Origin of the sequence: Bradyrhizobium sp. SZCCT0153 (assembly GCF_018129995.1) — a bacterium.
Classification (GTDB): domain Bacteria; phylum Pseudomonadota; class Alphaproteobacteria; order Rhizobiales; family Xanthobacteraceae; genus Bradyrhizobium; species Bradyrhizobium japonicum_G.
The window spans coordinates 397,046-453,060 of record NZ_JAFCKS010000004.1; the positions used below are offsets into that span (position 1 = coordinate 397,046).

Sequence of the window (56,015 nt, forward strand, 5' to 3'; positions counted from 1 at the left end):
GCTGCGTGGCCGGGGAACGGATAGAGCGAGTCTGTCTGCAACGCGTGCGTCTCGACCGCGACGCGGACACGCCCATTGCACGCAGCTGTGATCGGGGAACCTCGGCCGCGCCTGTAACGAGTGACGCTCCCCTCCGTAAAGGGCGTAGCGAACGCTCCGTTCGCCAACAGTTGCGCGCGCGGTCAGGGGAGACATCGTCACATGAAAGGCGTCGCCGAGAATGGCGGCGGTTCTTATCGTTCGCTCGCCATTCTGCGCTGGGTCATGGTGATCGTATTCGTCTCGTTTGGAATGCAGAAATTCACGCTGCAATCCGCACAGGGCATCGCTCAGTTCATCAGCAACAGCCCGTTCATCTCCTGGCTGTCGGTGTTCGGCCTGAGGGGAGAGGCCTATTTTCTCGGTGTCGCCGAATTCGTGATTGCGGCGCTGCTCGCGGCCGGCAGCTTCAGTCCGGTCATGTCCGCGCTCGGTTCGTTCATGGGCATGGTGACCTTCGCGATCACGTGGTCGTTCTTCTTCACGACGCCGGGCGTCGTCAAATGGAGCCTTTCGTCCGATCCGATGGCGTGGAATCTGACCGGCGAATTTCTGTTCAAGGATATCGTCCTGCTGTGCGTTTGCGGGGTGTTGTTTCTCGCCTCTTTGCCGCGATCGGTTGTCCGACTGCGCACCGGCTGAGCGTCAAGCCCCCCACCGCCGGATGCGGTAGATCACGACGTCATTGCCGTGGCGTATCGTGCTTTGCTCGAGCAGATAATTCGACTTCTCCAGCACCCGGCGGGACGCGCCGTTCCCGACATAGACGATGCCGATGAGGGACGGCAGCTCGAATCGCGACAGGCCGATGTCCGTCAGCGCCGTCGCGATCTCGCTTGCCAGTCCCTGGCCCCAGAACTCGCGCTTGAACGCGTAGGCGATCTCGATCTCGTCGATGTCGTCCACCATGATGTGGCGGATGCCCGCCCGTCCGGCGAATGTCCCGTCCTTCGATCGCAGCACCCAGAGCCCGAAGCCGTGCTGGTCCCAATGCGCCATGTTGGTGCCGAGATAGGTCCTGGTCACCTCGGGTGCGCGCACGCCGCCGAGATAGCGCGACACCTCGGCATCGAGATGCAGCGCGACGAGATCGTCGAGGGATCTTCGTTCAGCCTCTCCGCGGTCAGTCTGCTGGTGCTGAAATGATCCATGGAGACAGATAGCAGCTTTCTGAGCCGGACGTCACCACGCCGGCGAGGAGTCTTCGCGCGCAGTGCTAGCGCAACGGTCGCTGTTACTGCAATCCCGGCCGCACCGGGATTGCGTTTTCCGGCTCGCCTTGTCGGGATATCGGGGGCGTGCCGGACACGGCATCGTGTTCTCCTGACTGAGAGAGTTGGACCAAAACGCCCAGAGGGTGTGAATTGCCTCACACACACGTAGTCGCTCCGGACTTACGGTATGCTCTAATTCCGCGTAGAGCGGCCCGTACGAACTATCTCGAGCAAGAGGGAGTTCAGGCTATGGCTAGCATCGTGTTGGGAATTGTCGTTTCCATTCTACTATCGACACAGGCCTCGCTGGATCAGGTCGGCGACGCCGCGTCCGAACTGCTACCTTCGCTGGTACGCTGGTCCATCACGTTGCTGGGCCTTGTCGTGGCAGGCCGGTTGGCTTGGCAAGCGTTTGGCCGTGCGGTCACCATTGCCGAAGTCCCGACTTTCCCGCGATACATGACGACCCGGCAGCAGTATCGACTGGGCGGTTTCATCTTCGTCGTATTCTCATGCGGCTTTTTCCTTCTTCTCATCCATGAGAACCGCGACGTCATCGCCCTGGCGCCGCTGGTTCCCGCAATTCCGGAAGCCGTCGTAGAGGCCGCGAAAAGTCAGTCCGCGCCCTATCTGACCGTCGTCGCCGCAATGGGGGCCGTGTATCTGTTCCTCCTGACAAAGGAGGCTCAGTGGAACGTCCTGCTGATGGTCCGCGACGTGATCCAGAGCTGGATCAGCGTGCCTCAACTCGCCAAGCAGATCATGGCGCAAATCCGCTTCTCGCTGCGCGTGCCACAGGACGTGCTCTCGAAGGTCATCGCGAATTCGCCGGACGTCGTCGATCAGGACTTCCGCAAGGATCCGAACACCCCGGATCGGATGTGGGCGGAAATCTGCTACATGAAATGGTGGCTGACGCAGGGGCGCGACACTGGAGATGACGCCACCTTCTTCACCGAGGACAGCTTTGGTTTCGACAAGCTGATGGCGGACTTCCAGCAAGCGGCGCCGACAATGAGCCAGTGGAAAGCCGGCACGCTGATGGGGCTCGCCGCGCCCCAGGCCACGCAATTGATCAAAGACCTCTACAACCGGTTTGCCCGGCTTGTCGCGTGTTACCTGATCTACCGCAACGGGTCCCGAATTGACCTGCGCAACGAGGCCAGCAAGTTCGGCATCGAAATCGATGCTCCCATTCACGACAATCCGTTGCGATACTGGATCGTCTATATCATTGCACTGATCTGTTCCGTCTATCTGGGCGTGACCATTTCGGCCGTCGTGTATGACGTGCTGCAGGGCAGGGGTATCGTCTGGGCGCAAGACCCCAATCGCTCGATGGCATGGGTCATGTATTCGCTCTGCAATTATGGATTCGCGATCGTCGTCGTTCTCTTGCTTCGATTTGCGATGTCTTCTCTGGGAAACAATTCAGATCAGTCGCACCTCACGACCTATTGCTGGAGCTTTCTGGTCGCGCTCGTCGTGGGGCCCGCGGGTCTGACGGTGGCCGTGCATTACTTCGGCGAGGGCAATCTGCGGGAAATGTCCCTTGCCAGTCTTTACTATGCGATGTTGAAGTGGGGGCTCGGGCCGGCGCTCGTGACCGTCTATATTTCGTACTATCTCGACAGGCAGAGCTGCTCCGATCTGCCGGACATCGATAATTCAGTACGAACGGTCGCGTGGCGGCTGTCCAATTGCCTCGGCTTTGCGGCAACCAACGTGTTCCTGCTTCTTCCGCCCTTGCTGTCGATGACGGCACAGGAAGGGGCGATCTGGGAAACCAGCAAGCTGCGCTTCATTGCGGCCGGCACGACGTTCTGTCTGGCACTCGGCCTCGCATTGGCGGCCCAGTTCGCGCTCAAGAAGGACCGCGTTGGAGCAGTGCTGGCTCACAAGCCGGCATGATCCCGGATACGGTCGGTCATGGCGATGATGGCATTGTGCCGGTGTTTTGCCCGACGGGTCAACCGGCGCTTTGCCGGTAGCCCGGATGGAGCGGCTTGTCCGCCGTAGCTCGAGGAGCAAAGGCGGAAGCCGCTCCATCCGGGCTACGGTCGGATGATTTCGTACTTGCCCAACCCATTGATCTCACAGCTTCCGTCTACTGTGCATGGGGTTGTTTTCGCAGCTTTGGTTTGAGGGGGCTCTATCCCGCCCCCAACGCGACCGCGATATTGTAGGTCAGAAGGCTCGCCGCATAGGCCAGCACCAGCATGTAGCCGAAGGTCACTGCCATCCATCGCCAGCTTCCGGTCTCGCGGCGGATCACGGCCAGCGTCGAGGCGCATTGCGGGGCGAAGATGTACCAGGCCAGCATCGACAGCGCGGTCGCGAGCGACCATTTCGTCGCCAGCACCTGGCCGATCTGCTCGGCCGCTTCCTTGCCGCCTTCGATCGCATAGACGGTGCCGAGGGCGGCGACCGCGACCTCGCGGGCCGCCATGCCCGGGATCAGCGCGACCGCGATCTGCCAGTTGAAGCCGACGGGGGCGAGCAGGGGCTCGAGCGCCTTGCCGATGATCGCGGCGAGGCTGAAGTCGATGGCGGGCTCCGTGGCGCCCGCCGGCGGCTGCGGGAACGAGGCCAGGAACCAGATCAGCACCATCATCGAGAAGATCGTGGTGCCGGCGCGGTGCAGAAACATCTTGGCGCGCGTGGTGACGCCGATCACGATCGATTTCAGCCGCGGCATCTTGTAGTCGGGCAGTTCCAGCATGAACGGCGCCGGTGCATAGTCGCGGAGCATGAAGAATTTGATCAGGAACGAGACGGCCAGCGCGCTGGCGATGCCGGCCGCATAGAGGCCGAACATCACGAGGCCCTGGAGGTTGACGAAGCCCCAGACGTCCTTCGCCGGAATGAAGGCGGAGATGATCAGCGTGTAGACGGGGATGCGCGCCGAGCAGGTCATCAGCGGCGCGATCAGGATCGTGGTCAGCCGGTCGCGCTTGTTGTCGATTACGCGCGTCGCCATGATGCCGGGAATGGCGCAGGCAAAGCTCGACAGCAGCGGAATGAAGGCGCGGCCGTGCAGGCCGGCGCCGCCCATGATGCGGTCCATCAGGAACGCGGCGCGCGCCATGTAGCCGAAATCTTCCAGGAGCAGGATGAACAGGAAGATGATGATGATCTGCGGCAGGAACACGATGACGCTGCCGACGCCCGAGATCACGCCGTTCTGCAGGAAGCTCTGCAGCAGGCCGGCGGGCAGGGTGGCGTGCACGAACTCGCCGAGCGCGTCGAAGCCCGAGTTGAGCAGCTCCATCAGCGGCTGCGCCCAGGCGAACACCGCCTGGAACATCACGAACAGGATAGCCGCGAGCACGATCAGGCCGCCGACCGGATGCAGCACCACGGCATCGATCCGCGCGGTCCAGGTGTCGGGTCTAGCAGGCAGGCTGACGCAGTCGGCGATGATGCGGTCGGCCTCACGCTGGGTGGAACGCAGTTCGCCGACGCTGAGCGCGCGCCAGGTATTCTCCTGCGGCTCGGCGGCGAGTCTTGCCGAGATCTCGTCCGTCAGCGTCAGCAGGTCGGCCGTGCCGCCCTTGCGCACCGCGATCGAGGTGACCACGGGGACGCCGAGCTCCTTGGCGAGCCGCTCCACGTCGACGGTGATGCCGCGCCGGGCCGCGATGTCGAACATGTTGAGCACGAGGACCATCGGCCGGCCGGTGCGCTTGAGCTCCAGCAGCAGGCGGATGGTCAGGCGCAGATTGGTGGAATCGGCCACGCACAGCACGAGATCGGGCACCGTCTCGCCGGAGGCCTTGCCGAGCACGAAGTCGCGGGTGATCTCCTCGTCCGGGCTGCGGCCGCGCAGCGAATAGGTGCCGGGCAGGTCGACCACCGAGACCTGGCGCCCCTGGGGCGTGACAAAGAAGCCTTCCTTGCGCTCGACGGTGACGCCCGGATAGTTCGCGACCTTCTGCCGGCTGCCGGTCAGCGCATTGAACAGCGAGGTCTTGCCGCTGTTGGGCGTGCCGACCAGGGCGAGATGCAGCAGGGGTAATTCCATGGGATTTACTGGTCCGGCCGCATCACGCGACGATGATGGCCATGGCTTCGCGCCGACGCACCGCGATCGTGATGCTGTCGACCCGCACGGCGATCGGGTCGCGCCCGACCAGCCCCTCGTGCAGGACCTCGACCCGGGCACCCTCGACGAAGCCGAGCTCGATCAGCCGGCTCTCGAGCTCGATGTCGGAGAGCGCCGAGGCCGCCTCTTTGACGGAAAGGTGCTGAATGACGCCGGTGTAGCCGCGCTGGGCCAGACCAAGCGGCATATGCGGGCGCGTGTCATTGGTTTCGGTCATGCCCTGTATTTTCAACGCAGGGCATCGAGGTCAAGCGCGCGGGTCGGCCGAAACTGCACCTTAGAGCGATTTTAAAGTGCAGAGCCGGGCGCGCCGAGGGCGAAGCCCCAACGCCTATTGGGCCGGGACCTTGTCCGGCTGGAGGGCGGCCATGGCGCGGCTCTTGAAGTAGTCGAGCACGAACAGGCGGATCGCCGAGGACAGATTGCCCTGCTGGCGGTTGCCGTCGATCTCGCCGACCAGCTCGGACAGCGTCATATTGCGCAGGCCCGAGATCTCCTTCATGCCGTTCCAGAACGCCTCTTCCAGGCTGACGCTGGTCTTGTGGCCGGCGACGACGATCGACCGTTTCACGACCGGCGATTTCATGGCTGTTCCTCGCGATCGATCTGATGCTGGTCCAGGCGTTCCTTCGCCTGGTCCGCGCGCGTCTGCTCCGCCGACCGTTCCGCCTTCGTGCGGCCGAACTTCGCCCGGTTGGCGTCCGCCTGCTTCGCCGAGGTTTCCCGTTCGGCGCGCTTCCTGAAACGATTCAGGTTGATGACGTTCCCCATGCCGCGTCTCCATCATCCGATCCTCTGCAGGCAGGATGAAAACTTCAGAAACAGGGGGCCGCGTGGCGCCCCACAAGACTTGATCGCCATTCGCTTGTCCTCGTCAATCGGCCCTTGGACCATCAAACGATGAATTTCGCCCGGTGGAGGGCAGTGGGACTGCGTAACACGCCGCCCAGCCGCAACATTGACGGTAATCAAATCCCGCCGCCAAAGCCGCATATTTCTGTGGGCGGAGCGTCCGTATCACTACGGATGGCTATCGGAATTCGGAATTTTATCCCGGGCTGGTCATCTTCTCCGGGCGCACCAGGCGGTCGAACTCCTCCGCCGAGACGAAGCCGAGCCGCAGGGCCTCCTCCTTCAGCGTGGTGCCGTTGGCATGCGCCGTCTTGGCCACCTTGGCGGCGTTGTCGTAGCCGATTTTCGGCGCGAGCGCCGTCACCAGCATCAGCGAGCGCTGCATCAGCTCCTTGATGCGCTTCTCGTCGGCGCGGATGCCGCTGACGCAATGCTCGGTGAAGGAGCGCGCGGCGTCCGCCATCAGGCGGATCGAGTGCAGCATGTTGTAGGCCAGCACGGGCTTGTAGACGTTGAGCTCGAAATGGCCCTGGCTGCCGGCGACCGTGATCGCGGTGTGATTGCCGAACACCTGGCAGCACACCATGGTCATCGCCTCGCACTGCGTTGGATTGACCTTGCCCGGCATGATCGAGGAGCCCGGCTCGTTCTCCGGCAGGATCAGTTCGCCGAGGCCCGAGCGCGGGCCCGAGCCGAGCAGGCGGATGTCGTTGGCGATCTTGAACAGGCCTGTCGCAACCGAATTGATGGCGCCGTGCACCAGCACATAGGCGTCGTTCGAGGCCAGCGCCTCGAATTTGTTGGCGGCACTGGTGAAGGGCAGCTTCGTGATCCCGGCGACGTGCTTTGCGAACAGTTTTGCGAAGCGCGGCTTCGAATTGAGGCCGGTGCCGACGGCGGTGCCGCCCTGCGCCAGCGGATGCAGCTCCTTCACCGCGACCTTGAGCCGGGCGATGCCGCTTTCGACCTGGGCGGCATAGCCGGAAAACTCCTGGCCGAGCGTCAGCGGCGTCGCATCCTGGGTGTGGGTGCGGCCGATCTTGACGATGTTCGAAAACGCCTTCTCCTTCTTGCGCAGCGCGCGGAGCAGCTCGCCGAGGGCCGGGACGAGATCGGCATTGATGCGGCTTGCGGCCGCGATGTGCATCGCGGTCGGGAACGAGTCGTTGGACGACTGGCTCATGTTGACGTGATCGTTGGGATGCACGGGCTTCTTGGCGCCGAGCTCGCCGCCGAGCAGCTCGTTGGCGCGGTTGGCGATCACCTCGTTGAGATTCATGTTGCTCTGGGTGCCCGAGCCGGTCTGCCACACCACGAGCGGAAAATGATCGTCCAGCTTGCCCTCGATCACCTCGCGCGCGGCGCGGATGATGGCATTGGCGCGGCGGCGGTCGAGCAGGCCGAGTTCGAGGTTGGACTGCGCTGCGGCGAGCTTGACGATGCCGAGCGCATGCACGAGCGAGATCGGCATGCGGTCGATGCCGATGCGGAAGTTCTGGCGCGAGCGTTCGGTCTGCGCCCCCCAATAGCGATCGGCGGGGACCTCGATGGGGCCGAAGCTGTCGGTCTCGGTGCGGGTCGCGGGGTGGACGGTCTTTGAGTTGGTAGCCTTGGCCATGAGCACATCCATTGCGCCGCACCAAACGCCGGGCGGCTTCTTCATGTGCCTCTATATAGGGAGTCTGGCCGCGTGCGACGGGCTCTGGCCCGATCTAGATCATTTCTTGCGGAAACGATCGAGCCGCACGACTTCGGCGCCGCCCTGGTTGGGGCCCGCCGGCTCCTCGGTGCTTTCCGCGGGCTCGGCGGCAGGCGCCGGCACCGCGACGGCCGACGGCGCGGAAGTGGCCGGCAAGGTCTCGGGCGCGACCTCGGCGACATCGGAGGTGTCGAACTGGAGGCCGAACTTCACGGACGGGTCGAGGAAGCTCTTGATGGCACTGAACGGAACGATCAGCCGCTCCGGAATGCCGCCAAAGGACAGGCCGACCTCGAAACGGTCCTCAAGCACGATCAGATCCCAGAACTGGTGCTGCAGGATGATCGTCATCTCTTCGGGATATTGCGCCAGCAGCCGCGACGACAGCTTCACGCCCTCGGCCTTCGACACGAAGGTGATGAAGAAATGATGCTCGCCCGGCAGTCCATGGGAGGCGGCATCAGTCAGCACCTTGCGCAGCACGCCGCGCAGCGCGTCGCGAGCCAGCACATCGTATCGGATATGATCGGTCGTCATGGTGGTCCTGTTGCATTCCAGGAGCTGGGCCCTGCCGGCCCGACTCGCCAAGCCGCAATAGTACCGCGCCTGACGGGTCAGCAGGAGTCCCCGCGGGGTAGGAAATAAAAGGCAAGTGGAGGCTTCTGTTGCCAGGTGCCTCCGAACCCCGCCTAACGGAGCTTAACCCGTTAGGACTTCAGAATGGTCTTTCAAACTGCGTTACGCAGCCTGAGCAACCGGAGCAAAGTTGTCGTTGGCAACTATTGCATAGCCCGATAACGGCGGAACAATACCGAGAAAAAGAACGCCCTTTACGCCCTCGTCGATCCTATTTCGCCCCCGCCAAAACCCGCCTTTGGGCTCGCCCGCTAGTGGGCTTTGGTGGAGGCGCCGGGTACCGCCCCCGGGTCCGAATGGTTTATTGCGACGACCGTTTATTTCCATAGCCGGCGAACCGGCACCCCCAATATAGGGGGCAAAGGTTTCAAATGACAGGTGTTTCGAGCAGTCTTGGCGAGGTTCCCTTTGGATAGGTTCCGGACGGCTGTCCGGATGACCTTGGCCCCGCTGCCGCGCCCGTTCTAAGCTCCTGACATGTCCCTGGATTCCGCACCGGCCGCACAAGAGCCCGGTATCCCCACCGTCCATGCTTCTCCACCCGGCCTCGTCGCGCTGTTCCTGGCCTTCGCCCGGATGTCGCTGGCCGGCTTCGGCGGGGTTTTGGTGTTTGCCCGGCAGGCCATCGTCGAGCGGCACCGCTGGATGACGGCGGACCAGTTCAACGAGACCTTTGCGCTCTGCCACTTCCTGCCCGGGCCCAACATCGTCAATCTGTCGATGGTGTTCGGGTCGCGGCTGCGCGGGATCGCGGGCGGCGTTGCCGCCTTTACCGGGCTGCTGCTGCCGCCGACGCTGATCATGACTGTGCTTGCGATCGTCTACGCCAGGTTCGGCGATGTGGAGGTGCTGCGCCGCGTCCTGGCGGGCATCTCCTGTGCGGCGGTCGGCCTCTTGATCGCGGTGGTCTTCCGCATGATGACGCCGCTGCTCAAGCGGCTGGACGCCGTCGCGCTCATCCTGATGCTGGGGGTGTTCCTCGCCATCGGCGTCCTTCGCCTGCCGCTCCAGGCCGTGCTTCTGGTCGCGATCCCCCTGAGTGTCGGCGCCATCTTCCTGATGCGGCGGAAGGTAGCAGCATGAACGCCGAGAACCCGATCTGGGCGCTGATCTCCACCTTTGGTCTGATGTCGCTGTTTGCAGTCGGCGGTGCCGCGGCGGCGGTGCCCGAGATGCACCGCATCGCGGTCGAGGTGCATCACTGGATGACGGACAAGCAGTTCGCCGACGCCTACGCGATCGCGCAGCTCTCGCCAGGTCCGAACGTGCTTATCGTGACGTTAATCGGCTATGCCGTCGCCGGCATTCCCGGTGCGCTGGCGGCGACGCTGGCGATGTGCCTGCCGACGGCGCTGCTTGCCTATTGTGTCAGCCGGCTCCTCAACCGGCCGAGCCGATCGCGCTGGCCCGGGCTGATTCAGGCTGCACTGGTTCCGCTCTCGATCGGATTGATGTCAGCCAGTGCCCTGATCCTGGCCCAGTCGACCGATCGCACGCTTGCTGCATTGCTCCTGACCGCGACCGTTGCGGTGATCGCCTCGGTCTCGCGCATCAATCCACTATGGCTTTTGCTCGTCGGAGGCCTGTTGGGTTTTGCTGGCATTGTGTAATGAAAATCGCTAGGCAGTGATCCGGGCGGGGGATCGTTTTCCAGCCGATTAGAACAACATTGCTCGTGACTTACGGGTCGCGGAGGAGACAGGCATGGCCGATACGATGGGCCACTCGGCGACAGCCAACCGAAACACGTCGGTGGTGATCAGCTTTTGTCTGCTGGCCATAGCGCCGCAGATTTTCGAATTCATCTGGTCGTTCGGGACGATCTTTGGCTGGGGCGCCGGACGTGGCCCGGCCGCCATCGTGATCAGCCACGCTGCGGCGCTGCTCGCGGGCGCGCCCGGCGCGTTACTCGGGGTGGTCGGCGGTGACACCAAGAAGGCGTCATCCGATGTGCTGCTGGCGCTGATCTATTCCTATCCGATCTTTGCGGTCGCGATCCTCACGATCTTCATGACGATCAGGTCGGCGCAGGACTATGTCGGCGGTATCGTTCTGATGGCGCTCGCCTTGTTCGCGCTGTGGGCCTCCAGCGATTTGCAGGGTATGCGCGGCTTCTCCTTTGGCGCCGGCACGGCGCCGCGAATGTTTGGCGGGCTCCTCGTCGCACTTGGCGCCGGCATCGCGTTGACGGGACTGCTGACCGATGGGCCGAACATGGCGCACTATGCCTGGCGTGGGCCGCTCTTCGTGATGGTCTCGATCGTCTTCTTCGCGCTGGCGATCCGTCCGCTTGGGGTGGTGGTTTCGGCATTCACGAGCTTCCTGATCGCGGCGATGGGCACGCATGAGACGCGCTGGGTCGAAACGATCATCGTCGGCGCCTGCCTGACGGCCGGCTGCGCAATTCTATTCCCCTACGTGCTCGGATTGCCGATGCCGATGTTCCCGCGTTTCCTGGTCCAGTGAGGGCGTAATGGATATTTTTGCCAACCTCGCTCACGGGTTCGCCGTCGCGCTTTCTCCGATCAACCTCCTGATGTGCCTGATCGGTGCCCTCGTCGGCACGCTGGTCGGCGTTCTCCCGGGTATCGGCACCATTGCGACGGTCGCAATGCTGCTGCCGATCACCTTCGGACTGCCGCCGGTCGGCGCCTTGATCATGCTCGCCGGCATCTATTACGGCGCGCAATATGGCGGTTCGACCACGTCGATCCTCGTGAACATACCGGGCGAGGCGACATCGGTCGTCACCGCCATCGACGGTCACCAGATGGCCAAGCAGGGCCGTGCCGGCCCGGCGCTGGCGATCGCGGCGATCGGCTCGTTCTTCGCCGGCTGCGTTGCGACCGTGCTCATCGCCGTGCTCGGCGCGCCGCTGACCAAGCTTGCGTTGGCGTTCGGCCCGGCCGAATATTTCTCGCTGATGGTGCTCGGCCTGATCTTCGCGGTGGTGCTGGCCAAGGGCTCGGTGCTGAAGGCGATCGCGATGATCGTATTCGGTCTGCTCTTGTCGATGGTCGGCTCCGACATCGAGACCGGCGCCTCGCGCATGGCCTTCAACATTCCGGAGCTTGCCGATGGTCTCGGCTTCGCGACGGTTGCGATGGGCGTGTTCGGCTTCGCCGAGATCATCCGCAATCTCGACGCCGGCGCCGAGATGAACCGCGATCTCGTGCAGCAGAAGATCACCGGCCTGATGCCGACCAGGAAGGATCTGAAAGACTCGGCGCCTGCGATCCTGCGCGGCACGGTGCTCGGCTCGATCCTCGGCATCCTGCCGGGCGGCGGTGCTGTGATCGCCTCGTTCGCGGCCTATACACTCGAGAAGAAGATCGCCAAGGACCCGTCGCGGTTCGGCCGCGGCGCGATCGAGGGTGTGGCGGCGCCGGAAAGCGCCAACAACGCCGCAGCGCAGACGTCTTTCATCCCGCTGCTCACGCTCGGCATCCCGCCGAACGCGGTGATGGCGCTGATGGTGGGCGCGATGACCATCCATGGCATCGTGCCGGGTCCGCAGGTGATGCAGAAGCAACCCGACCTCGTCTGGGGCATGATCGCCTCGATGTGGATCGGCAATCTGATGCTGATCATCATCAACCTGCCGCTGGTCGGAATCTGGGTGCGGCTCTTGCGCGTGCCTTACCGGCTGATGTTCCCCTCGATCGTGATCTTCTGTGCGATCGGCATCTACTCGGTGAACAACGCGCCGGTCGACGTCATCCTCGCGGGTGTCTTTGGCCTGGTCGGCTATTGGCTGATCAAGCACGATTTCGAGCCGGCGCCGCTGCTGCTCGGCATGGTGCTCGGACCGCTGATGGAAGAGAACCTGCGCCGAGCACTTCTGATCTCGCGCGGCGATTGGAGCGTGTTCCTGACGCGTCCTCTGTCGGCGGTGCTGCTCGCGATTGCGGCCTTCCTGCTGGTGCTGACGCTGTTGCCCATGCTGCGTGCCAAGCGCGATGAGGTGTTCACCGAATCCGAGAACTGAGGGCGACGCGCCAGCGTCGGCGCCGTAGCTCAAACCCAAGCCGGCAAATTAGCCAGCAGGATCAAGCTGATAGGCAAGGGGGCGGAGCGCAGGTTCCGCCCCCTTGCCGTTTGCACCGAGAGCGCTCACTTTTCCGGGTATAATGCAAAAGGATGGCGAATCGCCGCTGTCGCAGTGCGGAGGCGGTCGTTAAATTCGCCGCCTTCCCAAAGGCTCAGTTGCACATGCACCAATATCAGGACCTGCTCGAGCGGATTCTTTCAGACGGCGCCGAGAAAACCGACCGGACCGGCACCGGCACGCTGTCGGTGTTCGGCCATCAGATGCGCTTCAACCTGTCCGCCGGTTTCCCGATGCTGACCACCAAGCGGCTGCCGCTGAAGGCGATCGTGCATGAGCTGCTGTGGTTCCTGAAGGGTGACACCAACATCAAATATCTGCGCGACAAGGGCGTCAGCATCTGGGACGAGTGGGCGGACGCCAATGGCGATCTCGGACCCGTCTACGGCCATCAATGGCGTTCCTGGCCCGCGCCGGACGGGCGCAGCATCGACCAGATCGCTAACGTGGTCGACATGATCAAGCGCAATCCGGACTCCCGCCGCCTGATCGTCTCGGCCTGGAATCCGGCCGAGGTCGACAAGATGGCGCTGCCGCCGTGCCATTGCCTGTTCCAGTTCTACGTCGCCAACGGCAAGCTATCGTGCCAGCTCTACCAGCGCTCGGCCGACGTGTTCCTCGGCGTGCCCTTCAACATCGCGTCCTATGCGCTGCTCACCATGATGGTCGCGCAGGTCACCGGCCTGAAGCCCGGCGACTTCGTGCATTCGTTCGGCGATACCCACCTCTATTCCAACCATCTGGAGCAGGCGCGGCTCCAGCTCACGCGCGCGCCGCGCGCGCTGCCGGTGATGCGGATCAATCCCGACGTGAAGGACATCTTCTCCTTCCGCTACGAGGATTTCGAGCTCGTCGGCTACGACCCGCATCCGCACATCAAGGCGGAAGTCGCGGTCTAGCGTCGATGTCGCTCAACATCCGCCGCGCGCGTCCCGGCGAAGCCGGACTCGTTCTCGCGTTCATTCGGGAGCTTGCCGAATACGAAAAGCTTTCGCACGAGGTCGAGGCGACCGAGGCGATGATCGAGGAGGCTTTGTTCGCTGACGATCCGCGGCTCTTCTGTGCGATCGCCGAATGGAATGGCGAGCCGGCCGGCTTTGCGGTGTGGTTTCTCAATTTCTCCACCTTCAGCGGCCGCTACGGCATCTATCTCGAAGATCTCTACGTGCGGCCGCCGCATCGGGGCAGGGGCCTCGGCAAGGCGCTGCTGGTCTATCTGGCGAAGCAATGCGTCGAGAACGGCTGGTCGCGGCTGCAATGGGCGGTGCTGGACTGGAACGCCCCGTCGATCGCATTCTACAGATCGCTCGGCGCCGTCATGCTGGACGATTGGACGCTGTGCCGCGTCGCCGGGCCTGCGCTGACACGACTTGCCGGGAGCCAATCCTGATGGAGATCGTCTTCGTCGTTGCGATCGCGGAGAACGGCGTCATCGGCGCCGGCAACGCGATCCCGTGGCGATTGAAATCCGACATGGCGCGTTTCAAGGCGCTCACGATCGGCAAGCCCGTGATCATGGGCCGCAAGACCTTCGAATCCCTGCGCCGGCCGCTGCCGGGCCGCACCAACATCGTCGTCACGCGCGATGCGGGCTATCGCGCCAATGGTGCCATCGTCACGACGTCGGCTGCCGATGCAGGGATGGTCGCGCGCGGCGATGCCCTGCGGCGTTCGGTCGCCGAGATCGCGGTGATCGGCGGCGCCGAAATCTATCGGCAATGGCTCGATCGCGCCGATCGCCTCGAAATCACCGAAGTGCATGCGCGTCCCGAAGGCGACACGCATTTCGACATCGACAAGGCGGAATGGGATGAGGTGGCGCGCGTCCGCCATCCTGCCGGCCCCGACGACGGCGCCGACTTCTCCTATGTGACATATCGTCGGCGGCGGCCCCATTAACCGCTTTTGCCAATGTTTACATTGACTTTTTCGTGCCCGAGCATAGCTCGGAGGGCGGCGAGGGCTGCGTTGTAAGGGACCTGCCTGTCCCCTATAAAGCCGGACCAGACAATGCGGGCCGGATCAGTTTTAATCCGGTCTGCCGAGGAGAACGTCGAATGCCGTGGAAGAATCAGGGCGGTGGCCCGTGGGGCTCGGGTCCAAAGGGACCATGGGGCTCAGGCCCGCAACCGGTCGGGCCGAGGCCGCCGGATCTGGAAGACCTTCTGCGGCGCGGTCAGGACCGCCTTCAGCAGATCATGCCGGGTGGCTATTTCTCCGGCATCGGCATCACGCTGATCCTGCTCATCATCGTCGCGCTCTGGCTGTTGTCGGGCTTTTTCCGCGTGCAGTCTGAAGAACAAGGCGTCGTGCTGCGCTTTGGCAAGCACGTGCGGACCGTGGACCCGGGCCTGAATTATCACCTGCCCTATCCGATCGAGACAGTGCTGCTGCCGAAGGCGCTACGCGTCTCCACCATCTCCATCGGCATGACACTGATCGACGATCCGGCCCGGCGTGGCCGCTCCATCCGCGACGTGCCGGAAGAGAGCCTGATGCTGACCGGCGACGAGAACATCGTCGATGTCGACTTTACCGTGCTTTGGCGCATCAAGCCGAACGGCGTCGGCAACTTCCTCTTCAACATCCAGAACCCCGAAGGCACTGTGAAGGCCATCGCCGAGAGCGCGATGCGCGAAGTGATCGGCCGCTCCAACATCCAGCCGATCCTGACCGGGGCGCGGACGCAGACCGAAAGCACCGTGCAGGACTTGATGCAGAAGACGCTCGACAACTACGGCGCCGGCATCCAGATCGCCCAGGTGCAGATGCAGAAGGTCGATCCGCCCGCACAGGTGATCGATGCGTTCCGCGACGTGCAGGCGGCGCGCGCCAACCTCGAGCAGTTGCAGAACGAAGCGCAGACCTACGCCAACAAGGTGGTGCCGGAGGCGCGCGGCCGCGCGGCTCAGATCGTGCAGGCGGCCGAAGGCTACAAGGAGCAGGCGGTTGCCGAGGCCAAGGGCCAGAGCTCGCGCTTCCTGAAGGTGTACGAGGAATACAAGAAGGCGCCCGACGTGACGCGTGAACGGATTTATCTGGAGACGATGGAGCGCGTGCTCGGCGGCTCGGAAAAGCTGATCTATGACGGAAGCTCCTCGGGGCAGGGTGTCGTGCCCTATCTTCCGCTCAACGAATTGACGCCCAAGCGGCCGTCCACGACGACCGGCCAGCAGTCGAGCGGAGGCAGCCGATGAGGTCTCCGGTCACAGGTATCGTCGCGCTTCTCGGACTTCTGCTGGTCGTGATCGTCGCCTACATGTCGCTGTTCACGGTGCAACAGACCGAGCAGACCATAGTGCTGCAGTTCGGCAAGCCGGTGGACGTCGTCACCGATCCCGGGCTGCATTTCAAGGCTCCGTGGAACTCGGTGATCAACATCGACAAGCGGATTCTCGACCTGGAGAATCCCTCTCAGGAGGTCATCGCCTCCGACCAGAAGCGCCTCGTGGTCGACGCCTTCGCGCGTTACCGGATCAAGGACGCGTTGCGTTTCTATCAGAGCGTCGGTTCGATCCAGGCGGCCAACCTCCAGCTCACGTCGCTCTTGAACGCGGCGCTGCGCCGCGTTCTCGGCGAGGTCAACTTCATCACCGTCGTGCGTGACGAGCGCGAGAAGCTGATGGGGCGGATCCGCGAGCAACTCGACCGTGAGGCCGACGGCTACGGCATCGAGGTCGTCGACGTCCGCATCCGTCGCGCCGATCTGCCGGAGCAGAACAGCCAGGCGGTCTACCAGCGCATGCAGACCGAACGTCAGCGTGAAGCCGCCGAATTCCGCGCGCAGGGCGGTCAGAAGGCGCAGGAGATCCGCTCCAAGGCCGATCGCGAGGCGACGGTGATCATTGCCGAAGCGAACTCGACCGCCGAACAGACGCGCGGCGTCGGTGACGCCGAGCGCAACCGTCTGTTCGCGGAGGCCTACGGCAAGGATGCCGACTTCTTCGCCTTCTACCGGTCGATGACGGCCTATGAGAACGGGCTGCGCTCGAGCGACACCCGCTTCCTCTTGCGCCCGGACTCGGATTTCTTCCGGTATTTCAGCAACCCGAGCGGCAAGACGGCGACCGAGACACCGGCGAAGCCGTGAGCTAGACAGAGGGCGGCAGTTCTGCCGCCCTTCGTCCAGACAAGAGAGCACAACGGGAGGTTCCAATCCGATGAGGTCCATTGCGTTCGCCGACTTCCTCATCGGCTTAGGCATCCTGTTCGTGCTGGAAGGCTTGATGTTTGCGGCCAGTCCGGCCTGGATGCGCAAGGCCATGAAAAGCGCCATGGCCACCCCCGACAACGTCCTGCGGGCGGTCGGGATCGGTTCGGCCGTGGCCGGCTTGATCCTGATCTGGGTTATGCGACGTCCAATTTAGCCACAGCGCCAACGCCAAAGTGAAGGCGAGAGACCGGTTTTCGCCTTATTATCCGGGTGTTGAGGCCTGTTGAGGTCCGCGCTTGCGCCGTCCCCCCGTTCGAGCGCAGTCTTGACGCCGAATCCTTGTTTTCTGGAGATCACAATGACCGCTGCCACCATTGCACCGATCCGCTTGCGCTTAGGGCTGGCTGCGCTCGCCGTCAGTGCTTTCAGCGCGTTCGGCACGCCGGCCTATGCGCGCGGACCGGAAGGCATTGCCGACGTCGCCGAGAAGGTGATCGACGCGGTCGTCAACATCTCGACCTCGCAGACCGTCGAGGCCAAGGGCGGCGGCAGCAACACCATGCCGCAACTGCCGCCCGGCTCGCCGTTCGAGGAGTTCTTCGACGACTTCTTCAAGAACCGCAAAGGTCCCGGCGGCGGCGGCAAGGGCGGCGACAACGGCCCACCACGCAAGACCAACTCGCTCGGAAGCGGCTTCATCATCGACACATCGGGCATCGCTGTCACCAACAACCATGTCATCGCGGACGCCGACGAGATCAACGTCATCCTCAACGACGGCACCAAGATCAAGGCCGAGCTGGTCGGTGTCGACAAGAAGACCGACCTTGCCGTGCTGAAGTTCAAGCCGACGAAGCCGCTGGTCGCGGTGAAGTTCGGCGACTCCGACAAGCTCCGCCTCGGCGACTGGGTGGTCGCGATCGGCAATCCGTTCAGCCTCGGCGGCACGGTGACGGCCGGAATCGTCTCGGCCAAGAACCGCGACATCTCCAACGGGCCCTATGACAGCTACATCCAGACCGACGCCGCCATCAACCGCGGCAATTCCGGCGGCCCGCTGTTCAACCTCGATGGCGACGTCATCGGCGTCAACACATTGATCATCTCGCCGTCCGGCGGCTCGATCGGCATCGGCTTCGCCGTGCCGTCGAAGACGGTCGCCGGCGTCGTCGACCAGCTCCGTCAGTTCGGCGAATTGCGCCGCGGCTGGCTTGGCGTGCGCATCCAGAGCGTCACCGACGAGATCGCCGAAAGCCTCAACATCAAGCCGCCGCGCGGCGCGCTGGTCGCCGGCGTCGACGACAAGGGCCCGGCCAAGCCCGCCGGCATCGAGCCCGGCGACGTCGTCGTCAAGTTCGACGGCAAGGACGTCAAGGACCCCAAGGACCTTTCCCGCGTCGTTGCCGACACGGCGGTCGGCAAGGAGGTCGACGTCGTCATCATCCGCAAGGGCCAGGAGGAGACCAAGAAGGTCACGCTCGGCCGTCTCCAGGATCCCGAGAAGGTGCAGGCCGCGGTGAAGGCCGACGAGCCTGCTCCAGAAAAGACTGTGACGCAGAAGGCGCTTGGCCTAGATCTGGCGGCACTCAGCAAGGATCTGCGCACGCGCTACAAGATCAAGGACAGCGTCAAGGGCGTGGTCGTCACCAACGTCGACGCCAATTCGGACGCCGCCGAGAAGCGGCTCTCCGCCGGCGACGTCATCGTCGAGGTGGCGCAGGAGGCGGTCGCCAGCGGCGCCGACATCCAGAAGCGGGTCGACCAGCTCAAGAAGGACGGCAAGAAGTCCGTACTGCTGCTCGTCTCCAACGGCGACGGCGAGCTGCGCTTCGTGGCGCTGAGCGTTCAGTAAGGTCTCTGGAATACTGGATCACCCGCTCCACTGCGCAATTGCGCACAAGACGGGTGATGACAGCGGAGAGGGCGTTACGCCTCCACGAACTCGCGCCGCCGATACCCCTGCGCATACAGCAGCGCGGTGAGATCGCCGTGATCGATTCGCGCCGCTGCCGCGGCGGCCACCGCCGGCTTGGCGTGATAGGCCACGCCCAGCCCCGCCGCCTGGATCATCGCGAGGTCATTGGCGCCGTCGCCGACCACGACGGAATCGATGTCGTCGAGATCGAACGACTCCATCAGATCCACCAGCGTCGCGAGCTTCGCCGCGCGGCCCAGGATCGGCTCCTTCACCCCGCCGGTGAACTTGCCGTCGCGGACGACGAGCTCGTTGGCGCGGTTTTCCTGGAAGCCGATCCTGGCGGCGACCGCGCTGGTGAACAGCGTGAATCCACCGGAGACGAGACAGGCATAGGCGCCGTGGGCGCGCATGGTTGCGACCAGCTCACGGCCGCCTGGCGTCAGCGTGATGCGTTCGGCCAGCACCTTGTCGACCACGCCGACCGGGAGGTCCTTCAGCAGCGCGACGCGCTCGCGCAGCGCCGGCTCGAACTCGATCTCGCCGCGCATCGCGCGATCGGTGATGGCAGCCACGTGGGCCTTCAACCCGGCAAAATCGGCGAGCTCATCGATGCATTCCTGGCTGATCATGGTGGAATCCATGTCGGCGAGAAAAAGCTTCTTGCGCCGGAAGCCGACTGGCTGCACGACGATGTCGATGGGCAGGTCGCCGCGAAGCTCGCGGAGCCGCTGTTCGATGGCGTGACGGTCGCCTTCGAGGTTACTGTCGGCGCCGAAGGGGATGTCGACCGCAACCCCGTCGAACAGCCAGTGCGCGGGAGCTGCCTGAGGCAGCACCGCGCGGGCGCCGTCGACGATGGTAGAGTCGAGCGCGGGATTATTCGGGTTGCAGATCAGCGTGGCGACGAGGGACATTTGAGGTTTTCGTGAGCGAGAGGCAGGTCAGCGGAAGCTATGTCGGCAAGGCCGTGCTTATCGCAGGCCCGACCGCCAGCGGCAAGTCGGCGCTGGCGCTCGAGCTGGCGCTCGCTGCGGGCGGGGTCGTGATCAATGCCGATTCCATGCAGGTCTACCGCGACCTCCGCATCATCACGGCGCGTCCCACCCATGGCGACGAGGCGCGCGCTCCGCATCGCCTTTACGGTCATGTCGATGCCGCCATGAATTTCTCGGCCGGTGCCTGGGTCAGTGATGCGGCGAAGGCGCTCGACGAGGCGAAGGCCGAGGGTCGCCTGCCGATCTTCATCGGCGGCACAGGGCTCTATTTCAAGGCGCTGACGGCGGGCCTGTCCGTTGTGCCGGCGATCCCCGCAGAGGTGCGCGAGGACGTGCGGGCGCGGCTGGAACGGAACGGCGTCGAGGCGCTGCACGCGGAACTCGCAGTCTCCGATCCGCGTGCGGCCGAGCGATTGAACCTGCGCGACCGCACCCGGATCGCGCGCGCGCTCGAAGTGGTCGAGGCGACCGGGCGTTCGCTGCTCGACTGGCACCATGAGGGCCAGCCGCCCTTGCTGCCCAAGGACAGTTTTCGCGCGGTGTTTCTCGCGCCCGAACGCGACGAGCTCTACGCGCGCATCGACGCCCGCTTCGATGCCATGTTGGGCGCCGGCGCGCTGCAGGAGGTCGAGCAACTCGCCGTCCGACACCTCGATCCGTTGTTGCCGGCCATGAAGGCCCATGGCGTGCCGGCCTTGATCCGGCATCTGCGTGGCGAGCTCAGCCTGGAGCAAGCCGGCACGATCGGCCGTGCCGATACCCGCCATTACGCCAAGCGGCAATTCACCTGGTTCCGGCACCAGCTGCCGGAATTCGAATGGTTGAAGCCGCAGGACGCACGGGGGTGGCTCGCGGCGATCGTGAGGGCGGCTCGGGACCCCGGCTGACACGGTTTTGTGCCGCGGTTCCCAAATTTACCTCTCGCCGAAGCCCGGGAACACCGCTACACTGGCAAAATCGCGCGGGAAGGGCCGCATTGCCTTGACATCAGGGCATTGGTCGCTATGTTTCGCGCAACCTTCGGGAAGCCGGACACCTGCCATGCGTAACATTATTACCAAACTCCTTATCGCCGTCGTACCCAGGCACACCGCCGGGGGTGGCTAGCTGCCATCCACATGACAGGCGGTGTGCATGGGTCCCTCTTCGGGGCCTTTTTTATTTCCCGAACCAGACACAAAGAAGCCGCTGACAACAGCGCATCCGGAGCAAGCCAATGAACGACAAGAGCCACGATCCGAACCAGATGACCGGCGCAGCGATGATCGTCCGCGCACTCATCGATCACGGCGTGACCGACATTTTCGGCTATCCCGGCGGCGCGGTGCTTCCGATCTATGACGAGATCTTCCAGCAGAGCGAGGTCCAGCACATCCTGGTCCGCCACGAGCAGGGTGCGGGCCATGCCGCCGAGGGCTATGCGCGCTCGACCGGCAAGCCGGGCGTAGCCCTGGTGACGTCGGGCCCCGGCGCCACCAACATGGTGACGCCGCTGACCGACGCGCTGATGGACTCGATCCCGCTGGTCTGCATCTCCGGCCAGGTGCCGACGCACCTGATCGGCAACGACGCGTTCCAGGAATGCGACACCGTCGGCATCACGCGCCCCTGCACCAAGCACAATTGGCTGGTGCGCGACGTCAACGATCTCGCCAAGGTGCTGCACGAGGCCTTCTACGTCGCGACCACGGGCCGTCCGGGCCCGGTGCTGGTCGACGTCCCCAAAGACGTGCAGTTCGCGACCGGCACCTATCATCCGCCGCGCAAATCCGACGTGCATCGCTCCTACGCACCGCGCGTGAAGGGCGATGCGACGCAGATCCGCAAAGCCGTCGCGCTGCTCGCCACTGCCAAGCGCCCCGTGATCTACAGCGGCGGCGGCGTCATCAATTCCGGCCCTGAGGCCACCAAGCTGCTCCGGGAACTGGTCGAGGTCACCGGTTTTCCGATCACCTCGACGCTGATGGGACTGGGTGCGTATCCAGCGTCGGGCAAGAACTGGCTCGGCATGCTCGGCATGCACGGCACCTACGAGGCCAACATGACGATGCATGATTGCGACGTCATGCTGTGCGTCGGCGCGCGCTTCGACGACCGCATCACCGGCCGCGTCGACGCGTTCTCGCCAGGCTCGAAGAAGATCCACATCGACATCGACCCGTCCTCGATCAACAAGAACATCCGCGTCGACGTGCCAATCATCGGCGATTGCGGCAACGTCCTCGGCGACATCCTCCAGGTGTTCAAGGCGGAGGCGAAGAGGCCCGACATCAAGGCGTGGTGGCAGCAGATCGCGCAATGGCGCGCCCGCAACTCGCTCTATTACAAGAAGAGCAACGACGTCATCCTGCCGCAGCATGCGATCCAGAGCCTGTTCGAGGCGACGCGCGGCAGGGATACCTACATCACGACCGAGGTCGGCCAGCACCAGATGTGGGCGGCGCAGTTCTACGGCTTCGAGGAGCCGCATCGCTGGATGACGTCGGGCGGTCTCGGCACCATGGGCTACGGCCTGCCGGCCGCGGTCGGCGTGCAGGTGGCCCATCCCGACAGCCTGGTCATCGACATCGCCGGCGATGCCTCGGTGCAGATGACGATGCAGGAGATGTCGACGGCGGTTCAGTACGAACTGCCGATCAAGATCTTCATCCTGAACAACCAGTACATGGGCATGGTGCGGCAGTGGCAGCAGCTGCTGCACGGCAACCGGCTGTCGCATTCCTATTCGGAGGCGATGCCGGACTTCGTCAAGCTCGCGGAAGCCTATGGCGGCGTCGGCTTCCAGGTGCACAAGCCCGGCGATCTCGACGGTGCCATCCAGGAGATGATCTCGGTCAAGCGCCCGGTGCTGTTCGACTGCCGCGTCGCGTCGCTGGAAAACTGCTTCCCGATGATTCCCTCCGGCAAGGCGCACAACGAGATGCTGCTGCCGGAGCAGGCCAACGACGAAGCCACGGCAAAGGCATTTGCCGGCGGCAAGGCGCTGGTGTGACGCGATGTTCGACCTGAAGGAGCTCGAGCGCGCGCACGAGATCGTGGGGCAGGCGGTGCCGGCGACGCCGGCGCACGCCTGGCCGCTGCTCAGCCAGCGGCTCGGCACGCAAGTTCTGGTCAAGCATGAAAATCACACGCCGATCGGCGCCTTCAAGGTGCGCGGCGGGCTCGTCTATCTCGACCGGCTGAAGCGCGAACGGCCGAACGTTCCGGGCATCATCTCGGCGACGCGCGGCAATCATGGCCAGAGCCTGGCCTTTGCCGCGAGCCGCCACGGCGTGCCGGCGGTGATCTACGTGCCCCGCGGCAACTCGGTCGAGAAGAACCGGGCGATGAAGGCGTTTGGCGCCGAACTGATCGAGCATGGCGACGACTTCCAAGCCGCGCGCGAGGAGGCGGGGCGCCACGCGCAATTCGCCGGGCTTCACATGGTGCCGTCGTTCCACCCAGACCTCGTTCTGGGGGTGGCGACCTACGCGCTCGAGCTGTTCGGGGCCGCGCCCGATCTCGACATTCTCTACGTACCGATCGGGCAGGGCTCCGGCATCTGCGGCTGCATCATGGCGCGCGATCTCCTGGGCCTGAAGACCGAGATCGTCGGCGTGCAGTCGACCGAGGCGCCGTCCTACGCGCTATCGTTTGCGGCAGGTCACGTCGTGACCACCGAGAGCAGCAACACGCTGGCCGACGGGATGGCGACGCGCATTCCCGACGGGGATGCGTTCGCGCTGATCCGCAAGGGCGCCTCGCGCATCGTAGAGGTCACCGACGACGAGGTCGCCGCCGCGATCCGCGCCTACTGGACCGACACGCACAATCTCGCCGAAGGCGCCGGCGCCGCCGCGCTCGCCGCGGCGCTTCAGGAAAAGACAAAACTGTCGGGCAAGCGCGTCGGTCTCGTGCTGTCCGGCGGCAATATCGATTTCGATCTGTTCCGCCGTTGGGTCGGAACGGACGCGCCAGCAATGGCGTGACGGGAGACAAGAGGGGACGACAATGAACCAGCCCGCATCCGCCTATTTCATCGAGGAGCGTCACGATCCCAACGAGACGCACACACTATCGGTGCTCGTGCAGAACGAGCCCGGCGTGCTCGCCCGCGTCATCGGCCTGTTCTCCGGGCGCGGCTATAACATCGAGAGTCTCACGGTCTCGGAGACCGAAAGCCAGAAGCATCTCTCGCGCATCACCATTGTCACCACGGGCACGCCGATGGTGATCGAGCAGATCAAGCACCAGCTCGACCGCATGATCCCGGTCTATCGCGTCGTCGACATGACGCTGACCAAGCGCTCGATCGAGCGCGAGCTTGCGATGGTGAAGGTGCGCGGACTGGGCGAGCATCGGGTCGAAGCGCTGCGACTGGCGGACGCCTTCCGCGCCAGGGTGATCGACGCCACCACCGAGAGCTTTGTGTTCGAGATCACAGGCAATACCGACAAGATCAATCAATATATCGACCTGATGCGTCCGCTCGGCCTTGTCGAGGTGTCGCGCACCGGCGTCGCCGCGATCGGCCGCGGGCCTGAAGGGATGTGAGACATGCTGGCGCGCGACTGGTACTACAACGAGCGGAACCGGATGGGGATCGGGCCTGCAGTGGCCTCGATCTACGACTCCCACGACGATGCCGATCTGCGGGCGCGCGCCGCGCTGAAGATGCTCGGCGTCCAGCGCGGCTGGCGCATCGCCGATATCGGTTGCGGCAACGGCGTGCTGGCGACCGAGGCTGCGCTGATGGGCGCCGAGGTCGACGCCATCGACATCTCGCCTGCGATGCTTGCGCTCGCCGAGATCTATGCGCGTGACCGCAAGGCGCCCGTGCGGACGCAGTCCGCTGGTCTGCTCAGCTTCGCCTACCGGCCGGAATCCTATGACCTGATCGTCAGCGAATTCACACTGCACCATCTGCCGGATTTCTGGAAGGCGGTGGCGATGTCGCGGATCTATCGCGCGCTCAAGCCCGGTGCGACCTTCTATTTGCGCGACATCGTCTACGCTTCGATGCCCGATGCCGTCGAGCGCGACGTCGAGCAATGGGCCGACTTCGAGATCAAGAACCACGATTTCTCGCGGGCGAGCGTGGTCACGCATATGCGCGACGAATATTCCACCTTCGGCTGGGTGATGGAGCGGATGCTGACCGACGTCGGCTTCACGCTGGTCTCGGCCGACTACCAGGCGCCGATGCACGGCACTTATCTTTTGCGTAAACCGAAAGCCGGCGAGCAAGGCTAAGACAACAGGGCTGCACGACAGGGCAGAACCGGAAACAACAATGAAGCCGGCCGACATCCTCATCGCCATCTTGGTGGCGGTCATCTGGGGGCTTGCGTTCGTCGCAAGCCGGATCGCTCTCGACGAGTTCTCGCCGGAACTGATGACGGCGATGCGCTTCACCATTGCAGCGGTGCCGTGCCTGTTCATTCCCAGGCCGAAGGTCGCCTGGCGGCTGCTGGTCGCGATCAGCTTCACGCTGTTCCTCGGGCAGTTCCTCTCGCAAGCTTACGGCATCGCCCATGGCGTGCCGGTCGGGCTGACCAGCGTTGTCGTGCAGAGCCAGGCCCTGTTCACGATTGGCTTTGCTGCCGCTGCATTCGGCGAGCGGCCGACGCCGGCGCAGACGCTGGGCATCGTCATTGCAGCAGTCGGCCTCCTGATGATCTGCGGTACCGTCGGTTATGATTTCAGCGTTGGCGCGTTTGCGGTTCTGATGATCGCGCCGGTCAGCTTTGCCGTGGGCAACGTCCTGCTGCGAGGCGCGCGCGGCGTGCCGATGTTCGACCTGTTCGCCTGGTTGTGCCTTGTCACCGCGGTGCCCCTGCTCTTGCTCGCGCTGGTCGTCAACGGGCCGGAGCCGACGTGGCGCTCGCTGATCCATATGTCGCTCACCGGCCTCATCTGCCTGCTGGTGATCGGGGCCATCTCGACCAGCATCGCCTACTGGCTCTGGGGCCGGCTGTTGCGTGACTATCCTGCCGCACAGGTGGTGCCGTTCGCGCTGCTCGTGCCGTTCGTCGGCTCGGCCGCCTCCAGCATCGTGTTCGGAGAAAGATTCGGACCCTTGCGCCTCGCCGGCATGCTGACCGTGATCGGCGGTATCGCGGTGATGGTGCTGGCGAAGCGACCCGCGGCGTTACCCAAAGAACCGCAACCGAAGACGGCGTGAGGTGAGCATGTCCCAATCGCTGTTCTATGCCTTCCTCGCCTTCATGGTGGTGATGTACTTCACGCCAGGACCGAACAACATCATGCTGCTGGCTTCTGGCCTGACCTACGGTTTCCGGCGTACCATCCCCCACATCGTTGGCATCGTCCTCGGCTTTGCCTTCATGGTTGCCGCGGTCGGCCTCGGGCTCGGCACGGTGTTCCTGGCCTATCCGATCCTCCAGACCATCCTGAAATATGCCGGTGCCGCCTACCTGATCTATCTTGCCGCCGCGATCGCCATGTCCGGCCCGGCCAAGCCGGGCGCGGAGAGTGCCCGCGGCCCGATGACCTTCTGGGGCGCGGCGATGTTCCAATGGATCAATGCCAAAGGCTGGGTGATCGTGATTGGCACCATTACCGCCTATGCGGCGATCGCCCGGTTTCCGATCAACATCGCGATCCAGACCCTGGTCAGCCTGCTCGTCGGCACCGTCTCGACGGTGCTCTGGGCCCTTTTCGGGACAGCGCTGCGTCCCGTTCTGACGTCAGAGCGGCTGGTCCGCGCCTTCAATATCCTGATGGCGATCCTGCTGCTGGCCTCCCTCTACCCCGTTTTCATGGATGCATGATGTCGCGGATTTCCATGCAGAAACGGGTTTCCTTAAGGGGCCAAAATGCTCTAGACAGCCCCGGAAATCCGCAAATTTCACCCTTCGGACACTGACCATCGGCCGATTCTGGCCCTGAACGAGGAAACGACCATGCGTGTTTATTACGATCGCGACGCTGACCTGAACCTGATCAAGGGCAAGAAGGTCGTCATCGTCGGCTACGGCAGCCAGGGCCACGCCCATGCGCTGAACCTCAAGGATTCCGGCGTCAAGGACGTCGCCATCGCGCTACGCAAGGGTTCGGCCTCGGCCAAGAAGGCGGAAGCCGCCGGCTTCAAGGTGATGGAAGTCGCCGAAGCTGCCAAATGGGCCGACCTCGTCATGATGCTGACCCCGGACGAACTCCAGGGCGACATCTACCGCGAGCACCTGCACGACAACATGAAGAAGGGCGCCGCCCTCGTCTTCGCGCACGGCCTCAACGTCCACTTCAATCTGCTCGACCCGCGCGCCGATCTCGACGTGCTGATGATCGCGCCCAAGGGCCCCGGCCACACCGTGCGCTCGGAGTACCAGCGCGGCGGCGGCGTTCCCTGCCTGATCGCGATCGCCAAGGACGTCTCGGGCAACGCCCATGACCTCGGCCTCTCCTACGCCTCCGCGGTCGGCGGCGGCCGGGCCGGCATCATCGAGACCACCTTCAAGGAAGAGTGCGAGACCGATCTGTTCGGCGAGCAGGTCGTGCTCTGCGGCGGCCTGGTCGAGCTGATCAAGGGCGGCTACGAGACCCTGGTCGAAGCCGGCTACGCCCCGGAGATGGCCTACTTCGAGTGCCTGCACGAAGTGAAGCTGATCGTCGACCTGATCTATGAAGGCGGCATCGCCAACATGAACTACTCGATCTCCAACACCGCCGAGTACGGCGAGTACGTTACCGGTCCGCGCATCGTCACCGACGAGACCAAGAAGGAGATGAAGCGCGTGCTCAACGACATCCAGTCCGGCAAGTTCGCCCGCGACTGGATGCTCGAGAACAAGGTCAACCAGACCTCGTTCAAGGCGACCCGCGCCAAGCTCGCCGAGCATCCGATCGAGGAAGTCGGCGCCAAGCTTCGCGACATGATGCCCTGGATCAAGAAGGGCGCGCTGGTCGACAAGAGCAAGAACTAAGTCGTCGTCGTCGCGACGCGAGAGCACAAGCTTCGCTCGCCAAACCAATTCTTAAACCTTCGCGACTATATCTGAGCGAGATCGCAAACCGCGGTCTCGCTCTTTTCATCTCGCGCGAAGCACTGCTGCTTCATTCAAATTCTTCGCGAGTAGAAGCGCCCTCTGAGCGCGAAGAAATGACGCTTAAATCACATTCTTGGTCTGGCGTCGTTTCTCGGTCCTTCTCGTAAGATTCCAAGCGCCAAAACACCAGCGTCTTCAGAGCCGAAGACTCGGCTCTTCATCTGCTCTCTCATCGCGCGATAATCTCGCCGCGTGCCGCTTGCGTGCGACTTCATCTTAAGAAGCGAGGTCAGCTGCGGCGTCTTGCGCGAGCATTATTGCGCGTCAGCAGTCTGCCGGGCGGGGCTCGCGGCCATCGCGATCAGCCGCAACGCCATCACCGCGAGGAGCGGAATGAGAAATGCGGCGTAGAGCGGCATCGCCGGCACGCGCTTGCCGAACGACACCATGAACTGGACCCAGAGATAGTATCCGCCTGCTAGGTGCAGCGCGCGCCAAGCGCGCGGCCCGAGCAGCGCGGCGGTGCGGTCGAACGAGGTCGCGCTCATGGCGATGATGACGGCATAGCCGATGCCGCCGAAGATGTAGGAGGCCGCCGAGGTGGTCTCGGCAAAGCCGGCCGGATCCATCTCGGCGAACGCGACGATCGCGCCTGCGTGGATGGCGTGGGAGGCGGCGAAGCTCAAGCCCAGATAGCGCCGGTTGCGTCGCTGCCAGCGCGTCCAGCTGTTGGGCCACAGCCGCGCCAGTGCCGCGGCACTGAAGGCGAGGCAGAACAGCAGCAGCGAGCTTCGTGCCGTGAAGCGGATCACCATCCGCACGCCCTCGACCTCGAACTGTCGCATCGAGGCGATCCACAGGCTCAGGACGATCAGGCTCAAGCAGAAAGCGGCGAGCAGCCGCCAGCCTTCAAACCAGCTTTGGCGTTGTGTCATGGTGGTCTCCTCCATTATGTAATCATCGATTACATTTGGGGAGGGGGTGACCGTCAATGGTGTAATCGCTGCTTACATTCACGTTCGGGTGATGCTAGAACGCGGCATGCCCGCTCGACCGCCGTCCAAGCCGCGTGCTCGCCGCACCAATCTCCCCGAACCCCGGCCCTATCACCATGGCGACCTCCGCCGCGCGCTGATCGATGCTGCGCTGCAACTGGCTGCGGAGGGTGCGGAAGTCTCGGTGCGCGAGGCCGCACGACGGGCCGCGGTGTCGCCGGGGGCGCCGTTCCGGCACTTTCCGAACCGCGATGCCTTGATGGCGGCGGCGGCCGAGGAGGCGCAGCGGCGCTTTCGAGCCGAGATCGAGGTGGCGCTGGATCAGGCACCGACCGCCGCTCCGCTCGGCCGCTTCCGCGCCTTCGGCCTTGCCTACCTGCGCTGGGCGATGCGCAATCCCGCGCATTTCGAGATCATCTCCACCGGGCGCTATTTCGCCCATGGCAGCTCGGCGGAGCTGACGCGCGACAATGCCGAGTTGATCGCTCTGACCGAGCAGATCCTGGCCGATGCGGCGAAGCAGGGCCTGTTGCGATCGGCCGACCTCAAGAGCATCCAGGTCGCCGGCCGCGCCATGGTCTACGGCTTTGCCCGGATGAACCTCGACGGCCACCTTCCGCGGTGGGGCGTGGAGGAGGGCGAGATCGACCAGATGGCGGAAGGGGTGATCGACCTGTTCATCGCCGGGATCGCCAGGCCGGCGCACGGCGCCTGATCCTGCCCGACCCTCATGGTGAGGAGGCGCGTAGCGCCGTCTCGAACCATGCAGGCCCAACTCGGGCCTCGCCCTTCGAGACGCCTGCGTCGCAGGCTCCTGAGGGTGAGGGATGGAGTTGGCCACGCGGCCGTTCGCCGTCCACTAACATTAAGCGAAGATCGGCCCGTGACGCGCGTTGCTTGTCCGTGACCGTTCAATTACAGTTTTATGACACGGTGCAGGCCTCCGGCTGCGCCGAACGCCGCAGGCCGGCCAGACGGCTGGGTATTCATCGCGCCGGACCAGAAGTTGCGTGTCGTCGATGGCGTCCGCGCCCAGTCCAGGTCCCTTTGGCACGACCGCCGTGCTGGCGAGCGTCGCCGCGCTCGGCATGTGGCGGCTGCTCGCGGTCGCGGCGCCCCATCTGGCGGCGCTCGCGCTGATGTACGAGACCGAGACCGATTTCGGCTCGCGCCTCTCCTTCGCGCTGGCCTGGGGCATCCTCAACTTCTTCTGGATCACGCTGCTGCGGCGGCCGGCGCTGTCGGGTGCGCTGTCGCTGACCATGGTCGTGGTGCTGGTGCTGCTGTCGCGGCTCAAGCACGACGTCGTGCAGATGACGGTCAACTTCATCGACCTGATGATGATCGACCGCGACACGGTGGCATTCCTGTTCACGATCTTCCCGAATTTGCGCTGGTCGGTGATCCTGGCCGGCCTCGTCACGCTGCCGCTGATGTATGCGCTGTGGTGGCTCGACCCGTTCCGCATCCGCCGCCTGCCGGCGCTCGCCTGCAAGCTCGCTTGTCTTGCCGCGCTGGTCGGCTATTCGCTCTATCGTCCGGACGAGGCCTGGCGCGGCTATTACGACGACGGCTATCTCTCGAAATTCTTCCGCTCCGGCGTCAGCGCGGTCTCCGACTTTGCGCAATACGGCTTCATGGAGTCGGCCGCTTCGACCAGCGAGCGGCTCAATATGCCGCTGGTCGATGCCTGCCATCCAGCGGGCCGGCGACCGAACATCATCATGGTCCATGATGAATCGAGCTTCGACATCCGCGCGGCCCAAGGCATCAAGGTGCCGCCGGGCTATGGCAGCCATTTCAAGTCCTGGGACGGCAAGGAGCGTACGTTCCTGGCCGAAAGCAATGGCGGGCCGAGCTGGTTCACCGAATACAACGTGCTCGCGGGCCTTTCCTCGCGCTCGTTCGGCCGCTTCGCATATTTCGTGACGCGCATCGCCTCAAACCGCGTCGAGCGCGGCCTGCCGCTGGCGCTGCGCCGCTGCGGCTACGATACCCTATCGCTCTATCCCGCCTATGGCGGCTTCATGGGCGCGCGCAGCTTTCAGATGACGACCGGCGTCGAACGCTTCCTCGACTCGAAGGATCTCGGCGCCAAGGATGTCGAGCCGGACTCTTTCTTCTATGACAAGGCGCTCCGGCTGATGGGCGAGCGGAGGCCGAACAAGCCGCTGTTCACCTTCATCTATCTCGGCGCCAATCATTTCCCCTGGGAGACGCGCTTCCGCCCCGATCTGCTGCCGAACTGGCGTGCGCCCGGCAATGTCCCGTCGATCGACGAATATCTGCGCCGGCAGGCGATGAGCGCCGAGCAGTACAGAGCGTTCGTCGCGGGCCTGAAGAAGAGTTTTCCCGGCGAGCCCTTCCTGATCGTGCGCTACGGCGACCACCAGCCTGAGTTTGCGCCGAATATTCTCGAGCCCGGGCTCGACGAGGGCGCTATCGGCAAGAAGCTCGACGCCTACGATCCGCGTCTCTACGCGACCTATTATGCGATCGACGCCGTCAATTTCGAGCCGGTCAAGAGCGAGGCCGTGATGGACACGATCGACGGCCCGTATCTGCCGCTGGTCATCCAGGAAGCCGCCGGTATTCCGCTTGATCCGTCCTTCGCCGAGCAGAAGCAGATCATGCTCCGTTGCAAGGGAATCTTTTACGGCTGCAAGGACGGGGCGGAAGCGCGGCGGCTGAACCGGCTGCTGATCGATGCGGGGATGATCCGGGGGCTGTAGCGCCCCTCGCGGCTCTTTCCGATCATCGACGCCGATGGCGCCCTATAGTGTGCTGGCAACTTCATTCGCGTGATCGCTTCGGAAAACTTGCAGGCCCGCATCGGCGGCCCGGTCTCCTTTCACACCCGAAGAGCGCAGGCGACATTACCAGTCGTTCATGATTGGTCGGACTAAAGTCTGAGCCGCAAGCACCCGCAATCACCGACTTGTAATTGGCGCGATGCGCCGCTTCCAAACGATTGTCACGATTGCTTCCATCATGAGGCGCGTCGCCACCTCGGTCTTCCGGCGGCACGTCCATCTGATCCAACTTTCTTGCAGGAGTTCTGTCCATGCGAGCGCTTCATGCTGCGCGGCTTGCAATTGCCCTGGCGTTGCTTGGTCCCGTCGTTCATGCGGCCGAGCCGCCACACGATATCAAGGGGCTCTACCTGATGACCGACTATCCGGCGATCACGGTGCGGCCCGGCACCACCGCCAACGTTTCGCTGCGCTTGCAGGATTACGGGCTGTCGCCGGAGCGCTATCAACTTTCGGTCGCGGGCGTGCCGAGCGGCTGGACGGCAACGCTGCTCGGCGGCGGCCAGCCGGTTGGAGCGGCGATGCCGGCACCCGATGGCAGCGTTGCATTGCAGCTCAGGCTCGACGTTCCCGCTGGCAATGATCTCAGCGCGCACACGCTCACGGTCAAGGCCGAAGGGCAGGGCACCAATGCGGAGCTGCCCATCGCGGTATCGCTCGCCAAGGAATTGCCCGCAAAACTCAGCGTGAAGTCGAGCCTGCCGTCGCTGCGCGGCAGCCCGAAGTCCAATTTCGACTATACGCTCTCGATCAAGAACGACTCAGGACGCAACCTCGTCGCAAGCTTCGGCGCCGAGGCACCGGCCAATTTCGAGACCTCGTTCACCGAGGCCTATGGCACGCAGGAGCTGTCCTCGATCCCGATCGACGCCGGCCAGTCCAAGGACATCAAGCTGAAGGTACGTCCGCCCAGCACGATCGATGCCGGTCACTTCCCGGTCAAGGTCACCGTGAAGGCGGAGGACGCCTCGGCGTCCACCGAGCTCGCGCTTGACGTGGTCGGCCAGCCGCAGCTCCAGATCTCCGGCCGCGACGGTCTGTTGAGCGCACGTGCGGTCGCGGGGCAGCAAAGCTCGATCCCGCTCGTCGTGACCAACACCGGTACGGCGCCGGCCGAGAACATTGCGCTGGCAGGGAGCGCACCGAGCGGATGGAAGGTAACATTCGAGCCGGCGACGATCGACCGCCTCGTGCCAGGCAAGGATAGCGAAGTGCAGGCGCTGCTTACCCCCAGCGACAAGTCGCTGGCCGGCGACTACCAGACCACGCTCCGCGCCACCTCGCGCGGCGAAAGCGCCTCCAGTCAGTTCCGCGTCACCGTCGGCACTTCGACGGTATGGGGCATGGCGGGCGCGGGCGTCATCGGCGTCGCGCTGCTGTTGATGCTGGGTGCAGTTGCGAGGTTTGGACGGCGATGAGCGATCAACAGAACGATGCCCGACGGACGGCCCGAGACCACGTCATCACCGCGCGCGGGCTGACAAGGCGCTACGACAAGACCGTGGTCGTCGACTCCATCGACTTTGACATTGCCCGCGGCGAGGTGTTCGGTCTGCTCGGCCCGAACGGCGCCGGCAAGACCACGACCATCCTGATGATGCTCGGCTTGACGGAGATCTCGTCCGGCGAGGTCAGCGTGCTCAGCTTCAACCCTGCGCGCGAGCCGTTGAAGGTCAAGCGGCGAGTCGGCTACCTGCCCGATTCCGTCGGCTTCTACGATCAGCTTACGGCCACGGAAAACCTCGCCTACACCGCCAAGCTGATGGGACTGCCGCGCGCCGAGCGCGTGCGGCGGATCGAGGCTGCGTTGGTGCGGGTAGGATTGGCGGACGTCGCGTCACGCCGCGTCGCGACATTCTCGCGCGGCATGCGCCAGCGGCTGGGCCTTGCCGAGATCATCGTCAAGCGCGCCGAGATAGCGATCCTCGACGAGCCGACTTCCGGACTTGATCCGCAGGCGACGCAGGAATTCCTCGGATTGATCGGGGAGTTGAAATCCGAGGGCATCACGGTGCTGTTGTCCTCCCACATGCTCGACCAGGTTCAGCGCATCTGCGATCGCGTCGCGCTGTTCCAGGCCGGCCGCATCGTGCTGATGGGCGCTGTGCCGGAACTGGCGGTCAAGGTGCTCGGCGCCGGCTTCGTCGTGGAAGTCGAGGCCGAGGGGCTTGGCATCGCCCGGCGGCTCGCGATGATCCCCGGCGTGACCCAGGTCGAGACGCTTGCCGCCGATCGCTTCCGCATGACCGCGGAGCGGGACGTGCGGCCGGACGCGGCGCGCGCCGTCGTCGCGGTCGATGGATCGCTGCGGCGCTTGTCGGTCGACGAGCCGAGCCTGGAGGCGATCTACGCGCGCTATTTCCAGGTCCAGCCCACCGGAGACGTTCGTCATGCGGCGTGAGGGTTCACCATTCCAGGGACTGTCCACGGTCTTCGTCAAGGAACTCGCGGACCACATCTCCAGCGTCCGAATGCTGATGCTGGAACTGCTGATCGTCTTTACGGCGCTCGCCGCGCTCTACGAAGCGATCAACAGCCTGCGGCAGAACACGGCCGAAGATCCGTTCCTGCTGCTGCGGCTGTTCACCATCGACCAGGCGCCGCTGCCGTCATTCGTCGCGATCCTCGGATTTCTCATCCCCCTGATGGCGATCGGATTGGGCTTCGATGCCGTCAACAGCGAACACAACCGGCGGACGCTGTCCCGTATCCTGGCGCAGCCGATCTACCGGGATGCGTTGCTGATGGGGAAATTTCTCGCAGCCCTCGCGACCATCGGCATCAGTCTCGCCGCATTGTGGCTTTTGGTGATCGGCCTTGGCCTGATTTTCCTCGGGGTGCCGCCCGGCGGCGAGGAGATCGCGCGCTCGCTCGTTTTTCTGGTGGTGGCGATCTTCTATGCCGGGGTCTGGCTGTCGCTTGCGATGCTGCTCTCGATCGTATTCCGCTCGCCCGCGACCGCCGCGCTGGTCTCGCTCGGCGTTTGGCTGTTCCTGTCCGTGCTGTGGCCGATGCTGGCCCCCGCGATCGCGCAGGCGGTCGCGCCGTCCGATCCGCGCTACGCGCTGCTCGGCCTGAACGACCCGGCAACCGCGATCTGGACCCAGGAACTGCTGCGGCTGTCGCCAAACGACCTGTTCGGGGAGGCCATGCTTGCCGTGCTGTCGCCGAGCACGCGCACGCTCGGCCCGGTCTTCCTCGATCAGCTCCACGGTGCCGTCATGGGCGCGCCGCTCCCGTTCGGCGAAAGCGTCATGATTGCCTGGCCGCAGACCGTAGGCCTCGTCGCGGGCACCATCGTGCTGTTCGCGTCCGGCTACGTGCTGTTCCAGCGGCAGGAGGTGAGGGCGTGAACTGATTGCGCTTTGCCCTCTCTTCCTCCAGAGATGGGCGAAGAGGGGGTAGCCGGAGTCCCCCGTCCCGGCTACCCCCTCGACTCTCTGTTTCACCGTCGCCCGGTCTTCTCCCACAGCCACCGCGCCACCGCATCAGGCGACGAGTTCGCGTCATTGCCGCTGGCGCGCAAATTGGCTTCGCGCATGGTTGTGATGTCGATCTTGTCGAGCAGCGGTCTGAGCGCAGCCTGCAGCCGCTCGTCGCCGGCGCGCTTCGGGGCGAGCAGCAGGATCGCATCGTAGGGCGGAATCGCCTGCCTGGGATCGTCGAGTGCAACGAGATCGTATTTCGCGATCAACCCGTCGCTGGTGTAGCCGGCGATCACGTCGACCTCGCCGCTGGCGACGGCCGCATACATGAAATCCGGCTGCATCTGGCGCTGGGCGCGGAACTGGAGCCCATAGGCCTTTTGCAGTGCGGCCCATTCGGGCCGCGAGAAGAACTCATAGTCGCCGGCGATCGACAGCGTCGGCGCATGCGCGGCGAGATCGGCGATGGTGCGGATGCCAAGCGCCTCGGCGCGCTTTTTCGGGATCACCAGCGCATAGGCATTCTCGAAGCCGAGCTCGCCGAGCAGGGTGATGTTCTCCTTCGCAAGTGTTGTCTTCAGCTCCGCGAGCAGCTCGGCGCGCGGCTTGATGTCCGTGCGATGCAGCTGGTTGGCCCAGAGCGTGCCGGAATAATCGACGTAGAGATCGATGTCGCCGGCCTTCAACGCCGCGAAGATCACGCTGGAGCCGAGGCCCGATCGTGCGGTGGCCGAGAGGCCGGCGGCCTGGAGGCGCTCCCTGAGCAGGGCGGAGAGCACATATTGTTCCGCAAAAGTCTTGGCGCCGACGACATAGCCTTGCGCGGAGCGTCCCATCGTCGGCACCAGCGTTGCAGCGACCAGCGCCACGATCCCGCCCGCGCCAAGCGCCATACGCACGCGGCTGCGGCGGCGCAGGCCGCTCTCGATCAGGCCGAGCAGTTGATCGACCGCGAGCGCGAGCAGCGCCGACGCAAAGCAGCCGAACAGCACGAACACCCAGTTCTGGGTCTGAAGCCCGGCAAAGATGTAATTGCCAAGGCTGGTCTGCCCGATCGGGGTCGACAGCGTCGCGGTGCCGATCACCCACACCGCGGCGGTGCGGATGCCGGCCATCATCACCGGCAGCGCCAGCGGCAGCTCGACCATGACGAGCGACTGCCGGGCCGTCATGCCGACGCCCTTCGCGGCCTCGATCAGCGCGGGATCGATGCCGTTGAGGCCGGTGATGCCGTTGCGCAGCACCGGGAGCATCGAATAGAGCGCCAGCGCCAGCATCGCCGGCAGGAAGCCGAAGGCGGAGAAGGAAATGCCGAACCAGGCCAGCGTCACGGAGGCCGCCGCAAGCAACAGCGGATAGAACAGCGCAAGCAGCGCCAGACCCGGGACTGTCTGCACGATGCTGGCGAGCGCGAGCAGGACGCCGCGCGGTGCCGGGCGGTTGCGCGTCACGATCGCCAGCGGCAGGCTGGCGGCAAGGCCAAGCGCGAGCGCGGCGAGACTCACCCGCACATGATTGCCGAGATAGTCGGGCAGATGCGCCAGCGCCTCGCCCCAGCGCGGATCGGACGACAGGCTCATGCCGCACCGCCGTGCGGTAGCAGCGCGTTCAGCCGCTCGACCTGTCGTCGTGGCGTGCGCAACAACTCCAGCACGTAGGCGTCGCTGCTTCTCGAGAGCTCCGCCGGCGTGCCCTGCGCGAGCAGCTTTCCGCTGCGCATTACCGCGATACGGTCGGCGAGCAGGATCGCTTCCGTCATGTCGTGCGTGATCATCACGGTGGTCAGGCCAAGGCTGCGGTGAAGCGAACGATAGTCGTCGCCGAGCGCATCGCGGGTGAGGGGATCGAGCGCGCCGAACGGCTCGTCCATCAGCACGATGCGGGGCTTTGCCGCGAGCGCCCGCGCCACGCCGACGCGCTGGCGCTGGCCGCCCGAGAGTGCCTCCGGCAGACGGTCGCGATGCGCGGCACGGTCGAGCTGCACGAGTTCGAGCAGTTCGTCGACGCGAGCGCCGATGTCCGACGGCGGCACGCCCAGCAGCCTCGGCGTGATCCCGATATTGTCGGCCACGCTCAGGTGCGGAAACAATCCGCCGCTCTGGAACACGTAGCCGATCCGCCGGCGCAGTGCGACCGGATCGACATTTTGGACGTCCTCGCCCTCCACAGTGATGGTGCCGCCATCCGCCTCGATCAGCCGATTGGCGAGCCGCAGCAACGTCGTCTTTCCCGAACCCGAGCCGCCGACGATGGCCACAAACTCGCCTTCGGCGATGTCGAGCGACAAATCGTCCACGGCCTTGAGCGCGCCGAAGCTCTTGGTGACGTGGGCATAGCCAATCATCGGCCTGGACGGCATCGGGCGGGGCTCACTGCGCTGACCCGCCCAATGGAGGGAGGGGATGACAAGGCCCATGCGTACCACGCTTGGCCGGTTGATTGAACTTGGCCGCGCGAGGGGCTAAGGCATCGGGCCAAATTCGGAGGGAACCCATGACAATGCCCACGGCAGTGGCGCTGGAAAATGCCAAGGTCGCGTTCCGGCTGGGGGACGACCGGGTCTATACGGCGGTGGAGCAGGCGAATCTGACAGTCGGGCAGGGCGAGTTCGTCGCCATCGTCGGCCCGACCGGTTGCGGGAAGTCGACGCTGCTCAACGTTGCGGCCGGGCTGCTCAAGCCGGCCGCCGGCGGCGTCGAGATATTCGGCCGGCCGCTCGCCGGGCTGAACCGGGATGCCGGCTATCTGTTCCAGGCCGACGCTCTGTTCCCCTGGAAGACCGCGATCGACAATGTCGCGATCGGGCTCGAGATCAAGGGCACACCGCGCAGCGAGGCGCTGCCGCGGGCGCAGAAATGGCTGACGTCGGTAGGCCTCGGGGCCTTCGCGGGCCGCTATCCGCACATGCTGTCGGGCGGCCAGCGCAAGCGTGTGGCGCTGGCGCAGGTGCTGATCCGCGATCCAAAGATCCTGCTGATGGACGAGCCGTTCGGGCCGCTCGATGCGCAGACGAGGCAGGTCATGGGTAACCTCCTGCTCGACCTCTGGAATGCCGACCGCAAGGCCGTGCTGTTCGTGACCCATGACCTCGAGGAGGCGATCGCGCTCGCCGATCGCGTCGTGATCATGTCGGCGGGGCCGTCCTCGCGCATCATCGGCGACTGGCGCGTGAGCTTGCCGCGACCGCGCGACATTTTTGAAGTGCGGCTGGACAAGGAGTTCCATGCGCTTCATCGCGAGATCTGGGGCGTGCTCAAGGACGAGGTCATGAAGGGCTATGCGCAGTCCACCCTAGCGAAGGAGGCAGTCTGATGTCGCGGGTCACGCTGCTTGGGCTGCAAATCCTGGTCGCCATCGTCGGCATCGCGCTGTGGCAATTGCTGTCGACCGTCCCCGTGTTCGGTAAGATCCTCCTGCCGCCGTTCTTCTTCTCCAACCCGGTCGACGTATTCGCGCAGATCGTCAAGTGGTTCTCGTCCGGTGTGATCTGGAAGCATCTCGGCATCACGCTGACGGAATCGATCCTGGCCTTCGTGATCGGATCGCTCGGCGGTGTGCTGATCGGCTTCTGGTTCGCGCGCCAGCCGCTGGTCGCCGCGGTGTTCGACCCCTACGTCAAGATGGTCAACGCGCTGCCGCGCGTGGTGCTGGCGCCGATTTTTGCGCTGTGGCTCGGCCTCGGTATCTGGTCGAAGGTCGCGCTCGGCGTGACGCTGGTGTTCTTCATCGTGTTCTTCAACGTCTATCAGGGTGTCAAGGAAGTCAGTCGCACCGTGCTCGACAACGGTCGCATGCTCGGCATGAGCGAGCGGCAGTTGATGCGCCACGTCTATTGGCCCTCGGCCCTGTCCTGGATGTTCTCCTCGCTGCACACCTCGGTCGGTTTCGCCGTGGTCGGCGCGGTCGTCGGCGAGTATCTGGGATCGGCGGCAGGACTCGGCTATCTCATCCAGCAGGCCGAAGGCATATTCGACGTCGCCGGCGTATTCGCCGGCATGTTCGTGCTGTCGGCCTTCGTCATCCTGATCGACTTCGGGGTGACGCTGGTGGAACGGAGACTGTTGGTCTGGCGGCCGACCGTGGACGGGCGCGGCTAAGCCGGCCCGCGCCGGCTGACATTTATGTGATTGACCGGCCGGAATAGAACGCGCGCTCACGCGTCAAACCCCCATGCAACCACCTGCATGGGAGTTCAGGATGCCCCCCTTACAGTTTCGGCGCGCGGTAACGGCGCTCTCAGGCAGATGCCGATGGCCGCGGCCGCCTGGCCTCGGCACAGCGCTCCTTGCCGCGCGCATTCTCGTTGCGTTCGCGCTCCCTCCAATCGTCTTCGCGCACGAGTCCCATCCGAGCCAGCCTGCTGCGCTGAGCACGGAGGAGAGCGCCTTCCTGCAGGAGAACGATTCTGCCATGACCAGGATGATGAACGACATGGCGGCCAAACCGACCGGCGACATCGATCGCGATTTCGTCGCGATGATGAGCCCGCATCATCAGGGTGCCATCGACATGGCGGTGATCGAGCTGCGGTACGGCAAGAACGAGCAGCTTCGGCGCATCGCCCAGGAAATCATCGTCGATCAGATGCAGGAGATCGCCGCCATGAAGCTCGCCATCGGCGAGCCGGCGACCGACGCCACCCCTGCTCCGACCCAGCCGCAATCCGTTCCCATCGCAACCGTTCATCATCACCAGGGAATGCAGATGGACATGTCCACTGGAATGAAGAAGTAGGAGCCCAGATGACCACGTCACGAATCAATATGATGAAGAGCATTCTTCTGGCGGCCACCATGCTCGCCACCGGCCCCGTCGCATGGGCTGGACAGGCGCCGGGCGCGCTGTCCGCCCCCGACATTCCGATCAGTCATCACGATCGCGTCTACGCGGCGGAGCAGTTCTCGAATACGGTTTCGGTCACCGACCCGGTCGACAACAAGCTGCTTGGTGTGATCCGGCTCGGTGACCCGCAGCCCGGCAATTTCAGCCCGCTCTACAAGGGCCAGGTGCTCGTGCACGGCATGGGTTTCTCGCCCGATCACAAGACGCTGGCCGTTGTGTCGATCGGCTCGAATTCGGTAAGCTTCATCGACACCGCGACCAACGCGGTCAAGCACGTGACCTATGTCGGGCGGTCGCCACACGAGGCGTTCTTTACGCCTGACGGCAAGGAGGTCTGGGTTACCGTTCGCGGCGAAAACTACATCTCTATCATCGACCCGACGAGCTTCAGGGAGAAAACCCGCATCACGACGCCGAACGGGCCGGGCATGCAGATTTTCTCACCCGACGGCAAATACGGCTACATCTGCTCGTCCTTCAATCCCGAGACCGACGTGGTCTCGGTGGCCGAGCACAAGATCATCGCCACGGTGAAACAGGAGAGCCCGTTCTGCCCGAACATCGCGGCGACGCCGGACGGAAAGCAGGTGTGGTTCACGCTGAAGGACGTCGGTCGGACCCAGGTGTTCAACGCCAGGCCGCCGTTCAACGCAATCAGGACGATCGACACCGGGCCGATCACCAATCACGTCAACTTCGCGCACACCGCCAAGGGTACATTCGCCTATGTCACCATCGGTGGCCTGAACCAAGTGAAGGTGTTCCGCACCGACGACTTCTCGCAGGCCGCGACGATTCCGGTGGGCAGCCTGCCGCACGGCGTCTGGCCGTCCGGCGACGGCACACGCATCTATGTGGGATTGGAGAACGCCGACGCGCTTGCGGCGATCGACACCGCGACCAACAAAGTGGTCGGAAACGTGCCGATCGGCCAGGCGCCACAGGCGATCGCCTATGTTCCAAATGCCGCGCCCGACCCGGATGACCGCCAGAATTTGCAGGCACTCGGCATCGCTGGTCAGGTCGCTCATCTCGCGCTCGCATCGAAGGACGCTGCAAAGGACGGAAAGGCGCCGACCAGCGTCTCACTGTTCGATCAGGGTCTGATCCAGATCTTGCAGGCTTCGGTGACGGGACTTCGGCCCAAGCAGAAATATGTGTTGGCGCTTGCGGAACGCAGTGACGGGGGCGGCCCATTGCAGCCGCTGGCAGCCTTCATGACCAATCCGGCCGGATCCGCTATCGTCAACGCGGCCGGTCCGATCCGGCAGATCGTCGACCAGTCTGCCGCGGCCGCAAAGCGCTATTTGGTGATAGCGTCCGGCGACGCAGCCATGCCCGGTGAGGCGGTCCAGATCGAGGCGCAATGACGACCAGCCGAACGGCAATGGAGAGCAGGCGGAGCGCTTCATGAAGGATATGCTGGTTCAGGTCGAGCCGCTGATCCCCGCGCTCCGCCGCTATGCGCGCGCGCTCATGCGCGAACGCGCGGCGGCCGACGATCTGGTTCAGGATTGCCTGGAGCGTGCCGTCAGCCGCTGGCACCAGCGGCGCGACGGCAGCGTGCGCGCCTGGCTGTTCACCATCCTTCACAACCTGGCGGTCACTCAGTTTCGCCAGGCGACAGCGCGGGGCAGGCATATGCCGATCGACGATGCAGGCGAGCGGGAACTTGTCAGCGCGGCGGAACAGGAGCACAGGCTGATCTATCAGGATGTCCTGGGCAAGCTTGCGAAACTCCCAGAGGAGCAGCGGGCCGTGTTGTTGCTGGTCGCAGTCGAGGATCTCTCCTATGCGGATGCCGCGGTGGTGCTGAACATCCCGATCGGGACCGTGATGTCGCGGCTGTCGCGTGCGCGGGAAAGGCTGCAGCAGGAGATGGATGGCGTTGCGGCTGGAAATGTCGTGGCTTTGCGGAGTGTGAAATGAACCAGCGGCCGATCACCGAGGATGATCTCCACGCCTATGTGGACCAGGCGCTCGAGCCCGAGCGTCGCGCGGAGGTCGCCTCCTATCTGGACGATCATCCGGATGTCGCCGCGCGCGTTGCGGCCTTCGCGACCCAGCGTGAGCATTTGCGCGGTGCGCTTGCGTCGATCGCCGACGAGCCGTTGCCGGCCGAGCTGAACCTGTCACGCATCATCGAGCGCCGGAAGCCGCCTCAGCGGGCGTGGTGGGCCGTCGCTGCGATGTTGCTCCTGGGCATCGGTGGTCTCGGCGGGTGGACCATGCGCAGCGTGTTGCAGGAGGGCTCGAACGGACTGTCTGCGCTGGCACAAGAGGCCGCCTACTCCTATGGCGTCTACGCACCGGATCGCGTGCGGCCGGTCGAGATAAGGGCGTCCGAAAGTGCGGAACTCACGCAATGGGTCTCGAACCGGTTGAAGCAGCCGGTAAAGGTGCCGGACCTCTCTGTCTCAGGCTACAGGCTGATGGGTGGGCGCCTGGTTGCGACGTCGCACGGCCCGGCCGCGATGTTCATGTATGATGATGATCACGGCGACCGCCTCGTTGTGCTGACGCGCCCGATGAGCAACCGCAATCTGGACACGCCGATGATGCCGCAATCGACCGGCGATGTCGCGGGTTTCGTGTGGGCCGACGGCGGCATGGGTTACACGCTCGTCGGGCAGCTTCCGGGGGAGACCCTCAAGCCGATCGCGAATGAGATCCGGAAGCAGGCGCGCCCGATTTAGCTCTCCGCCCGTCGCGCCGAAAGGCTGAAGGCCAGAGCCTTGTTCGGCGCTTCTCAAGCGGCTGGTGCTGCTCTATGGTGCCGCCAGCCGAACGGAGGAAACCAATGAAGAACACGATTGCCAGGCTCGCCGGCGCGTTGCTCGCGCTGATGCTCACCACCGGTCTTGCCGCGGCGCAAAGCAAGGTAACCATCGCAGTCGGCGGCGGCTCCTGCCTGTGCTATCTGCCGACGGTGCTGGCCAAGCAACTCGGCGAATACGACAAGGCCGGCCTCAGCGTCGAGCTCGTGGACCTCAAGGGCGGCTCGGACGCGCTCAAGGCCGTGCTCGGCGGCAGCGCCGACGTGGTCTCCGGCTATTTCGACCATTGCGTCAACCTGGCGGCCAAGAAGCAGGAGCTTCAGGCTTTCGTGGTCTATGACCGCTATCCCGGCCTCGTGCTGGTGGTCTCGCCGTCGCACACCAACGAAATCAAGTCGGTCAAGGATCTCGCCGGCAAGAAGGTCGGCGTCAGCGCACCGGGTTCCTCCACCGACTTCTTCCTGAAGTATATGCTGAAGAAGAACGGCCTCGATCCGGCCGGCACCGCCGTGATCGGCGTCGGCCTCGGCGCCACCGCTGTTGCCGCAATGGAGCAAGGGCAGATCGACGCGGCGGTGATGCTCGATCCGTCCGTGACCGTGCTCCAGGGCAGCCACAAGGATCTGCGCATCCTCAGCGATACCCGTACCCAGAAGGATACGCTCGAGACGTTCGGCGGGGAATATCCCGGCGGCGCGCTGTATTCGACGGCTGCATGGGTCGCCGGCCATGAGAAGGAGACGCAGGCGCTCACCAACGCGATCCTCGCAACGCTCGCCTGGATTCACTCGCATTCGCCCGAGGAGATCATGGCGAAGATGCCGGAGGAGACGGTCGGCAAGAACAAGGACCTCTATCTCGCGGCGCTGAAGAACACGATCCCGATGTTCTCCGAAACCGGCAAGATGGACCCGAAGGGCGCCGACGCCGTGCTCGCGGTGTTCAGCGTCGGTTCTCCCGAAGTGGCCAACGCCAAGATCGATGTCAGCAAGACCTTCACCAACAAGTACGTCGAACAAGCGAAGAAGACCACGGGGAGCGCCAAATAGCTGACGCGAAGACGTGGTAACCGGCCCGTCATGACATCCCCGGTCATTCATCGCGTCACGACGCTTGATCTCGCCGTGCGGCCGATGATCTGGCCGTTCGCCGAGGAGCGGCGCGCCGAGATCGCGGCGCACTTTGCCGAGAATCAGCGCGAGCGGCCGAAACTCTGGAACGGACGCGTCCTGCTCGGGCGCGACGCCGTGTTCACGGACGGCCATCTCGCCGCGACCTATTTCGAGACCGATTTTGCCAGCTTCCTCGCCTGGCGCGACTGGGGCTTCCCTGACACCGCCGTGTTCAACGGTTTTGGCATGGGAGCATTGCGGACTTCCGACGGCGCCTTTGTCATGGGCGAGATGGCGCCCCACACCGCCAATGCGGGCCGCATCTATTTTCCCTCGGGTACGCCTGATCTCGACGACGTCAGGGATGGAGCGCTCGACATCCCCGGCAGTGTCGTCCGCGAACTCGGCGAGGAGACCGGCCTGACGGCGGCCGACTACCAGGCCGAGCCGGATTGGCATTGCGTCGTCAGTGGCCGAGCGATTGCAATGATTCAGGTTCTCAACCTGGATATGCCGAGCGATGTAGCGCGTGCGCAAATTGAAGCCAATCTCGCGCGTGAGGCCGAGCCGGAGCTGTCGGCCATTCATCTCGTGCGCGGGATGAGCGATCTCACGCCGTCCATGCCGCGATTTGTCACGGCCTTCGTCGAGCAGCAGTTTGCTTCGCGTTGATGCGCGAGACTTGACATCGCTTCGCTCAACCCATGTGATGGGAAAAAAGCAAAAGCAAAAAGAATGCAATGCACAATGGTCCAGGGAGGTTTTGATGCGCCTGCGCATGGCTGCCCGCTTGGTACGTGGGCTGTTGGTCGCGATATCAGCGACGGGCTTGGCGATGTCCGCCCAGGCCCAGGAGAAGAAGATCAAGATCGGCGTCGTTTTCGATTTGACCGGACCTCTCGCCGGCGGCGGGTCTGAGCTCGGTTACATCGGCGCAAAAATCATCCTCGACCATTTCGCCAGGACCGGCGTCGAGGGCTACAAGATCGAGGCTGTTTACGCCGATGCGCAGAGCAAGCCCGACATCGCCATCAACGAATCCGTCCGCCTGCTCGAGCAGGAGAAGGTCGACATGGTGCTCGGCTTCTTCTCCTCGGCGCAATGCGTGCCGGTGGCCGCGCGCGTCGAGCAGCTCAAGAAGTTCATGTGGATGACGACTTGCATCTCGTCGGCCGTGTTCAACGAGAAGGGCTACAAATACGTGTTCCGCCCGCAGGCGAGCGGCGACCAGTTCGGCATGATGACGATGGATTTCATCGCGCAGAACGCCAAAGCGAAGTTCGGCAAGGAGCCGAAGGACTTGCGCGTTGCCATCATCCACGAGGACGGCGCCTATGGGGTCGACGTCTCCAGGGGCAACGAGGCCGGCGCGAAGAAGGCGGGCTTCAACGTCGTGATGAAGGAGGGCTATTCGGCCACCGCGCCTGATCTCTCCGCGCTGGTGACCAAGCTGAAGCGCGCCAAGCCCGACGTAATTTTTCACACCGGCTATAACCCCGACATCACGCTGTTGCTGCGCCAGGCCCGGGAGCAGGGCCTGAAGTTCGGCGCGCTGATGGGGCACGGTGCGGGTTACGGCGTCTATGAGAAGCTGAAGGAGGGCATGGGAGCCGACGCCACCTACATCTTCAACACCGATCCGATCTCGATCTGGCTCGCCAACCAGAAGACCATGGATCCGAAGCTTCCGCCCGTCATCAAGATGGTCGGTGAGGAGTTCGACAAGATCCGGCCCGGCGTCGCCATCCGTTCCGCCCATGTCGGCATCGGTGCCTCCAACACGTATGTCTTCCTGGCCGACGTGCTGCCGCGCGCGATCAAGAAATATGGCGGGGTCGATCCAGACGCCTTGCGCAAGGCCGCGCTCGATACCGATATCCCCGAGGGCGGCACCATGCTCGGCTTCGGCGTCAAGTTCTACGGCGAGGGCACGCCGATGGCGGGGCAGAACGAGCGCTCATTCCCGGTCGTGATCCAGTATATCGACGATAAATCCTCCGTGGTGTGGCCCAAGAGCCAGGCGCAGCGCGAGGCTGTACTGCCGCTGCCGAAGGGCACCACCTACAGCAACCAGTAGCGGCGGAGCGGGACGGTGCTGGAAGTCAGCGGGCTGGTGAAGCGCTTTGGTGGCTTCACCGCCGTCAACAACGTGTCGTTCAAAGTCGATCAGGGCGAGATCCTCGGCCTGATCGGCCCCAACGGCTCGGGCAAGAGCACGATCTTCAACATGCTCTCCGGCACGCTGGCGCCGACCTCGGGTTCGATCCTGTTCGGCGGTTCCGAGATCGCGGGCCTCGCGCCGCACCGGATCATCAACAGCGGCATCGGCCGCACTTTCCAGATTCCGCGGCCATTCCGCCGCCTGACCATCTTCGAGAACGTCGCGCTGGCCGGCTTCTACGGCCAGGGCCGCCACAGCCGTGCCAGGGCGGAGGAGGCGGCCGAGCGGTCGCTCGCCATGGTCGGCCTGCCGACCGATCGCCATGCCAGCGTCGATGGCCTCGGCGCGGCCGGCCTGAAGAAGCTCGAACTGGCGAAAGCGCTTGCCACGGCGCCAAAACTATTGCTTGCCGATGAGAGCCTCGGCGGTCTCGACGAAGCCGAGATGGGGCAGGCGGCCGATATGCTGCGCAACATCCGCGACGAGCTCGGCATCACCATCATCTGGGTCGAGCACATCATGGGCGTGCTGATGCGCGTGGTCGACCGCGTCATGGTGCTCGATCACGGCGAGAAGATCTCGGAGGGACTGCCGAGCGCGGTTGCCGGCGATCCGCGCGTGATCGAGGTCTATCTCGGCACCGACGCCGAGACCACGCAGGCCGCGGCCGCCGCAGCGCGCCGCCGCGCGGGAGGGCAGTGATGCTGGAGCTCCGCGGCGTCAATGCCGGCTATGGCACGTTCCAGGCGCTGTTCGACGTCAATCTCGACGTCAAAGCCGGCGAGGCCGTCGGCGTCATCGGCCCGAACGGCGCCGGCAAGACCACCTTGATGCGCGTCATCTCCGGCCTGATCCGTCCCTCGCGCGGGTCGATCAGGATGGAGGGGGTCGATGTCGTGGCGACACCGCCGCACAAGATCGTCAGCCTCGGCATTGCGCATGTGCCCGAGAACCGGCGGCTGTTTCCGCAGCTCTCGGTCGACGACAATCTCAAGATGGGCGCCTTCATGAAGGAGGCGCGCGGCCATTATGCCGAGCGGCTGGACGTCGTGTTCGACCTGTTTCCGCGCCTGAAGGAGCGCCGCCACCAAATGGCCGGCACCATGTCCGGCGGCGAGCAGCAGATGTGCGCGATCGGCCGCGCGCTGATGTCCAAGCCGAAGCTGCTGCTGCTCGACGAGCCCTCGGCGGGACTCGCGCCGGTCGTGGTGCAGCAGGTGTTCGAGCTGGTGAAGCGGATCCGGGCCAGCGGGCTGACGGTGCTGATCGTCGAGCAGAACGTGCAGCAGGTGCTGAAAGTGGTCGATCGCGCCTATCTGATCGAGGCGGGCACGATCAGATCGTCCGGCACGTCGGCGGAGATGCTGGCAAGCGACACGGTCAAGGAAGCGTATCTCGGGGTGTGAGGTTCATGCGGGCATGCAAGCTTTTCTGGACATTTTCGACATCTACCTGCTGGAAGCCGTGATCAACGGCATCCTGCTCGGCGGCGTGCTGGCGCTGCTCGCGCTCGGGCTCAATCTGATCTTCGGCGTCATCGACGTGACCTGGATCTGCTACGCCGAACTGGTGATGATCGGCATGTACGCGATGTATTTCCTGGTGCAGTATTACGGCGTCAGCTATTTCGTCGCCGCGCCGCTCACGATTCTGCTGGTTGCGATGCTCGGCGCCGCGCTGCACTACCTCGTGATTGCGCCGCTGCTCACGGCCCCGCCGATCAACCAGCTGCTTGCAACGGGCGGTGTGCTGTTCGTACTCCAGAGCTTTGCCACCGTTGCCTTCGGCATCGACTTCCGCAATCTCGGCATCCGCCTGCCGGTGCTCGCTTTCGGCGACATGAATTTCAGCTACGCACGGCTGCTGTCGTTCCTGGCCGCACTGGTCGGCATGGTCGCGGTCTACCTGTTCATGACGCGGACCTTCACCGGCACCGCGATCCGCGCCATTTCGCAGGACCGGCAGATCATGGCGCTGATGGGCGTCGATACGAAGAAGATCTACCTGATCACCTCTGCACTCGGCGGCGCGCTGGCCGGGCTCGCCGCCTGTCTGCTGGTGCTGCAATATGACGTGCATCCTTTCGTCGGTCTCTCCTTCGGACCCATCACCTTCCTGATCTGCGTGCTCGGCGGGCTCGGCAATTTCATCGGCGGCTTCATCGCCGCCTTCGTGTTCGCCGAGATCATCTCGCTCGGCGGCCTGTTCTCCGATCTCGAATGGGGCTACGTGCTCGCCTTCGCCTTCTTCATCGTCATGATGTTCATCCGGCCCGCGGGCCTGCTTGCGAGGCGCCGATGATGGGGCAGGGGCGCCTTGCAGCCTGGGCGGTCGGGCTGGCGGCGCTGATCGCGCTGCCCTTCGTCTATCGCGATCCCTATCATCTGCACATCCTGGTGCTGATCCTGATCTGGTCGTTCGCCTATACATCGTGGTCGATGATGGGGCGGTTCGGCCTCGTCTCGCTCGGCCACGGCGGCTTCATGGGGATCGGCGCCTATGTCACCGCGCTCTTGTGGAATCATCTCGGCTGGTCGCCCTGGATCGGCATTCCCATCGGCATGGTCGCGGCCGGCGCGCTGGCGCTGATCGTCGGCTATCCCTGCTTCCGTTTCCGCATCACCGGGCATTATTTCGTGCTGGTGACGCTGGCGCTCTCCGGCATCGTGCTCCAGGTCATCACCGCGACGCGCGACTACACCGGCGGCTCGCTCGGCTATACGCCGAACCGCGCCTCGGGCAACAAGCTCCTGGCGCTGCAATTCGACGACAAGATCACCTGGTACTTGATCGCGCTCGGGGTCTGGCTCTTCGGCATCGTGGTCTGGCACTGGGTCGACCGCAGCATGGCGCGTTATGCGCTGGAGGCGATCTCGGAAGACGAGGACGCCGCGGCCGCGGCCGGCGTCGACGTCACCGCGGAAAAGCTGAAGATCACGCTGCTCAGCGCCTTGATGACGGCGCTGGCCGGTGCGCTCTACTGCCAGTACCAGATGTTCATCACGCCCGACACCGTCAGCGGCATCGCGGTCTCGCTCCAGATGGTGTTCGCGGCCATCGTCGGCGGCCTGTTCGTCTCGCTCGGCCCGACCTTCGGCGCCGTCATCACAATTTTGCTGGCCGAGACCCTGCGTATCGGCTTCGGCACCAAAGCGGTCGGCTGGGACAATCTCGTCTACGGCGTGCTGCTGGTCCTTTTCATCATATTCCTTCCCAAGGGTATCCTTGGTAGCGTGCTCGACCGATTGAAGCCGCAACGCAAGGTGCCCCGCGCTCATGAGCAAGAAGCCGTCCAAATCGCTCGCCCAGGAACTTGACCGCTACATCACGCCGTTTCGCTATGATGGGTCGGGCAAGTTTCATCTCAAGGACCACAAGACCAACGAGAGGGACGACCTCGACAAGGAGACGGCGCAGGACATTCTCGACGCCAACAAGAAGCGGCTGATCGAGTTTCAGGAGAGGCTCTACGCCCAGGACCGCTGGTCGCTGCTGATCGTGTTCCAGGCCATGGACGCCGGCGGCAAGGATTCTGCGATCAAGGCGATCTTCGAGGGCATCAATCCGCAGGGCTGCGAGGTCCATGCCTTCAAGGCCCCGAGCACCAACGAGCTGGACCACGATTTCCTCTGGCGTCACGCGGTCGCGCTGCCCGCGCGCGGGCATATCGGCATCTTCAACCGTTCCCATTACGAGGAATGCCTGGTGACACGCGTGCACCCGGAGATCCTCGCCAAGGAGAAGCTGCCGCAAAAGCTCGTCACCAAGAACATCTGGAAAGAGCGGTTCGAGGACATCTCGGCTTTCGAGCGCTACCTCTACCGCAACGGCACACTGGTGTTGAAGTTCTTCCTCAACGTCTCCAAAGAGGAGCAGCGCGAGCGCTTCCTCGACCGGCTGGAAGATCCGGCCAAGCAGTGGAAGTTCTCAATGGGCGATATCAAGGAGCGCGCACTGTGGCCGCGCTACCAGGCGGTCTATCAGGACATCGTCCGCCACACCGCCACGCCCCATGCGCCGTGGTACGTCGTGCCGGCCGATCACAAATGGTTCGCACGGGTCGTGATCGGATCGGTGATCAATGCCGCGCTCGAAAAGCTGGACTTGCGCTTTCCCCGCGCCGACAAGGCCTCGGCTGCGGAGTTCGAAGCGGTGCGCGAGGCGCTTCAGAAGGAGGAGAAGGAGAGCAAGAAGCGAGCAAGGTGATCGCCGGCAAGCGGCAAAACCCGCGTACTCGCCGGCCCCCGACGAAAAGTTCGAAAACAACCCCATGCACAGTAGCCGGTGCCAGCGAAATCAATGGCTTGACCGCCCACCCGAATGGATGCGGATTTTACGAAATCTGTTTGACGCGTCGGGCAAAACAGGGGCATGATGTCATCATCGCCCCTGTACCCCCCTCAATACCCGCGGCCCCACCAGTAGCAGAAGCGCTCGACGTTGGCGGGAAGGCCCGCTTCGTAGTTCCCCCATTTCTCGTATTTCGGCAGCTTCACTTCCTTCATCGCGGTGTCGAAGCATTTGCCGGCATCAGCTGCCTTCTTCACCTCGGCGGAGAGGTCCTCCATGTAGGCAATATCGTCCTCGATATCCTTCTTGGTGCCGAAGCGTCCGCCGGCATAGGGGTGACCGGGGATCATCCGCTCCCAGTCGAGCGAGGCCAGCTTCTTCAGCGAGGCGATGTATTCCAGCGGCGAGGCGTTGTCGGGAATGTTGCGGAACTGGACGGACTCGATCGGCGCGAAGTCGACGACGAAGACGATCTTCTCCTTCGGCAGCCGCATCACCAGCGAATTGTCGGAATGGTTGCGGCCGACATAGTCCAGCTCCAGCGTGGTACCGCCGAGCGTGATGGTCTTCTTGTCGTCCACCACCTCATCCGGCATCACGACGTCGGCGAGCAGGGATTTCTGCTTTTTCAACTCGAGCAGACGCTCTTTGGTCCGCCGGTGCGCGATAAACGTGGCGCCGAGATCCTTGAACGGCTGGCCGCCGGCGATGTGGTCGTAGTGGTGATGGCTGTAGATGACGTATTTGATCGGCTTGTCGGTGACCGCCTTGATCGCGTCGATATAGGGTTTTGCCGGCCGCAAATACGAGATCGGGTCGGTCGCAATCACGCCCTTCGGCGTCACCACGAACATCGACTGGTGGCCGCCATAGCGGAAGACGTAGACGTTCTCGGTGCCATCGACCTTTTTGGTCGAGGTCTGCGGCGGGTTTTGCGCGGCGGCCGATCCAATTCCGGCAACGAGCGCGGCAAGCGCAATGAGGCAAATCGATATCTTCATCTCAGGCTTTCTGGAAATGACGGAGGGCAGGAGAGGTGGATATCCTCATCATCACTAACGCTGCCGGGAAGACTTTATTCCGCTACATCGGGTCGCAGGCCGTCCAAACCGACAGGTCATGATGGGTTGCGCTGCCGCTCGCGGAACTGCCACGTTCAATTGTGATGGTTTGGGCCTTTGATCCTGCTTGACAGTTTTGTGTCGCAGGAGGACCATGCAGATGGTCGCGAATACGCGACGACGTCCACCTCAAGAGCAAGGGGAGGTCTATGACACCACCTCCGCAAATCCAGCCGCGTTAAGTGCGATGGAGCTCGTTCGGACTATCGCATAGCGGCGCAAACCGCGAACGGCACGCCGGGTCAAGGTCTAGAGGGCTGCATCAGTGTGGCATGGCCCCTACCTGCCCGGCGCTGTGCTTTTACAGCCCGCTCATCGTGTTGGATGCCTTGACGAGGCCACCTGCGCGAATGTCCTGATAGCCTGCTTTCTCTCCTCCTCCTCACCGTCATTCCGGGTCCGATTCCCGGAATGACGAGAGAGGTTTTGCGTGCACCGGATTCCATGGCGCGCGCGTCTTTGCCGAGCCGCCTTCCCGATCCTGCGTTGCAGCAAATGCCAAGAGATTGTCGCCCCATCGGCAAACTTCCGACACAGGACGCGGGCGAATAACGACCATCCGACATGACGCATGCGTTTCGGCGGTGACCGCTCCGATTCCGCCGGGACGCATCTATTTTTTCCAGGGAATTCTCGTGTCGCATAAGCTTGCCCCCGCGCTTCTTGCCGCTCTCTTCCTCGCCATCGCATCTCTCGCCGGAGCCCACGCCGAGCCGGCTGTGCCAGCGACCAGCAATGCTGCCGCGCTGTCGCCGGATGATGCCAGGCGCGCTCTGGAGACGCTCCAGGACGACAAGAAGCGCGCACAGATGATCGACACGCTACGCGCGATCGCGAATGCATCCGGTCCACAGCAGCCTGCACCGCCCGCGCCCGAGCAGAAATCTGCGATCCCGCTCTCGGCCGACGGCCTCGGGGCGCAGCTCCTGCTCACCGTGTCCGAGGAGATCGGAGATATCTCGCGCCAGGTTGCCGACGTTGCCCGTACGCTCACGCATTTCCCGGCGTTCTACTACTGGATCGTGCGGACCGCGAACGATCCAACAGCCTACAATCTCCTGATCGAGATCGCCTGGAAGCTCGCGCTGGTGCTCGGTTGCGCCCTCGCGGCGGAATGGGTGATCTTCCGGCTGATCCGGCGCCCGGTCATATTCCTCGAATCGCGCGTGCCGCAGACCGTGCACGTACCGGCACAGCCGCTGGCCGCCGGCGACCCTCCATCGTCCGCGTCCGGCGTCGCCGCCCAGCCCGAGCAGCACCGGCGCCGCGTCAGCCTGGCGCGCGCGTGGCAATTGCTGCTGCGGCTGCCCTTCGTACTCGGACGCCTATTGCTGGAGTTGCTTCCCGTCGTCATCTTCGTGGGCGTGGCGACCACGCTGCTCGGAACGGAGATCGGCGACCCCGCCACCGTCCGTCTCGTCATCCTCGCGGTCGTGAATGCCTATGCGTTCTCGCGCGGGCTCATCTGTGTCGTCCGCGCACTGGCGGGCCCCTACGGCCTGTTTCCGGTCCGTGCCGAGACCGCGGCCTATATCGAGATCTGGGCGCGCCGCATCGTCGGCGTCGGTGTCTCAGGCATCGCCTTTGCCAATGTGGCGCTGTTGCTCGGGCTGCATCGCGCCGGCTATGCGGCGCTGCTGCGCATGGTGATGCTGGTCGTGCACCTCTTCGTCGTCGTCATCATCCTGCAATGCCGCCGTCAGGTCGCCGAAGCCATCCGTGCGCCCGCCGACCGGCAAGGCATCGCGGCCCGGATGCGCAATCGCATGGCCGGCGGTTGGCATTATCTCGCCATCGCGCTCGACATCGCGCTGTGGGCGGTCTGGGCGCTCAATATCCGCAACGGCTATTCGCTGCTGCTGCAATATTTCGTCGGCACTATCGCTGTGGTGCTGATCACCCGCGTCGCCATCATGGTGACGCTGAGCCTGATCGATCGCGGCTTTCGCATCAAGCCGGAGATCCTGCAGCGCTTTCCGGGCCTCGAGATCCGGGCCAACCGTTATTTGCCGCTGCTGCGGAAGATCGTCTCAGGTGTCATCGCCTTCATTGGTTTCGTAGCGGTGCTCGAGGTCTGGGGCGTCGATGCCATCGTCTGGTTCTACGGCGGCCAGATCGGCAGCCGGCTGATCTCGGCGGTGGCGACCATCGGCATCGCCGTCTTCATCGCCGCGGCGATCTGGGAAGCCAGCAACGCGCTGCTGGACCGTCAGATCAATACACTGTCGCGGGACGGGCATTATGCCCGCGCCGCGCGCCTGCGCACGTTCCAGCCGATGCTGCGGACGGCGCTTCTGTGCCTGATAGCCACCGTCGTCGGCCTGACCGCGCTGAGCGAGATCGGGGTCAACGTCGCGCCGCTGCTGGCGGGCGCCGGCATCGTCGGCATCGCGATCGGCTTCGGTTCGCAAAAGCTGGTGCAGGACCTCATCACCGGGCTGTTCCTGCTGCTGGAGAACACGGTCCAGGTCGGCGACAACGTCAGCGTGTCGGGACTGTCGGGCGTGGTCGAGAACGTTTCCATCCGCACGATCAGGCTCCGCGCAGGCGACGGCGCCGTGCACATCGTGCCGTTCAGCGCGGTCACGACCATCACCAATGCCAGCCGTGGCGCCGGCAATGCTTCGGTCAGCGTCAACGTCGCCTACAAGGAGGACACCGACCGTGCCGGCCAGATCCTCAAGGACATCGTCGACGAGATGCGCCGCGAGCCTGAATTCCGCAGCCTGATCCGCGGCGACCTCGATCTTTGGGGCATCGACAAGGTCGATGGCGCCATGGTGTCGATCGTCGGCCAGATACGCTGCACCGAGGCCGGCCGCTGGCCGGTCCAGCGCGAATTCAACCGCCGCATGAAGCAGCGTTTCCAGCAGAACGGCATCGAGGTCGCGTCCGCCACCCAGACCATCTTGATGCACATCGCGCCGCCGGCCGAGGGCGCCGTGAACCTCACGCAGCGAAGAGCGGCTGGATAGTCGCTCGGAAAACTTACTGCTTGCCTCGGTCGAACCGGCATCGTTCACTCCGCCCCACCGAGAAAGGGTGGCCGATCGTGAAAGCCGCCGACATCAAGCCTGAGTAGTTTCGAGGCGCCAAGAGCATTCCTGCCTCATCCTGGGCCGTCTCGAAGGATGGCCGCGGGCGAGATCGGGAGCCTTCATGGTTCGAGACGCGCGTGCCGCGCTCCTCACCATGAGGCGAGAGAGCTGCGACGTTAACCTTTCATGCTGCGCGGCATTCTCGCTGCGGTGCGAGATCACAATCAATGCCTAGAGTTCTACGTCCTTGATCTCAGGTGAGCGGTGGCCGACAATGTGGGCTGTTCAATAAGAAACTCCCTGGGGGAATTCGTGAATAGACCTGCTCGGGTCAGCGCCCATTCGACATCATCCGACTCCGCGCACGGCATGGCGCTGCTGCGTGACCCCTTGCTCAACAAGGGCACCGCCTTCACGGAAGCGGAGCGCGACGCGCTCGGCCTGCGCGGCCTGCTGCCGCCGTGCGTGCTGACGATGGAGACCCAGGTCGAGCGCGTGCTGACCAATCTGCGCATGCTGCCGACGGACCTGGAAAAATTCGTCGCGCTGAACGCACTGCATGACCGCAACGAGGCGCTGTTCTTCCGCGTGGTCGTCGACAATATCGACGAGATCCAGCCGATCATCTACACGCCGACGGTCGGGCTCGCCTGCCAGAAGTTTGGCCTGATCTACCAGCGTCCGCGCGGCATGTTCATCTCCTCGCGCGATCGCGGCCAGATCGCGGACATTCTGAAGAACTGGCCCAACCCCGCAAAACTGATCGTCGTCACCGACGGCGAGCGCATTTTGGGACTCGGCGATCTCGGCGCCAACGGCATGGGCATTCCGGTCGGAAAGCTCTCGCTCTACTCAGCTTGCGCCGGTGTGCATCCCGAGCATTGCCTGCCGATCGTGCTCGACGTCGGCACCAACAACGAAGAGCTTCTGAACGATCCGTATTATCTCGGCCTGCGCGAGCGCCGGCTCACCGGCGAGGCCTATGACAGCTTCGTCGACGAATTCATGGTCGCCGCGCGAAAGACGTTTCCGGGCGTGCTGATCCAGTTCGAGGATTTTGCCAATCACTCGGCATTCAAGCTGCTGCACAAATATCGGGACGAGGCCTGCGTCTTCAACGACGACATCCAGGGCACCGCGGCGGTGGCGCTCGCCGGCCTGTTCTCAGCCTTGCGCGTCAACGGCGGCAGGCTGAAGGACCAGCGCATCCTGTTCCTCGGCGCGGGCGAGGCGGCGACGGGCATCGCCGATCTCGTGGTCTCCGCCATGATGGCGGAGGGGGCTTCGGAAGCCGAAGCGCTCCGGCGTAACTGGCTGGTGGATTCCCGCGGACTCGTCGTCGGCAGTCGCGAAGGCCTCCACGGTCACAAGCTCCGCTATGCCCATTCCGACCAGGCGCCGATCGCCGACTTCCTCACGGCGATCAAGACACTGAAGCCGACGGCGATCATCGGCGTTGCCGCAGTCGGCGGCGCCTTCACGCCCGACGTGCTGAAGGCAATGGCCGAGCTGAACGAACAGCCGATCGTATTCGCGCTCTCCAACCCGACCTCGAAGGCCGAGTGCTCGGCGGAGGATGCCTATCGCTACACCGAGGGCCGCGCACTGTTCGCCTGCGGCAGCCCGTATGACCCGGTCAAGCTCAACGGCCGCACCTTCGTGCCACGCCAGGGCAACAACTCCTACATCTTCCCCGGCGTAGGCCTCGGCGTCATTGCCAGCCGTTCGCGGCTG

General features: G+C 64.2%; 54 protein-coding genes, 1 other RNA gene and 1 pseudogene (2 of these 56 running past the window's edge). 43 read left to right on the plus strand and 13 right to left on the minus strand.

The window, feature by feature from the left end; genetic code table 11:
- Both JQ572_RS20260 and JQ572_RS20265 read left to right on the plus strand, forming a co-directional pair.
- Positions 1-24 carry the 3' end of a TetR/AcrR family transcriptional regulator gene (locus JQ572_RS20260; RefSeq protein ID WP_211384576.1) on the plus strand. 570 nt of this gene lie to the left of the window's left edge, so only the last 24 of its 594 coding nucleotides appear in the window; the start codon falls outside the window, past its left edge; the stop codon is at positions 22-24.
- Positions 25-201: 177 nt separating this feature from the next.
- Positions 202-681 carry a YkgB family protein gene (locus JQ572_RS20265; protein WP_211384577.1) on the plus strand — a complete coding sequence of 160 codons (480 nt, stop codon included), beginning with the start codon at positions 202-204 and terminating at the stop codon, positions 679-681.
- Positions 682-684: 3 nt separating this feature from the next.
- Here JQ572_RS20265 and JQ572_RS20270 read toward each other — a convergent pair.
- Positions 685-1,190 (minus strand): annotated as a pseudogene (locus JQ572_RS20270) (GNAT family N-acetyltransferase).
- A gap of 312 nt (positions 1,191-1,502) precedes the next feature.
- On the opposite strand from JQ572_RS20270, the gene JQ572_RS20275 reads away from it, so the two are divergent.
- The gene (locus JQ572_RS20275) at positions 1,503-3,164 is read left to right on the plus strand and encodes a hypothetical protein (RefSeq protein WP_211384578.1); all 1,662 of its coding nucleotides are present in this window, start codon (positions 1,503-1,505) and stop codon (positions 3,162-3,164) included.
- 241 nt (positions 3,165-3,405) lie between these two features.
- On the opposite strand, the gene feoB is transcribed toward JQ572_RS20275, so the two are convergent.
- The 7 genes from feoB to ssrA all read right to left on the minus strand — a co-directional run bounded on the left by feoB (position 3,406) and on the right by ssrA (position 8,926).
- Positions 3,406-5,277: a ferrous iron transporter B gene (gene feoB, locus JQ572_RS20280; protein WP_211384579.1), complete on the minus strand. Its 1,872-nt coding sequence runs from the start codon at positions 5,275-5,277 to the stop codon at positions 3,406-3,408.
- Positions 5,278-5,299: 22 nt separating this feature from the next.
- Positions 5,300-5,575, minus strand: a complete 276-nt coding sequence (locus tag JQ572_RS20285; protein ID WP_211384580.1) for a FeoA family protein — start codon at positions 5,573-5,575, stop codon at positions 5,300-5,302.
- A gap of 114 nt (positions 5,576-5,689) precedes the next feature.
- Positions 5,690-5,944: a ribbon-helix-helix domain-containing protein gene (locus JQ572_RS20290; protein ID WP_211384581.1), complete on the minus strand. Its 255-nt coding sequence runs from the start codon at positions 5,942-5,944 to the stop codon at positions 5,690-5,692.
- Positions 5,941-6,129, minus strand: coding sequence for a DUF4169 family protein (locus JQ572_RS20295; RefSeq protein ID WP_211384582.1), 189 nt, complete (start codon positions 6,127-6,129; stop codon positions 5,941-5,943). The genes JQ572_RS20290 and JQ572_RS20295 overlap by 4 nt, the downstream gene beginning before the upstream one ends.
- Positions 6,130-6,406: 277 nt before the next feature.
- Positions 6,407-7,840 (minus strand): class II fumarate hydratase, encoded by a 1,434-nt coding sequence (gene fumC / locus JQ572_RS20300; protein ID WP_211384583.1) that lies wholly within the window; start codon positions 7,838-7,840, stop codon positions 6,407-6,409.
- Between the two features lie 87 nt (positions 7,841-7,927).
- Entirely contained in the window at positions 7,928-8,446 is a 519-nt protein-coding gene (locus JQ572_RS20305) for an SspB family protein (RefSeq protein ID WP_211384584.1), read from the minus strand.
- Positions 8,447-8,560: 114 nt separating this feature from the next.
- Positions 8,561-8,926: a transfer-messenger RNA gene (gene ssrA, locus JQ572_RS20310) on the minus strand.
- Positions 8,927-9,022: 96 nt separating this feature from the next.
- Here ssrA and JQ572_RS20315 point away from each other — a divergent pair.
- The 11 genes from JQ572_RS20315 to JQ572_RS20365 all read left to right on the plus strand — a co-directional run bounded on the left by JQ572_RS20315 (position 9,023) and on the right by JQ572_RS20365 (position 18,658).
- Positions 9,023-9,628, plus strand: coding sequence for a chromate transporter (locus JQ572_RS20315; RefSeq protein ID WP_211384585.1), 606 nt, complete (start codon positions 9,023-9,025; stop codon positions 9,626-9,628).
- Complete coding sequence (locus JQ572_RS20320) at positions 9,625-10,155, plus strand: chromate transporter (protein ID WP_211384586.1); 531 nt, start codon at positions 9,625-9,627, stop codon at positions 10,153-10,155. Before JQ572_RS20315 ends, JQ572_RS20320 begins: the two co-directional genes overlap by 4 nt.
- Before the next feature lie 94 nt (positions 10,156-10,249).
- The gene (locus tag JQ572_RS20325; protein WP_211384587.1) at positions 10,250-11,011 is read left to right on the plus strand and encodes a tripartite tricarboxylate transporter TctB family protein; all 762 of its coding nucleotides are present in this window, start codon (positions 10,250-10,252) and stop codon (positions 11,009-11,011) included.
- Positions 11,012-11,018: 7 nt separating this feature from the next.
- Complete coding sequence (locus JQ572_RS20330) at positions 11,019-12,533, plus strand: tripartite tricarboxylate transporter permease (protein WP_211384588.1); 1,515 nt, start codon at positions 11,019-11,021, stop codon at positions 12,531-12,533.
- Between the two features lie 224 nt (positions 12,534-12,757).
- On the plus strand, positions 12,758-13,552 hold the full coding sequence (locus tag JQ572_RS20335) for a thymidylate synthase (protein ID WP_211384589.1): 795 nt from the start codon (positions 12,758-12,760) through the stop codon (positions 13,550-13,552).
- A 5-nt stretch (positions 13,553-13,557) separates the two neighbouring features.
- On the plus strand, positions 13,558-14,043 hold the full coding sequence (locus JQ572_RS20340) for a GNAT family N-acetyltransferase (protein WP_211384590.1): 486 nt from the start codon (positions 13,558-13,560) through the stop codon (positions 14,041-14,043).
- Complete coding sequence (locus JQ572_RS20345) at positions 14,043-14,552, plus strand: dihydrofolate reductase (protein ID WP_211384591.1); 510 nt, start codon at positions 14,043-14,045, stop codon at positions 14,550-14,552. Before JQ572_RS20340 ends, JQ572_RS20345 begins: the two co-directional genes overlap by 1 nt.
- A 158-nt stretch (positions 14,553-14,710) precedes the next feature.
- A complete protein-coding gene (gene hflK / locus JQ572_RS20350; RefSeq protein WP_211384592.1) occupies positions 14,711-15,850 on the plus strand; it encodes an FtsH protease activity modulator HflK in 1,140 nt (379 codons plus the stop codon).
- The gene (gene hflC, locus JQ572_RS20355; RefSeq protein ID WP_211384593.1) at positions 15,847-16,743 is read left to right on the plus strand and encodes a protease modulator HflC; all 897 of its coding nucleotides are present in this window, start codon (positions 15,847-15,849) and stop codon (positions 16,741-16,743) included. Before hflK ends, hflC begins: the two co-directional genes overlap by 4 nt.
- A gap of 70 nt (positions 16,744-16,813) precedes the next feature.
- A complete protein-coding gene (locus JQ572_RS20360) occupies positions 16,814-17,020 on the plus strand; it encodes a DUF2065 domain-containing protein (protein WP_211384594.1) in 207 nt (68 codons plus the stop codon).
- 144 nt (positions 17,021-17,164) lie between these two features.
- Complete coding sequence (locus tag JQ572_RS20365) at positions 17,165-18,658, plus strand: Do family serine endopeptidase (protein WP_211384595.1); 1,494 nt, start codon at positions 17,165-17,167, stop codon at positions 18,656-18,658.
- Positions 18,659-18,732: 74 nt separating this feature from the next.
- Here JQ572_RS20365 and serB read toward each other — a convergent pair whose 3' ends face one another.
- Entirely contained in the window at positions 18,733-19,638 is a 906-nt protein-coding gene (gene serB, locus JQ572_RS20370; protein WP_211384596.1) for a phosphoserine phosphatase SerB, read from the minus strand.
- Positions 19,639-19,649: 11 nt separating this feature from the next.
- Between serB and miaA the strand changes: the two genes are divergently transcribed.
- From miaA to ilvC, 8 genes are all read left to right on the plus strand, one after another.
- A complete protein-coding gene (gene miaA, locus JQ572_RS20375) occupies positions 19,650-20,606 on the plus strand; it encodes a tRNA (adenosine(37)-N6)-dimethylallyltransferase MiaA (RefSeq protein WP_211384597.1) in 957 nt (318 codons plus the stop codon).
- A 329-nt stretch (positions 20,607-20,935) separates the two neighbouring features.
- Positions 20,936-22,711 carry an acetolactate synthase 3 large subunit gene (locus JQ572_RS20380; protein ID WP_211384598.1) on the plus strand — a complete coding sequence of 592 codons (1,776 nt, stop codon included), beginning with the start codon at positions 20,936-20,938 and terminating at the stop codon, positions 22,709-22,711.
- A gap of 4 nt (positions 22,712-22,715) precedes the next feature.
- Complete coding sequence (locus JQ572_RS20385) at positions 22,716-23,687, plus strand: threonine dehydratase (protein ID WP_211384599.1); 972 nt, start codon at positions 22,716-22,718, stop codon at positions 23,685-23,687.
- Positions 23,688-23,709: 22 nt separating this feature from the next.
- Positions 23,710-24,252, plus strand: coding sequence for an acetolactate synthase small subunit (gene ilvN, locus JQ572_RS20390; protein WP_211384600.1), 543 nt, complete (start codon positions 23,710-23,712; stop codon positions 24,250-24,252).
- A 3-nt stretch (positions 24,253-24,255) separates the two neighbouring features.
- Positions 24,256-24,951 carry a class I SAM-dependent methyltransferase gene (locus tag JQ572_RS20395; RefSeq protein WP_211384601.1) on the plus strand — a complete coding sequence of 232 codons (696 nt, stop codon included), beginning with the start codon at positions 24,256-24,258 and terminating at the stop codon, positions 24,949-24,951.
- Positions 24,952-24,991: 40 nt separating this feature from the next.
- Positions 24,992-25,882, plus strand: coding sequence for an EamA family transporter (locus JQ572_RS20400; RefSeq protein WP_211384602.1), 891 nt, complete (start codon positions 24,992-24,994; stop codon positions 25,880-25,882).
- Between the two features lie 7 nt (positions 25,883-25,889).
- On the plus strand, positions 25,890-26,492 hold the full coding sequence (locus JQ572_RS20405) for a LysE family translocator (RefSeq protein ID WP_211384603.1): 603 nt from the start codon (positions 25,890-25,892) through the stop codon (positions 26,490-26,492).
- A gap of 132 nt (positions 26,493-26,624) precedes the next feature.
- Positions 26,625-27,644 (plus strand): ketol-acid reductoisomerase, encoded by a 1,020-nt coding sequence (ilvC, locus tag JQ572_RS20410; protein ID WP_007600992.1) that lies wholly within the window; start codon positions 26,625-26,627, stop codon positions 27,642-27,644.
- Positions 27,645-28,021: 377 nt separating this feature from the next.
- Here ilvC and JQ572_RS20415 read toward each other — a convergent pair whose 3' ends face one another.
- Positions 28,022-28,642 carry a hypothetical protein gene (locus JQ572_RS20415; RefSeq protein ID WP_211384604.1) on the minus strand — a complete coding sequence of 207 codons (621 nt, stop codon included), beginning with the start codon at positions 28,640-28,642 and terminating at the stop codon, positions 28,022-28,024.
- A 106-nt stretch (positions 28,643-28,748) separates the two neighbouring features.
- On the opposite strand from JQ572_RS20415, the gene JQ572_RS20420 reads away from it, so the two are divergent.
- The 5 genes from JQ572_RS20420 to JQ572_RS20440 all read left to right on the plus strand — a co-directional run bounded on the left by JQ572_RS20420 (position 28,749) and on the right by JQ572_RS20440 (position 34,868).
- Positions 28,749-29,417, plus strand: coding sequence for a TetR/AcrR family transcriptional regulator (locus JQ572_RS20420; protein ID WP_249129135.1), 669 nt, complete (start codon positions 28,749-28,751; stop codon positions 29,415-29,417).
- A gap of 304 nt (positions 29,418-29,721) precedes the next feature.
- Complete coding sequence (locus JQ572_RS20425; RefSeq protein WP_211384606.1) at positions 29,722-31,434, plus strand: LTA synthase family protein; 1,713 nt, start codon at positions 29,722-29,724, stop codon at positions 31,432-31,434.
- 332 nt (positions 31,435-31,766) lie between these two features.
- Positions 31,767-32,933, plus strand: coding sequence for a COG1470 family protein (locus tag JQ572_RS20430; RefSeq protein ID WP_211384607.1), 1,167 nt, complete (start codon positions 31,767-31,769; stop codon positions 32,931-32,933).
- Positions 32,930-33,916, plus strand: a complete 987-nt coding sequence (locus JQ572_RS20435; RefSeq protein ID WP_211384608.1) for an ABC transporter ATP-binding protein — start codon at positions 32,930-32,932, stop codon at positions 33,914-33,916. Before JQ572_RS20430 ends, JQ572_RS20435 begins: the two co-directional genes overlap by 4 nt.
- Positions 33,906-34,868, plus strand: a complete 963-nt coding sequence (locus JQ572_RS20440) for an ABC transporter permease (protein ID WP_211384609.1) — start codon at positions 33,906-33,908, stop codon at positions 34,866-34,868. The genes JQ572_RS20435 and JQ572_RS20440 overlap by 11 nt, the downstream gene beginning before the upstream one ends.
- 92 nt (positions 34,869-34,960) lie before the next feature.
- On the opposite strand, the gene JQ572_RS20445 is transcribed toward JQ572_RS20440, so the two are convergent.
- Positions 34,961-36,520 carry a glycine betaine ABC transporter substrate-binding protein gene (locus JQ572_RS20445; RefSeq protein ID WP_211384610.1) on the minus strand — a complete coding sequence of 520 codons (1,560 nt, stop codon included), beginning with the start codon at positions 36,518-36,520 and terminating at the stop codon, positions 34,961-34,963.
- Positions 36,517-37,299, minus strand: a complete 783-nt coding sequence (locus JQ572_RS20450) for an ATP-binding cassette domain-containing protein (protein WP_211384611.1) — start codon at positions 37,297-37,299, stop codon at positions 36,517-36,519. Before JQ572_RS20450 ends, JQ572_RS20445 begins: the two co-directional genes overlap by 4 nt.
- 134 nt (positions 37,300-37,433) lie before the next feature.
- Here JQ572_RS20450 and JQ572_RS20455 point away from each other — a divergent pair, with 134 nt between their 5' ends.
- The 14 genes from JQ572_RS20455 (at position 37,434) to JQ572_RS20520 (ending at position 50,038) form a co-directional block, all read left to right on the plus strand.
- Positions 37,434-38,252, plus strand: coding sequence for an ABC transporter ATP-binding protein (locus JQ572_RS20455; RefSeq protein ID WP_211384612.1), 819 nt, complete (start codon positions 37,434-37,436; stop codon positions 38,250-38,252).
- Positions 38,252-39,037, plus strand: a complete 786-nt coding sequence (locus JQ572_RS20460) for an ABC transporter permease (protein WP_211384613.1) — start codon at positions 38,252-38,254, stop codon at positions 39,035-39,037. The genes JQ572_RS20455 and JQ572_RS20460 overlap by 1 nt, the downstream gene beginning before the upstream one ends.
- A gap of 100 nt (positions 39,038-39,137) precedes the next feature.
- A complete protein-coding gene (locus JQ572_RS20465; RefSeq protein WP_211384614.1) occupies positions 39,138-39,674 on the plus strand; it encodes a DUF305 domain-containing protein in 537 nt (178 codons plus the stop codon).
- An 8-nt stretch (positions 39,675-39,682) separates the two neighbouring features.
- The gene (locus tag JQ572_RS20470) at positions 39,683-41,152 is read left to right on the plus strand and encodes a YncE family protein (RefSeq protein WP_211384615.1); all 1,470 of its coding nucleotides are present in this window, start codon (positions 39,683-39,685) and stop codon (positions 41,150-41,152) included.
- 40 nt (positions 41,153-41,192) lie between these two features.
- Complete coding sequence (locus JQ572_RS20475) at positions 41,193-41,711, plus strand: sigma-70 family RNA polymerase sigma factor (RefSeq protein WP_211384616.1); 519 nt, start codon at positions 41,193-41,195, stop codon at positions 41,709-41,711.
- Complete coding sequence (locus JQ572_RS20480; protein ID WP_211384617.1) at positions 41,708-42,478, plus strand: anti-sigma factor family protein; 771 nt, start codon at positions 41,708-41,710, stop codon at positions 42,476-42,478. Before JQ572_RS20475 ends, JQ572_RS20480 begins: the two co-directional genes overlap by 4 nt.
- Before the next feature lie 104 nt (positions 42,479-42,582).
- On the plus strand, positions 42,583-43,608 hold the full coding sequence (locus JQ572_RS20485; RefSeq protein WP_211384618.1) for an ABC transporter substrate-binding protein: 1,026 nt from the start codon (positions 42,583-42,585) through the stop codon (positions 43,606-43,608).
- Positions 43,609-43,638: 30 nt separating this feature from the next.
- Entirely contained in the window at positions 43,639-44,343 is a 705-nt protein-coding gene (locus tag JQ572_RS20490) for an NUDIX hydrolase (protein WP_211384619.1), read from the plus strand.
- A gap of 94 nt (positions 44,344-44,437) precedes the next feature.
- A complete protein-coding gene (locus tag JQ572_RS20495; RefSeq protein WP_211384620.1) occupies positions 44,438-45,748 on the plus strand; it encodes an ABC transporter substrate-binding protein in 1,311 nt (436 codons plus the stop codon).
- Between the two features lie 15 nt (positions 45,749-45,763).
- Complete coding sequence (locus JQ572_RS20500; RefSeq protein ID WP_211384621.1) at positions 45,764-46,534, plus strand: ABC transporter ATP-binding protein; 771 nt, start codon at positions 45,764-45,766, stop codon at positions 46,532-46,534.
- Entirely contained in the window at positions 46,534-47,238 is a 705-nt protein-coding gene (locus tag JQ572_RS20505; protein WP_211384622.1) for an ABC transporter ATP-binding protein, read from the plus strand. Before JQ572_RS20500 ends, JQ572_RS20505 begins: the two co-directional genes overlap by 1 nt.
- A 13-nt stretch (positions 47,239-47,251) precedes the next feature.
- Complete coding sequence (locus JQ572_RS20510; RefSeq protein WP_211384623.1) at positions 47,252-48,133, plus strand: branched-chain amino acid ABC transporter permease; 882 nt, start codon at positions 47,252-47,254, stop codon at positions 48,131-48,133.
- Entirely contained in the window at positions 48,130-49,149 is a 1,020-nt protein-coding gene (locus tag JQ572_RS20515) for a branched-chain amino acid ABC transporter permease (RefSeq protein WP_211384624.1), read from the plus strand. The genes JQ572_RS20510 and JQ572_RS20515 overlap by 4 nt, the downstream gene beginning before the upstream one ends.
- Positions 49,109-50,038, plus strand: coding sequence for a polyphosphate kinase 2 family protein (locus JQ572_RS20520; protein WP_211384625.1), 930 nt, complete (start codon positions 49,109-49,111; stop codon positions 50,036-50,038). The genes JQ572_RS20515 and JQ572_RS20520 overlap by 41 nt, the downstream gene beginning before the upstream one ends.
- 194 nt (positions 50,039-50,232) lie before the next feature.
- On the opposite strand, the gene JQ572_RS20525 is transcribed toward JQ572_RS20520, so the two are convergent.
- Positions 50,233-51,123: an MBL fold metallo-hydrolase gene (locus JQ572_RS20525; protein ID WP_211384626.1), complete on the minus strand. Its 891-nt coding sequence runs from the start codon at positions 51,121-51,123 to the stop codon at positions 50,233-50,235.
- A 755-nt stretch (positions 51,124-51,878) separates the two neighbouring features.
- On the opposite strand from JQ572_RS20525, the gene JQ572_RS20530 reads away from it, so the two are divergent.
- Both JQ572_RS20530 and JQ572_RS20535 read left to right on the plus strand, forming a co-directional pair.
- Positions 51,879-54,218 carry a mechanosensitive ion channel family protein gene (locus tag JQ572_RS20530; protein WP_211384627.1) on the plus strand — a complete coding sequence of 780 codons (2,340 nt, stop codon included), beginning with the start codon at positions 51,879-51,881 and terminating at the stop codon, positions 54,216-54,218.
- A 375-nt stretch (positions 54,219-54,593) separates the two neighbouring features.
- On the plus strand, positions 54,594-56,015 hold the 5' portion of the coding sequence (locus JQ572_RS20535; RefSeq protein WP_211384628.1) for an NAD-dependent malic enzyme. It continues 231 nt past the right edge of the window; only the first 1,422 of its 1,653 coding nucleotides appear in the window; the start codon lies at positions 54,594-54,596; the stop codon falls past the right edge of the window.

What these genes read in the sequence shown, in the direction of transcription:
- JQ572_RS20360 (WP_211384594.1), top strand. Translation starts at nt 16,814, where the DNA reads ATGAGGTCCATTGCGTTCGCCGACTTCCTCATCGGCTTAGGCATCCTG.
- JQ572_RS20520 (WP_211384625.1), top strand. Translation starts at nt 49,109, where the DNA reads ATGAGCAAGAAGCCGTCCAAATCGCTCGCCCAGGAACTTGACCGCTAC.
- JQ572_RS20275 (WP_211384578.1), top strand. Translation starts at nt 1,503, where the DNA reads ATGGCTAGCATCGTGTTGGGAATTGTCGTTTCCATTCTACTATCGACA.
- JQ572_RS20415 (WP_211384604.1), bottom strand. Translation starts at nt 28,642, where the DNA reads ATGACACAACGCCAAAGCTGGTTTGAAGGCTGGCGGCTGCTCGCCGCT.
- JQ572_RS20450 (WP_211384611.1), bottom strand. Translation starts at nt 37,299, where the DNA reads ATGCCGTCCAGGCCGATGATTGGCTATGCCCACGTCACCAAGAGCTTC.
- JQ572_RS20400 (WP_211384602.1), top strand. Translation starts at nt 24,992, where the DNA reads ATGAAGCCGGCCGACATCCTCATCGCCATCTTGGTGGCGGTCATCTGG.
- JQ572_RS20475 (WP_211384616.1), top strand. Translation starts at nt 41,193, where the DNA reads ATGAAGGATATGCTGGTTCAGGTCGAGCCGCTGATCCCCGCGCTCCGC.
- JQ572_RS20330 (WP_211384588.1), top strand. Translation starts at nt 11,019, where the DNA reads ATGGATATTTTTGCCAACCTCGCTCACGGGTTCGCCGTCGCGCTTTCT.
- JQ572_RS20380 (WP_211384598.1), top strand. Translation starts at nt 20,936, where the DNA reads ATGAACGACAAGAGCCACGATCCGAACCAGATGACCGGCGCAGCGATG.
- JQ572_RS20340 (WP_211384590.1), top strand. Translation starts at nt 13,558, where the DNA reads ATGTCGCTCAACATCCGCCGCGCGCGTCCCGGCGAAGCCGGACTCGTT.
- JQ572_RS20430 (WP_211384607.1), top strand. Translation starts at nt 31,767, where the DNA reads ATGCGAGCGCTTCATGCTGCGCGGCTTGCAATTGCCCTGGCGTTGCTT.
- JQ572_RS20315 (WP_211384585.1), top strand. Translation starts at nt 9,023, where the DNA reads ATGTCCCTGGATTCCGCACCGGCCGCACAAGAGCCCGGTATCCCCACC.
- JQ572_RS20495 (WP_211384620.1), top strand. Translation starts at nt 44,438, where the DNA reads ATGCGCCTGCGCATGGCTGCCCGCTTGGTACGTGGGCTGTTGGTCGCG.
- JQ572_RS20485 (WP_211384618.1), top strand. Translation starts at nt 42,583, where the DNA reads ATGAAGAACACGATTGCCAGGCTCGCCGGCGCGTTGCTCGCGCTGATG.
- JQ572_RS20480 (WP_211384617.1), top strand. Translation starts at nt 41,708, where the DNA reads ATGAACCAGCGGCCGATCACCGAGGATGATCTCCACGCCTATGTGGAC.
- feoB (WP_211384579.1), bottom strand. Translation starts at nt 5,277, where the DNA reads ATGGAATTACCCCTGCTGCATCTCGCCCTGGTCGGCACGCCCAACAGC.
- JQ572_RS20440 (WP_211384609.1), top strand. Translation starts at nt 33,906, where the DNA reads ATGCGGCGTGAGGGTTCACCATTCCAGGGACTGTCCACGGTCTTCGTC.
- JQ572_RS20295 (WP_211384582.1), bottom strand. Translation starts at nt 6,129, where the DNA reads ATGGGGAACGTCATCAACCTGAATCGTTTCAGGAAGCGCGCCGAACGG.
- JQ572_RS20395 (WP_211384601.1), top strand. Translation starts at nt 24,256, where the DNA reads ATGCTGGCGCGCGACTGGTACTACAACGAGCGGAACCGGATGGGGATC.
- JQ572_RS20455 (WP_211384612.1), top strand. Translation starts at nt 37,434, where the DNA reads ATGACAATGCCCACGGCAGTGGCGCTGGAAAATGCCAAGGTCGCGTTC.
- JQ572_RS20460 (WP_211384613.1), top strand. Translation starts at nt 38,252, where the DNA reads ATGTCGCGGGTCACGCTGCTTGGGCTGCAAATCCTGGTCGCCATCGTC.
- ilvC (WP_007600992.1), top strand. Translation starts at nt 26,625, where the DNA reads ATGCGTGTTTATTACGATCGCGACGCTGACCTGAACCTGATCAAGGGC.
- JQ572_RS20435 (WP_211384608.1), top strand. Translation starts at nt 32,930, where the DNA reads ATGAGCGATCAACAGAACGATGCCCGACGGACGGCCCGAGACCACGTC.
- fumC (WP_211384583.1), bottom strand. Translation starts at nt 7,840, where the DNA reads ATGGATGTGCTCATGGCCAAGGCTACCAACTCAAAGACCGTCCACCCC.
- JQ572_RS20320 (WP_211384586.1), top strand. Translation starts at nt 9,625, where the DNA reads ATGAACGCCGAGAACCCGATCTGGGCGCTGATCTCCACCTTTGGTCTG.
- JQ572_RS20510 (WP_211384623.1), top strand. Translation starts at nt 47,252, where the DNA reads ATGCAAGCTTTTCTGGACATTTTCGACATCTACCTGCTGGAAGCCGTG.
- JQ572_RS20265 (WP_211384577.1), top strand. Translation starts at nt 202, where the DNA reads ATGAAAGGCGTCGCCGAGAATGGCGGCGGTTCTTATCGTTCGCTCGCC.
- JQ572_RS20470 (WP_211384615.1), top strand. Translation starts at nt 39,683, where the DNA reads ATGACCACGTCACGAATCAATATGATGAAGAGCATTCTTCTGGCGGCC.
- JQ572_RS20385 (WP_211384599.1), top strand. Translation starts at nt 22,716, where the DNA reads ATGTTCGACCTGAAGGAGCTCGAGCGCGCGCACGAGATCGTGGGGCAG.
- JQ572_RS20420 (WP_249129135.1), top strand. Translation starts at nt 28,749, where the DNA reads ATGCCCGCTCGACCGCCGTCCAAGCCGCGTGCTCGCCGCACCAATCTC.
- JQ572_RS20325 (WP_211384587.1), top strand. Translation starts at nt 10,250, where the DNA reads ATGGCCGATACGATGGGCCACTCGGCGACAGCCAACCGAAACACGTCG.
- JQ572_RS20335 (WP_211384589.1), top strand. Translation starts at nt 12,758, where the DNA reads ATGCACCAATATCAGGACCTGCTCGAGCGGATTCTTTCAGACGGCGCC.
- serB (WP_211384596.1), bottom strand. Translation starts at nt 19,638, where the DNA reads ATGTCCCTCGTCGCCACGCTGATCTGCAACCCGAATAATCCCGCGCTC.
- JQ572_RS20345 (WP_211384591.1), top strand. Translation starts at nt 14,043, where the DNA reads ATGGAGATCGTCTTCGTCGTTGCGATCGCGGAGAACGGCGTCATCGGC.
- JQ572_RS20525 (WP_211384626.1), bottom strand. Translation starts at nt 51,123, where the DNA reads ATGAAGATATCGATTTGCCTCATTGCGCTTGCCGCGCTCGTTGCCGGA.
- JQ572_RS20505 (WP_211384622.1), top strand. Translation starts at nt 46,534, where the DNA reads ATGCTGGAGCTCCGCGGCGTCAATGCCGGCTATGGCACGTTCCAGGCG.
- JQ572_RS20515 (WP_211384624.1), top strand. Translation starts at nt 48,130, where the DNA reads ATGATGGGGCAGGGGCGCCTTGCAGCCTGGGCGGTCGGGCTGGCGGCG.
- JQ572_RS20405 (WP_211384603.1), top strand. Translation starts at nt 25,890, where the DNA reads ATGTCCCAATCGCTGTTCTATGCCTTCCTCGCCTTCATGGTGGTGATG.
- JQ572_RS20425 (WP_211384606.1), top strand. Translation starts at nt 29,722, where the DNA reads ATGGCGTCCGCGCCCAGTCCAGGTCCCTTTGGCACGACCGCCGTGCTG.
- JQ572_RS20290 (WP_211384581.1), bottom strand. Translation starts at nt 5,944, where the DNA reads ATGAAATCGCCGGTCGTGAAACGGTCGATCGTCGTCGCCGGCCACAAG.
- ilvN (WP_211384600.1), top strand. Translation starts at nt 23,710, where the DNA reads ATGAACCAGCCCGCATCCGCCTATTTCATCGAGGAGCGTCACGATCCC.
- JQ572_RS20465 (WP_211384614.1), top strand. Translation starts at nt 39,138, where the DNA reads ATGCCCCCCTTACAGTTTCGGCGCGCGGTAACGGCGCTCTCAGGCAGA.
- JQ572_RS20445 (WP_211384610.1), bottom strand. Translation starts at nt 36,520, where the DNA reads ATGAGCCTGTCGTCCGATCCGCGCTGGGGCGAGGCGCTGGCGCATCTG.
- hflC (WP_211384593.1), top strand. Translation starts at nt 15,847, where the DNA reads ATGAGGTCTCCGGTCACAGGTATCGTCGCGCTTCTCGGACTTCTGCTG.
- hflK (WP_211384592.1), top strand. Translation starts at nt 14,711, where the DNA reads ATGCCGTGGAAGAATCAGGGCGGTGGCCCGTGGGGCTCGGGTCCAAAG.
- JQ572_RS20490 (WP_211384619.1), top strand. Translation starts at nt 43,639, where the DNA reads ATGACATCCCCGGTCATTCATCGCGTCACGACGCTTGATCTCGCCGTG.
- JQ572_RS20285 (WP_211384580.1), bottom strand. Translation starts at nt 5,575, where the DNA reads ATGACCGAAACCAATGACACGCGCCCGCATATGCCGCTTGGTCTGGCC.
- JQ572_RS20305 (WP_211384584.1), bottom strand. Translation starts at nt 8,446, where the DNA reads ATGACGACCGATCATATCCGATACGATGTGCTGGCTCGCGACGCGCTG.
- JQ572_RS20365 (WP_211384595.1), top strand. Translation starts at nt 17,165, where the DNA reads ATGACCGCTGCCACCATTGCACCGATCCGCTTGCGCTTAGGGCTGGCT.